Annotated in this window: 39 protein-coding genes (1 of these 39 running past the window's edge); 13 read left to right on the top strand and 26 right to left on the bottom strand. The window is 73.8% G+C overall.

Translation table 11 applies throughout. The features are described 5' to 3' along the window. Positions 1–70: 70 nt before the first annotated feature. Complete coding sequence (locus AB0N81_RS00860; protein ID WP_365354433.1) at positions 71–3142, bottom strand: BTAD domain-containing putative transcriptional regulator; 3072 nt, start codon at positions 3140–3142, stop codon at positions 71–73. Positions 3143–3388: 246 nt separating this feature from the next. On the opposite strand from AB0N81_RS00860, the gene AB0N81_RS00855 reads away from it, so the two are divergent. Beyond that, positions 3389–5875: a tetratricopeptide repeat protein gene (locus AB0N81_RS00855; protein WP_365354432.1), complete on the top strand. Its 2487-nt coding sequence runs from the start codon at positions 3389–3391 to the stop codon at positions 5873–5875. A 349-nt stretch (positions 5876–6224) separates the two neighbouring features. Here AB0N81_RS00855 and AB0N81_RS00850 read toward each other — a convergent pair whose 3' ends face one another. The 9 genes from AB0N81_RS00850 to AB0N81_RS00810 form a co-directional block, all read right to left on the bottom strand. Beyond that, positions 6225–7499 carry a hypothetical protein gene (locus AB0N81_RS00850; RefSeq protein ID WP_365354430.1) on the bottom strand — a complete coding sequence of 425 codons (1275 nt, stop codon included), beginning with the start codon at positions 7497–7499 and terminating at the stop codon, positions 6225–6227. A 163-nt stretch (positions 7500–7662) separates the two neighbouring features. Next, positions 7663–8973: a M28 family metallopeptidase gene (locus AB0N81_RS00845; protein ID WP_365354429.1), complete on the bottom strand. Its 1311-nt coding sequence runs from the start codon at positions 8971–8973 to the stop codon at positions 7663–7665. A gap of 306 nt (positions 8974–9279) precedes the next feature. Beyond that, positions 9280–10212 (bottom strand): ribokinase, encoded by a 933-nt coding sequence (locus AB0N81_RS00840; RefSeq protein WP_365354427.1) that lies wholly within the window; start codon positions 10210–10212, stop codon positions 9280–9282. Positions 10213–10311: 99 nt separating this feature from the next. Beyond that, entirely contained in the window at positions 10312–12258 is a 1947-nt protein-coding gene (locus AB0N81_RS00835; protein ID WP_365354426.1) for a substrate-binding domain-containing protein, read from the bottom strand. Further along, positions 12248–13786, bottom strand: coding sequence for a sugar ABC transporter ATP-binding protein (locus AB0N81_RS00830; RefSeq protein WP_365354425.1), 1539 nt, complete (start codon positions 13784–13786; stop codon positions 12248–12250). Before AB0N81_RS00830 ends, AB0N81_RS00835 begins: the two co-directional genes overlap by 11 nt. After that, complete coding sequence (locus AB0N81_RS00825; RefSeq protein WP_365354423.1) at positions 13779–14852, bottom strand: LacI family DNA-binding transcriptional regulator; 1074 nt, start codon at positions 14850–14852, stop codon at positions 13779–13781. Before AB0N81_RS00825 ends, AB0N81_RS00830 begins: the two co-directional genes overlap by 8 nt. Before the next feature lie 149 nt (positions 14853–15001). Continuing rightward, entirely contained in the window at positions 15002–16288 is a 1287-nt protein-coding gene (locus AB0N81_RS00820) for a DUF1266 domain-containing protein (RefSeq protein WP_365354422.1), read from the bottom strand. A gap of 50 nt (positions 16289–16338) precedes the next feature. Next, positions 16339–17658 (bottom strand): cytochrome P450, encoded by a 1320-nt coding sequence (locus tag AB0N81_RS00815; RefSeq protein ID WP_365354421.1) that lies wholly within the window; start codon positions 17656–17658, stop codon positions 16339–16341. Next, on the bottom strand, positions 17655–18536 hold the full coding sequence (locus AB0N81_RS00810; RefSeq protein WP_365354420.1) for an alpha/beta hydrolase: 882 nt from the start codon (positions 18534–18536) through the stop codon (positions 17655–17657). Before AB0N81_RS00810 ends, AB0N81_RS00815 begins: the two co-directional genes overlap by 4 nt. Before the next feature lie 200 nt (positions 18537–18736). Here AB0N81_RS00810 and AB0N81_RS00805 point away from each other — a divergent pair, with 200 nt between their 5' ends. The 4 genes from AB0N81_RS00805 (at position 18737) to AB0N81_RS00790 (ending at position 24200) form a co-directional block, all read left to right on the top strand. Further along, complete coding sequence (locus tag AB0N81_RS00805; RefSeq protein ID WP_365354419.1) at positions 18737–21163, top strand: GTPase-associated protein 1-related protein; 2427 nt, start codon at positions 18737–18739, stop codon at positions 21161–21163. A gap of 124 nt (positions 21164–21287) precedes the next feature. Continuing rightward, entirely contained in the window at positions 21288–21947 is a 660-nt protein-coding gene (locus tag AB0N81_RS00800; RefSeq protein ID WP_365354825.1) for a tellurium resistance protein, read from the top strand. Beyond that, a complete protein-coding gene (locus AB0N81_RS00795) occupies positions 21944–22834 on the top strand; it encodes a protein phosphatase 2C domain-containing protein (protein WP_365354417.1) in 891 nt (296 codons plus the stop codon). The genes AB0N81_RS00800 and AB0N81_RS00795 overlap by 4 nt, the downstream gene beginning before the upstream one ends. A 16-nt stretch (positions 22835–22850) precedes the next feature. Continuing rightward, positions 22851–24200, top strand: coding sequence for a serine/threonine-protein kinase (locus AB0N81_RS00790; protein ID WP_365354415.1), 1350 nt, complete (start codon positions 22851–22853; stop codon positions 24198–24200). A 16-nt stretch (positions 24201–24216) separates the two neighbouring features. On the opposite strand, the gene AB0N81_RS00785 is transcribed toward AB0N81_RS00790, so the two are convergent. Together AB0N81_RS00785 and AB0N81_RS00780 are read right to left on the bottom strand one after the other, a co-directional pair. Further along, positions 24217–25014, bottom strand: coding sequence for an NAD(P)-binding domain-containing protein (locus AB0N81_RS00785; protein WP_365354414.1), 798 nt, complete (start codon positions 25012–25014; stop codon positions 24217–24219). A gap of 49 nt (positions 25015–25063) precedes the next feature. Next, complete coding sequence (locus AB0N81_RS00780) at positions 25064–26017, bottom strand: alpha/beta hydrolase (protein ID WP_365354413.1); 954 nt, start codon at positions 26015–26017, stop codon at positions 25064–25066. 165 nt (positions 26018–26182) lie between these two features. Between AB0N81_RS00780 and AB0N81_RS00775 the strand changes: the two genes are divergently transcribed. Then, on the top strand, positions 26183–26827 hold the full coding sequence (locus AB0N81_RS00775; RefSeq protein WP_365354412.1) for a TetR/AcrR family transcriptional regulator C-terminal domain-containing protein: 645 nt from the start codon (positions 26183–26185) through the stop codon (positions 26825–26827). A 43-nt stretch (positions 26828–26870) separates the two neighbouring features. Here AB0N81_RS00775 and AB0N81_RS00770 read toward each other — a convergent pair whose 3' ends face one another. From AB0N81_RS00770 to AB0N81_RS00725, 10 genes are all read right to left on the bottom strand, one after another. Then, positions 26871–28982 carry a hypothetical protein gene (locus AB0N81_RS00770; protein ID WP_365354410.1) on the bottom strand — a complete coding sequence of 704 codons (2112 nt, stop codon included), beginning with the start codon at positions 28980–28982 and terminating at the stop codon, positions 26871–26873. A gap of 3 nt (positions 28983–28985) precedes the next feature. Further along, positions 28986–29480 (bottom strand): hypothetical protein, encoded by a 495-nt coding sequence (locus tag AB0N81_RS00765; protein ID WP_365354408.1) that lies wholly within the window; start codon positions 29478–29480, stop codon positions 28986–28988. Beyond that, a complete protein-coding gene (locus AB0N81_RS00760) occupies positions 29477–30940 on the bottom strand; it encodes a hypothetical protein (protein ID WP_365354407.1) in 1464 nt (487 codons plus the stop codon). The genes AB0N81_RS00765 and AB0N81_RS00760 overlap by 4 nt, the downstream gene beginning before the upstream one ends. A 55-nt stretch (positions 30941–30995) precedes the next feature. Next, positions 30996–32954 (bottom strand): Hsp70 family protein, encoded by a 1959-nt coding sequence (locus AB0N81_RS00755; protein WP_365354406.1) that lies wholly within the window; start codon positions 32952–32954, stop codon positions 30996–30998. Continuing rightward, positions 32951–35092: an Hsp70 family protein gene (locus AB0N81_RS00750; RefSeq protein WP_365354404.1), complete on the bottom strand. Its 2142-nt coding sequence runs from the start codon at positions 35090–35092 to the stop codon at positions 32951–32953. Before AB0N81_RS00750 ends, AB0N81_RS00755 begins: the two co-directional genes overlap by 4 nt. Then, positions 35089–35520 (bottom strand): nucleotide exchange factor GrpE, encoded by a 432-nt coding sequence (gene grpE / locus AB0N81_RS00745; RefSeq protein ID WP_365354403.1) that lies wholly within the window; start codon positions 35518–35520, stop codon positions 35089–35091. The genes AB0N81_RS00750 and grpE overlap by 4 nt, the downstream gene beginning before the upstream one ends. Then, entirely contained in the window at positions 35513–35881 is a 369-nt protein-coding gene (locus tag AB0N81_RS00740; RefSeq protein WP_365354402.1) for a hypothetical protein, read from the bottom strand. The genes grpE and AB0N81_RS00740 overlap by 8 nt, the downstream gene beginning before the upstream one ends. After that, the gene (locus AB0N81_RS00735) at positions 35878–41541 is read right to left on the bottom strand and encodes a CHAT domain-containing protein (RefSeq protein WP_365354401.1); all 5664 of its coding nucleotides are present in this window, start codon (positions 41539–41541) and stop codon (positions 35878–35880) included. The genes AB0N81_RS00740 and AB0N81_RS00735 overlap by 4 nt, the downstream gene beginning before the upstream one ends. Beyond that, a complete protein-coding gene (locus tag AB0N81_RS00730; RefSeq protein ID WP_365354400.1) occupies positions 41514–43661 on the bottom strand; it encodes a hypothetical protein in 2148 nt (715 codons plus the stop codon). Before AB0N81_RS00730 ends, AB0N81_RS00735 begins: the two co-directional genes overlap by 28 nt. Positions 43662–43740: 79 nt before the next feature. Then, positions 43741–44229: a hypothetical protein gene (locus tag AB0N81_RS00725; protein ID WP_365354399.1), complete on the bottom strand. Its 489-nt coding sequence runs from the start codon at positions 44227–44229 to the stop codon at positions 43741–43743. A 316-nt stretch (positions 44230–44545) separates the two neighbouring features. On the opposite strand from AB0N81_RS00725, the gene cyc2 reads away from it, so the two are divergent. Together cyc2 and phsA are read left to right on the top strand one after the other, a co-directional pair. Beyond that, a complete protein-coding gene (gene cyc2, locus AB0N81_RS00720) occupies positions 44546–46711 on the top strand; it encodes a germacradienol/geosmin synthase Cyc2 (RefSeq protein WP_365354397.1) in 2166 nt (721 codons plus the stop codon). A 161-nt stretch (positions 46712–46872) separates the two neighbouring features. After that, entirely contained in the window at positions 46873–48771 is a 1899-nt protein-coding gene (phsA, locus tag AB0N81_RS00715; protein WP_365354396.1) for an O-aminophenol oxidase PhsA, read from the top strand. A gap of 29 nt (positions 48772–48800) precedes the next feature. Here the strand turns inward: phsA and AB0N81_RS00710 are convergent, their stop codons facing one another. Next, a complete protein-coding gene (locus tag AB0N81_RS00710; protein WP_365354395.1) occupies positions 48801–49550 on the bottom strand; it encodes a hypothetical protein in 750 nt (249 codons plus the stop codon). 95 nt (positions 49551–49645) lie between these two features. Here AB0N81_RS00710 and AB0N81_RS00705 point away from each other — a divergent pair, with 95 nt between their 5' ends. From AB0N81_RS00705 to AB0N81_RS00695, 3 genes are all read left to right on the top strand, one after another. Beyond that, a complete protein-coding gene (locus AB0N81_RS00705) occupies positions 49646–50515 on the top strand; it encodes a LysR family transcriptional regulator (protein WP_365354823.1) in 870 nt (289 codons plus the stop codon). Between the two features lie 307 nt (positions 50516–50822). Continuing rightward, entirely contained in the window at positions 50823–51368 is a 546-nt protein-coding gene (locus tag AB0N81_RS00700; RefSeq protein WP_365354394.1) for a PDZ domain-containing protein, read from the top strand. 63 nt (positions 51369–51431) lie between these two features. Continuing rightward, a complete protein-coding gene (locus AB0N81_RS00695) occupies positions 51432–52556 on the top strand; it encodes an aminopeptidase P family protein (protein ID WP_365354392.1) in 1125 nt (374 codons plus the stop codon). Positions 52557–52562: 6 nt separating this feature from the next. Here AB0N81_RS00695 and AB0N81_RS00690 read toward each other — a convergent pair whose 3' ends face one another. Continuing rightward, positions 52563–53576 (bottom strand): aldo/keto reductase, encoded by a 1014-nt coding sequence (locus AB0N81_RS00690; protein ID WP_365354391.1) that lies wholly within the window; start codon positions 53574–53576, stop codon positions 52563–52565. 46 nt (positions 53577–53622) lie between these two features. Next, positions 53623–55368, bottom strand: a complete 1746-nt coding sequence (treZ, locus tag AB0N81_RS00685; protein WP_365354390.1) for a malto-oligosyltrehalose trehalohydrolase — start codon at positions 55366–55368, stop codon at positions 53623–53625. A gap of 144 nt (positions 55369–55512) precedes the next feature. On the opposite strand from treZ, the gene AB0N81_RS00680 reads away from it, so the two are divergent. After that, entirely contained in the window at positions 55513–56073 is a 561-nt protein-coding gene (locus AB0N81_RS00680) for a DUF1707 and FHA domain-containing protein (RefSeq protein WP_365354388.1), read from the top strand. Between the two features lie 148 nt (positions 56074–56221). Next, positions 56222–57388, top strand: coding sequence for a cytochrome P450 (locus AB0N81_RS00675; protein ID WP_365354386.1), 1167 nt, complete (start codon positions 56222–56224; stop codon positions 57386–57388). On the opposite strand, the gene treY is transcribed toward AB0N81_RS00675, so the two are convergent. Beyond that, positions 57324–57671, bottom strand: the 3' portion of a protein-coding gene (treY, locus tag AB0N81_RS00670) for a malto-oligosyltrehalose synthase (protein ID WP_365354821.1). 2232 nt of this gene lie beyond the right edge of the window; the window shows 348 of its 2580 coding nt (coding positions 2233–2580); its start codon lies off the right edge, out of view; its stop codon occupies positions 57324–57326. The two genes, AB0N81_RS00675 and treY, sit on opposite strands and share 65 nt — an antisense overlap.

Raw genomic sequence — 57671 nt, 5'->3', positions numbered from 1 at the left:
GGGTCAACCCTGTAGCGGATTTTCCTGATCCGGCCCCTGCGTGGAGCGCGATCTGGTAGAGCGAAATGCTTTACGCGAGCTGTTCCGGATCAGGTGCCGGAATTCTGGATTCCGGTTCTACCTCTGCGAGCGCCGCCCGCGCCCGCGCCGCCTCGTCCGCCGCCCCCGTGCGGTCCGCCGCGGCCACCGCCGCCGTGAGGTGAGCCGCCGCCGAAGCCGCCTGGCCCAGGCGGTGCTCGGCCGCCCCCAGCCCGTGCAGGGCCTGCGCCTCCTCGTGTGTCGCCCCGATGCTCCTGGCGAGCTCCAGGGCGCGCGTGTGATGCTCGGCCGCCTCGCGGAAACGGGCCGCCGAATGCAGGGCGCTGCCCATTCCGTGCAGGGTTATCGAGGCATTGCGCCGGTCGCCGAGGCGGCGGAAAGAGGTCAGTGAATCCTGGTACAGGTCGAGCATTTCATTGATTTCCGTCGACGCGTCCATGGTGTTCGCCAAATTGACCTGTGCCATGGCGTGCTCCGCGGTGGTTCCCGATGCCGCGAGGATTTTCCGGGCCTCTTGGAGGAGGCGTCGCGCGGATTCCCTGTCGCCGATATGGAGGTGGAGGTCCGAGAGATTGTTGAGTACGTGCGCCTCTTCGTGGGCGTCGCCCACCGCGCGGAATCTGACGAGCGCGGAGTGGAAATGCTCGTCGGCGACCTTGAAGTTGCCGAGATAGAGGTGGGTGATGCCCAGGTTGTTCTCCGAGCGGGCGAGCTGCCACGGGTCGCCCGAGCGTGTGCGCAGTGCCAGGGCCTCCTCCTGGTCGGCGAGGGCCTCCGGCAGGCGGCCGAGGTTCCACCGCAGCACGCCCCGCGCGTGCCGCACTTCGGCCACCGTCGTGTCGTCGATGCCCCGGGCCGCCCCCAGGGCCCGTCCGAGGACGACGAGGGCCTCGTCGTAGTGGCCGTTGCGGGACAGCGCGGCGCCCTGGTTGATCAGCGCGTACACCTCGGCCTCCGGCTCGCCCCCGGCGCGCCAGTGCGCCGCGGCCGCCAGGTGCATGTCCTGGGTGTGGGCCGAGTACCTCTCCTCGTGGAGGAAGCCGGCCAGCGAACCGGCGAGCAGCGCCGCCTCGTGCGCCCGGCCGTGGGTACGGCAGTGGCGCTCCGCCGCGATGAGTCCGGAGCACTCCGCCGTCAGCCAGCGCCGGGCGTCGGCCGGGCTGTTCCACGCGGGTGTCCGGTAGGGGGAAAGGTGGCGGGAAATATTCGCTCGCGGGCGCCGCGGGGCGATCAGCCGGTCCGCCGCGTCGGATGACTGTATGTAGAAATCGATCAATCGATGGAGAGCCTGTTCCCGTTCGACGGGTTTTAGTTCGGATGCCGCCAGCGTGCGCGAGTATTCACCGAGAAGATCGTGTGTGGTGTACCGCTCGGGAACCGGTTCCTGGATGAGGTGGGCGTCAAGGAGTCCTTCGAGAACGCGCTCTGTACGGTCGATCGGAAGATCCGCAAGAGCGGCCGTCGTGAATGCGTCATAATCCGGGCCGAGTTGGAGCCCGAGGATGCGGAAAACCGCTCTCTCCTCGGCGCCGAGTGTGTGGTACGAGACCTCGAATGCCCGGGCTATCTCCTGGGTGCCGTCCCTGATTTCCCGCAGTCTGCCGTGTCCGTGGGTGAGCCGGTGCAGCAGGTGGCCGGCCGTCCAGGAGGGGCGGGACGCCAGGCGCCCGGCGGCGATCTCGATGGCCAGCGGCAGCCGCCCGCAGAGCTGGACGATGGCCGCGACCTCGCGGGTGTGGGCGGGGCCTGGCTCACCGGCCAGTTCACGGAAGAGGGCGACGGCGTCTTCCTGGGGCAGTACGTCGAGCAGGACGGGGCGGACGCCGGGCAGGCCGGAGAGCCGACGGCGGCTGGTGACGATCATCAGCGAGGGGGAGGGTCCCGGCAGCAGGGGTCGCAGGTGGTCGGGGTCCGCCACATCGTCCAGGACGATGACGGCACGACGCCGGCTGAGCAGCGTGCGCCACAGGCTGACGAGGGCGTCCGGATCGTCGGGCAGGTCGCCGGGCGGGATCCCGAGCATCCGCAGCAGCGCCGTGAGGGCGGCCCGGGTGGTGAGGGGCTCCTGGCCGGGCGAGTGGGCGCGCAGGTCGAGGTGGAGCTGGCCGTCGGGGAAGAGCGGCTCCAGACTGCGGGCCGCGTGCAGGGCCAGCAGCGTCTTGCCGACCCCGGCCATCCCCGAGATGGCCTGCAACGCGATCACGGTGCCGGCCGACCGGCCGGCAGCCCGGCCCGCAGCCTGGCCTGCCGCCCGCGTGGTGGCCGCCAACTCCTCCTGCCGGCCCACGAGTTCGGCGTGCCGGGGCAGGGTGTGCGGGGTGGCGACCCGCGGTTCCCCGCGGGGGAGCAGCTCACTCAGGGGAGCCCTGTTCAGGACGAGGCGGTGCAGGCGCGTGAGGGCTTCGCCGGGGTCGGCGCCGAGGTGCTCGCGGAGGTGGCGGCGGACGGTGTCGTACACATGGAGGGCGTCGGCCTGCCGGCCGCACCCGTACGTCGCGGTGATGAGCTGGGCGGCCAGCGTCTCGTCGCCGGGGTGCCGGTCGAGCAGCGCAGCCACGTCCGGTACGAGCTCGGCGAAATGGCCTCTGCGGAGTTCGATGCCGAACCGGGTCAGGTGGGCGGCCAGCTGCCTCTGCGACAGGGTCGCGCGGACGCTCTCCACCCAGAGGCCGCTCAGTCCGGCCAGCGGTTCGCCGCGCCACAGGGCCGCCGCTTCCCGCAGCAGATCGAGGGCCGCCCCGTCGTCCGCGCCGTCGGCCAGGGCGCGGGCCCGGGCGGCGAGCTGCTCGAACCGGTGGCAGTCCACCCGCTCCGGACGGATGTCGAGCAGATACGTGTGGGCCCGCTGCACGAGCAGGTCGTCGCTGCCGGTCGCCCGGAGGCGCCGGCGGATCCGGGCGGCGTAGGTGTGCAGGCCCGCGCGCGGTTTGGCGGGCGGGGTGTCCTCCCACAGCCGGTGGATCAAGGTGTCCAGGGAGACCGGCCGGCCCGCGTCGAGGGCCAGCGCCGCGAGTACCAGGCGTTCTTTCGCGGAGCCGAGGAGATCGGCATGGCCGTCGTGTTCCAGCGAGACGGTTCCCAGGACGCGAATACCGATCTCCACCAGTGCCCCCGTCCGCCGGCCGGCCAGTGTTCTGAATAGGCGTCAAAGAATCGCATGATGTCAATATCGTTCAAATAGTGGCGCAGGATGGTTCAGTTCATTGGCTTGTTCTGGCGTAACCACTCTTCTTTGTGACCTTCGTTGTGTCGCGTTCGGTCTGACGGGAACGGCCGGAGGGTAGGACGCAGGCGCGATGTGGATCGCGTAAGACCACATAAAGCCGCGGAACTCGAGAAGGGGCGGGCGATGGATCAGGTGACGGCCCTGGAATTGAAGGCCGCCCTGACGCTGGCGGTCGCCCGGCCGGAGGCGGCCCGCGCCCTCCTGGACGCCGTGCGCGCCCGGGTGGACGCGGAGACGGCCGAACTGGTCCGCGCGTGGGCAGCGCCGCGGGCGGGCACCGACAGCGGAGAGCTGATCCGGTCCCTCTCCGCCGCGCTGGCCGAACAGGCGGCGGCCCGGCCCGGGTTGGCCGGTGAACTCCGAAACTGGCTCGGCGGCATCCCGGCCATGCCCCTGCCTGACGTCGCCAACTCCGTCGACGGGGGCGCCCGGGTACAGGGAGCCGTCGTCCAGGCACACGGCATCCACGGCGGAGTGCACATCCATCCCGCCGCACCCGTCCCGGCGCGGACACGCGTGGTGCCCCGCCAATTGCCGCCGGTACCCGCCCACTTCACCAACCGCGAGCGGGAGCTTGCCGCCCTGCACCGGACGGCGACGGCCTCGCCGGGAGCGCCGGTGCTCGCGGTCATCAGCGGTCCCGCCGGCGTCGGCAAGACCACCCTGGCGCGCCGCTGGCTGCTCGGCCTGGCCGACGCCTTCCCCGACGGGCAGCTGTACGCCGACCTGCGGGGGCACTCCGGCAGCGAGCCCGCACGTCCGGGCGAGCTCCTCGGACAGTTGCTGCGGGCCGTCGGCGAGGACCGGGTCCCCGCGGACCTCGGAGAACAGTCCGCCCTGTGGCGCTCGGCCACCGCCGGGGCGCGGATCGCCCTGTTGCTGGACAACGCGGTGAGCGCGGCGCAGGTCCGCCCGTTGCTGCCCGGCGGCTCGCGGGCGCTGACGGCGGTGACGAGCCGCGGGCGGCTGAGCGGCCTGGGCATGGACGGCGCGGCCTTCCATCCGCTGGGGGTGCTCGCCACCCATGAGGCGGTGGAACTCCTCCGCCGGCGGATCGGCGCCGACCGGGTGTCCCGCGAGTACGAGGCCGCGCTGTCGGTCGCGCGCGCCTGCGCGGGACTGCCCCTCGCGGTGTGTGTCGCCGCGGCCCGTGTGGCGGCGCGGCCCCGGCAACCGCTGGCCGCGATGGCGGGAGCGCTGGACGGCAGGGGCGGCAAAGTCCTGGACGCGCTGAGAGTGGAGGGGGAGTACGCGGTGCGGGGCGCCCTCGACACGTCGTACCGCCTCCTGCCGCCCGAACAGGCCCGTGGCTACCGCAGGCTGGGCCTCGCCCCGGTCCCGCTGCTCAGCGTCGAGGTCGCGGCCGAGGCCTGCTCACTGCCCGGGGACGAGGCGGACCACCTCCTCGATGAGCTGGCCGAGGTGAACCTCCTGGAGGACCTCGGCCCCGACCCGCGCACCGGCGCGGGCCGGTACCGCTTTCACGACTTGGTGAAGGCCCACGCCGGACAGCTCGCCGCCGACCACGACGGGCCCGCCGACTCCGGTGCGGCGGTGCGGCGCGTCGTCGACTTCTACCTGTCCGCCGCGACCGAGGCCGAGACCCTGCTCACGCCCAGCCATCGCATCCTGCCCCGCCGCTACGCCCGGATCCCCGCCCAGCGGCCGCCGTTCACGGACGCGCCCGGCGCACTCCGCTGGCTGGACGCCGAACGGGCCCACCTCATGGCCGCGCTGCGTACCGCGGCGGAGCGTGGGTGGGACGACACGGCGTGGATGCTCGCCGACGCGATGTTCCCGCTCTTCTTGCGCCTGCGACCGTACGACCTGTGGATCGAGGCCCACCAGATCGGCCTCGCGGCGGCCCGACGCGCGGGGGAGAAGGAGGCCGAGGGGCAGATGCTCACCTCCGGCGGTGCGGGGCTGCGCAACGCGGGGCGGCACGACGAGGCGGTGGACTGGTTCGGCCAGGCGCTGGCCGTGGCACGGGAGAGGACGGCCGCGCTGGAAGGCGGCCGGGGCCCTGTCCCCGGCGCCGAGGGCCGGGACGCGCTGACGGCCGCCCGCCGGGCCGAGGCCCAGGCGCTGCACGGCCTGGGGCAGTCGCACCGGCTGGCCGGACGGCTGACCGAGGCCACCCGGTACTTCCGGCTCGCCCTGCCGCTCCGCGAAGCGATCGGCTACCGCCGCGGTGCCGCCCTGACGAGGATCTGTCTGGGTGACGTGGCGCTGGCCGACGGCCGCCCCCACGAGGCGCTGCCCCACCTGGCCGCCGCCCGCACGGACCTGCTGGCCGAGGGTGACCCTTACGATGCCGCCCGCGCCCTGGCCTTCCTCGGCCAGGCCGCCCTGCGGTGCGCGGGCGCCGACGTGTCCGCCGTCGAGGCAGCGGAGAGCCAACTGGCCCAGGCACTCGCGGAGTTCGAGGAGACGCACTCCCCGCATTGGCAGGCGCGTGTTCTGGAAATGCTCGGCGAGGCGGCCCAGGAACGACGCGATCCGGAGCGGGCCAGGAGCTGGTACGAGCAGTCCCTGGCTCGCTACGAAACCGTCAGCGCTCCCGATGTGCGGCGACTAGAGGAGCGGCTGCGGAGCATGGGCTCGGGCTAGCATGGGCTCGGGCTGAGGAGTTCCGCGTACCACTCGCACACCAACCGAGTCAGCTCACGGCCCGTCAGATCTGTTCGCCGCAACGGCAATACGCCTCCCGGGGGCTGCCGGTGACTGTGGTGCCACCAGCCCCCCTCCACCCGGCGCACCACCACCAGCACGCACCCCGGATAGCGCCGCAGGGTGCGCGAGGCCAGCGGGGCGGCCGCCCGGCACGGCCGCGGGCGGTCCGCGTACAGCACGTCGGCGCACTGCCGCCATGTCTCCCCCGTGGGGCAGCCGGTGAACGGGCAGAGGCAGGGGCAGTCCAGGCAGGCGATCACCGGTTCGTCCGGGAGGGCGAGTGCGCTCATGCCGGGATCTCGCCGGTGGCCGTCACACCCGCCAGGGGCGCCGGGACCGGCAGCGGCGGCAGGGACGCCGCGTGGGCCGGCTCGCCGAGTCCGAGGAGCCGGTACATCAACTTCCGGGTGTTGCGGGCGAACCGGCCCGGCTCGGAGGAGATGCGCCGCCCGATCCGTTCGTACTCCGCGGCGGGGTACTCGGCGCGCGCGTACGCGAGCTGCTCCCCCAGCGGGTGGGCGGGCGAGAGGGCGGGCGCGATCCGGGCCAGCTCGGCCGCGGGCGAATCGGGGTTGACGTCCGTGGCCGGGAAGCGGGCCAGCAGGACGGCCGCGCGGGTGAGCGTCGCGTACAGCGTCACGGAGCCGTGGTCGCCGATCACCCAGTCCGCGGCGATCAGGGGAACACGCCAGTCGGTGTCCGGCGGCAGGACGACGATGCCCCGCCGTTGGGCGGCGGCCAGCCACGACCGCACCTGCCAGTCGCCGTGGCAGGACCAGACGTTGGGGTGCACGAGGACCGCGACCCGATGGCGGGCCGGGTCGAGTTCCGTCAGCAGTCGGGGCAGCAGGGCGTCCAGGCGGTTGAAGGACGAGCCGAGCCCCCAGGTGGAGGAGACGAGGACCAGGCGCTGTCCGCGGCGCAGACCCAGCGCCGTGCGGTACCGCCCCCGCAGCGGCAGACTCGCCACCAGCCGGTCGTGGCAGGCATCCCCGACGACCACGCTGACGGGCAGGGCCTCCGGGCAGGTGCGCGCCAGGGTGGCCAGCTCCTCGCGGTGGGCGAGTGCCAGCGCCCTCGGAACCACCTTCCCGTGCCGCGTCAGGTATTGCCGCCCCAGCTCGCCGACGGTCCGTGGCGCACCCGGGTCACGGTCGTCCGTGAGGCGGGACAACTTGATGTGTCCCGCGCCGTGCGGCATCCGCAGCAGCGGGCCCCGCAACCGGTGGACGCCCTGGGAGCCGGCCGCGAGGACGAGGTCGAACTCCCCGCGCAGCGCCACCTCCCACGGCAGTGCCGTGCCGCCCAGGGCGCGCAGCACGCGCTCCGCCCCGGCGTTGAAGGCGTGGGGTGCGATCGTGAAGTGGATCTGGATCCGCAGGTCCGACTCGAGGAGCGGGAGCAGGTCCCGCAGTCGGCTGCCGTACACCTCGGTGTGCACGACGACGAGGACGCGCTTGCAGTCGGTCAGGGTCAGCCACTGCGCGTCGTGCCCGGATCCGGAGCGGACTCCGGATCCGGGTAACGGCCTCGTCGAGATGGCTCTGCTCTCAACCGCCATTGTCTCCCCCGGGGTTGTGGACTCCTTTGGGCAGGACGCTTCGGGTCGGGGGTGCCCCGGAGCGCGGGCGGAAAGCTTGCGCGACGCTTGCGGGATCCTTGCAGGAGCGGCGCGCCGGGCAGTTCAGCGCCCGTCACGGTGCCGGCGCCCGAGCTTCAATGCGTCAGAACGTCAGCTTCCAGCTGTTGATGTAGCCCGTGTCCTGGGCGGCGACGTCCTGGACGCGGAGTTTCCAGGCGCCGTTGGCCGGCTCGCTGGACGCGTCGACCGTGTACGTCGCGATGACGTTGTCCGCCGAGTCGTTGCTGCTGGAGTTCTTCAGGCGGTACGCCGTGCCGTCGGGCGCGAGCAGGTCGACGACCACGTCGCCGCGCCAGGTGTGCCGGATGTCGACGTCCACCTTGAGGGTGGCCGGGGCGTTGCCGGTGCGGCCGGTCACGTCCACCGTGGAGGTCACCGCTGCGCCGTTGTCAGGGACGGCGACGTCCGTGGTGTTCTCGTACGCGTCGCCGGGCGGCACCGTGGTGCCCGCGCCGAGCGTCCAGACCGCGTGGGCGACGGCGTCGCTGTTGCGGTCCAGGGCGGTGTCGTTGATGTTCGACGTCGTGTCGCAGGACGAGTGGTAGCAGCGGTCGAAGGCCTGACCGGCCGTGCCGCCCCACTTCTGGGCCTGCGCGCTGGACTTGGCGCGCTCCGCGCCGGTGAAGAGCCCGCCGACCGGGATGCCGACGTTCTTGAACGGGGCGTGGTCGGAGCGGCCGTCGCCGTCGGTCTCGATCTCGGTGGGGACGTTCAGGCCCGCGTAGAAGTCCTTGAACGTCTTCTCGATCGTGGGGTCGTCGTCGTAGACGAAGTAGCCCGGGTTCGGCGAGCCGATCATGTCGAAGTTCAGATAGCCGCTGACCTTCGAACGGTCCGCCGCGGGCAGGTTGTTGACGTAGTACCGCGAGCCGACCATGCCCAGCTCCTCGGCGCCCCACCAGGCGAACCGCAGGTGCTTCGTGGGCTTGAGCTGCGCGCGCGAGACGGCGAGCGCCGTCTCCAGGACACCGGCCGAGCCGGAGCCGTTGTCGTTGATGCCGGGGCCCGACGAGACGCTGTCGAGGTGGGCGCCCGCCATCAGGACCTGGTTCGCGTCGCCGCCCGGCCAGTCGGCGATCAGGTTGTAGCCGGTGCCGCCGCTGGCGGTGAACTGCTGGATGCGGGTGGTGAATCCGGCCGCGTCCAGCTTCGCCTTCACGTAGTCGAGGGAGGCCTTGTAGCCGGGGCGCCCGTGCGCGCGGTTGCCGCCGTTGGCCGAGGCTATGGACTGGAACTGGGAGAGGTGCGCCTTGACGTTGGCGAGCGGTATGTCGGGCGCGGCGAGCGTGGGCGCGGGGGCGGCGGTCGTGGCGACGGCGGGAGCGGCGGTGGCGAGCAGGCCGCCGATGGCCAGAGTGGCGGCACCGACGGCCGCACGTCTGAAGAGTTTCATGTGGGGCTCCGTATTCCGAACAGCGAGAGGGACGGAACGTGCGAGGCGCCCTGCGACGCGGGTGCCGCGGGGCGCCTTTGGAGCTGTGCGTTGCCTGATGTTGAGGGCGTGACGACCCACCGTCAAGAGCGGAAACCGGTCACATTGCGGTCAGCCTTGTTCGGATAGCGGACAGCTCCGCGGTGACCCGCGAGATGACGGTTCGGGATGCCTGCCCTCTTTACCGGGACGGGGCCTCCGGTTTACCGGGACGGGGCCTCCGGAACGGTGTCCGCGAGTCCGGTTTACCGGGACGGGGCCTCCGGTCTACCGGGACCGGGCCTCCGGAACGGTGTCCGCGAGCTCCGAAGCGGTCGGGTAGGAGCCCTGCGCCCCCTTGCGGGTGACCGCCGCCGCACCCACCCGCACCGCGTACGCCGCCGCCGTCGGCAGGTCCTCGCCGAGGCCGAGGCGCCAGCCGAGCGCCGCGGTGAAGGCGTCACCCGCACCCGTCGTGTCCACCGCGTCGACCTTCGGACTCGGTACCCGTACGACGTCCGTGCCGTCCGCGGTGAGCGCGCCCTCGGCGCCCAGCGTGATCACCACCGAGCGGGGGCCGAGCGCGAGCAGCCCGCGCGCCCACTCCTCCGGAGCCTCGCCCGCCTCCTCCCCGAGGATGACGCGGGCCTCGTGCTCGTTCACGACCAGCGGGTCGCAGGCGGCCAGGACCTCCGCGGGCAGCGGGGCCGGCGGCGACGGGTTGAGGACGAAGCGGGTGCCGGGGCGCAGGGTGCGGACGACCTCGGCGACCGTGTCCAGGGGGATCTCCAGCTGGCTGGAGACCACCCGGGCCGCGGAGAGCAGGCTGCCCGCCGCGCGGATGTCCTCGGGGGTGAGCCGGGCGTTGGCGCCGGGGGACACCACGATGCTGTTGTCGCCCGACGGGTCGACCGTGATCAGCGCGACCCCGGTGGGCGCGCCGCCCACCAGGACGCCGACGGTGTCCACGCCGGCCGCGCGCTGCGCGTCGAGGAGCAGCACGCCGTGCGCGTCGTCGCCGACCCGGGCGAGCAGCGCGGTGCGGGCGCCGAGCCGGGCCGCGGCGACCGCCTGGTTGCCGCCCTTGCCGCCGGGGTGGACGGCCAGGTCGGAGCCGAGCACCGTCTCGCCGGGCGCGGGGCGCCGCTCCACGCCGACCACCAGATCGGCGTTGGCGGAGCCCACGACCAGCAGCTCGTAGTCGGTGTTGTCGGCGTTCATGTGCTGATTCCTGCTTTCTTGCGGTGAGGTGGTGACGGCTGCGACGGTACTCGCGCGGCGGCACTCATATCCGACCAGGCCAGGTCAGGGCGGATCAAGTCAGGAGAAGTCCCGCACGTTCTTCGACGTGACGACCTTCACCGGCACCTTCACCGTCTCCTGGACCTTCTTGCCCTGCGCGGCCCGGACCGCGTTGCGCACGGCGATCTTCCCGAGCTCCTTGGGCTGCTGCGCCACGGACGCGTACAGCGTGCCCGCCTCGACCGCCTTGAGGCCGTCGGGCGTGCCGTCGAAGCCGACCACCGGGACCGACTTGCCCGCCTTGTCGCCGAGCGCCTTGACCGCGCCGAGCGCCATCTCGTCGTTCTCGGCGAAGACGCCGTTCACGCCCTTGTTGGACTGCATGAGGTTCGTCATGACGTCCAGGCCCTTGGTGCGGTCGAAGTCCGCGGGCTGCTTGGCGACGACGTCGATGCCGGGGTACGCCTTGATGCCCTCGGCGAAGCCCTGCCCGCGCTCGCGGCTCGCGGAGGTGCCCGGCGTGCCCTGGAGGACGACGACCTTGCCCTTGCCGCCCAGCTTCTCGGCGAGCGTCTTCGCCGCCAGCCTGCCGCCCGCGACGTTGTCGGAGGCGACGAGCGTCGCGGTCTCCGCCTTGTTCACCCCGCGGTCGGCGGCGACCACCGGGATGTCCTGCTTGTTGGCGCCCCGCACGGCGGGACCCGCCGCGTCGGAGTCCACCGGGTTGACGATGATCGACTTCACGCCCTCGCCGGTGAAGTTCTGCAGCTGGTTGGTCTGCTGGGACGCGTCGTTCTGCGCGTCGGTGACCGTCAGGTCGATGCCCGCCTTCTCGGCCTCGGCCTGCGCGCCCTCCTTCATCTGGACGAAGAAGGGGTTGTTGAGGGTGGACAGCGACATGCCGATCTTCGTGCTCGTGCCGGACGAGCCCGAGTTGAAGAAGGAGACCGCGCCGACGACGGCCGCCACGACCACGGCGGCGACCGCGTACTTCACCGCCTGCGGCCCCTTGCCGCGGATGCCCCCGGCTGCCCCCGAGGAGGCCCCCGGAGTCGCCCCGGCCCGCCGCCGCAGCGTGTCCAGGAGGACCGCGAGCGCGATGACGACACCGATCACGACCTGCTGCCAGAAGGCCGACACGGAGAGGAGGTTGAGGCCGTTGCGCAGCACCGCGAGGATCAGCGCGCCGATCAGCGTCCCGGATGCCTTGCCGACGCCGCCCGCCAGGCTCGCGCCGCCGATGACGACCGCGGCGATCGCGTCGAGCTCGTAGCCCTGCGCGGCCTGCGGCTGCGCGGAAACGAGGCGGGAGGCGAGGACGATGCCCGCGACGGCCGCGAAGAGGCCGGAGAGCGCGTAGATGACGAGCTTCTGCCGCTTGACGCGCAGCCCGGAGAGACGGGCCGCCTCTTCGTTGCCGCCGATCGCGTACATGGAGCGGCCGATGAACGTACGCCCGAGGACCAGCGCCGTGACGAGGCCCATCACGACCATCACGATCACCGGGACCGGCAGCCAGCCGCCCACCGTGTCACCGAGGTGCGACACCGAGTCGGGGAACGCGATCGGGCTGCCCTGCGAGATCACCAGGGAGAGGCCGCGGGCCACCGACAGCATCGCGAGCGTCGCGATGAACGGCGGGAGTTTCCCGTACGAGACGAGCAGGCCGTTGACGAACCCGCAGGCCATGCCGGTCGCCACGGCGAAAACCACCGCGAGCCAGACCGGCAGGCCCTGCGAAGTCGCCGTCCAGGCGAGGACGGTGGCGGAGAGCGCGGCCACCGAACCGACGGACAGGTCGATGCCCGCCGACACGATCACGAAGGTGACACCGAACGCGAGGATCGCGGTCACCGCGGCCTGCACGCCGACGTTGAGCAGGTTCTGCGTGGTGAGGAAGTCGCCGGAGAGCAGCGACATCGCCACGACCAGGACGATCAGGGCGCTCAGCGCGCCGTTGTCGAGCAGGACGCGGCGGAGCGAGGCCGCGCCACCCGCGTCGCGCTTCAAGGTTTCAGTGGCCACGGGAGCCCTCCGCTGTCGTGTCTTCCGCTTGCGGTACTGCTGTCGTGCTGACGGCGAGCGCCATCACCGCGTCCTGGGTGGCCTCTTCGGCCGTGAGCTCGCCGGCGATCCTGCCCTGTGCCATGACGAGGACCCGGTCGCTCATGCCGAGCACCTCGGGCAGATCGCTGGAGATCATCAGGACCGCGTGCCCGGAGGCCGTCAGTTCGTTGATGAGCTGGTAGATCTCGACCTTCGCGCCCACGTCGATGCCGCGCGTCGGCTCGTCGAGGATGAGGACCTTGATGTCCGCGAGCAGCCATTTGCCGATGACGACCTTCTGCTGGTTGCCGCCGGAGAGGGTGCGGACGTGCTGGCCGAGCCCGGCCATGCGCACCCCCAGCTGCTCGGCGATGCGCGCGGCGGCCCGCTGCTGGCCCTTGAGGTCCACGAGCCCTGCGCGGGTCGCCGAACGCAGCGTCACCAGGCCGAGGTTCTCCCGCACGGAGGCGTCGAGGAGGAGCCCCTGACCCTTGCGGTCCTCGGGGACCAGGCCGATGCCCGCGCCCATCGCCGCGTTCACGTCGTGCCGGGGCAGCCGCTCGCCGCGCACGTCGACCGAGCCGGCGTCGTAGCGGTCGGCGCCGAACACGGCCCGCGCCACCTCGGTGCGGCCCGCGCCCACCAGACCCGCGAGGCCGACGACCTCACCGGCCCGCACCTCGAAGCTGACGTCGTGGAAGACGCCGTCCCGGGTGAGGCCATCGACGCGCAGCAACGGCGGCCCGGTGTCCGGGCGTTCGCGCGGATACTGCTGCTCGATGCTGCGCCCCACCATGAGGCGTACGAGCTCGTCCTCGTCGGTCGACGCGGGCACCTGGTCGACGCTGCGGCCGTCGCGCAGGACGGTGACGCGGTCGCCGAGTGCCGCGATCTCCTCCAGGTGGTGGGTGATGAAGACGATGCCGACGCCGTCCTCGCGCAGCGTGCGCACGATCCGGAAGAGCTTGTCGACCTCCTCGGAGGTGAGGACGGCGGTGGGCTCGTCCATGATGAGCACGCGCGCGTCCAGGCTGAGCGCCTTGGCGATCTCGACCATCTGCAGCCGGGCGATGCCCAGTTCGCGCACCTTGGCGCGCGGCGACACCTGGACGCCGACCCGCCGCAGCAGCTCCTCGGCGTCGGCTTCCATCTTCTTCCGGTCGACGAGGCCGAAGCGGCGTGGCTGCCGCCCGAGGAAGATGTTCTCGGCGACGGTCAGGTCGGGTACGAGGTTGAACTCCTGGTAGATGGTGGCGATGCCGAGCCGCTCGGCGTCCTGCGCGCCGTTGATGCGGACCTCGCGCCCCTCGGCGAAGATGCGTCCGCTGTCGGGGCGGTAGGCGCCGGAGAGCATCTTGATGAGGGTGCTCTTGCCCGCGCCGTTCTCGCCGAGCAGGACGTGCACCTCGCCGCGCCGCAGATCGAAGTCGACGGAGTCCAGCGCGACGACGCCGGGGAACGTCTTGCGGATGCCTTCGATGCGCAGCAACTCGCTCTGCTCACTCACGGGTTGCTCCTTCGGGTCGTACGGAGGTGTCCTCGCCCGTACCGGTGTCTTCGCCGATGCCCTCACCGCAGGAGCGGCGGACGACGAGGCGGGCGGGCAGGGAGACGGACCGCGGGCTCCTGCCCCCGATCCGGTCGACCAGCGCGTGCACGGCGGCCCGGCCGAGGTCGGCGGTCGGCTGGGCGATCGCGGTGACCGGCGGGTCGGTGTGCACGAACCACGGGATGTCGTCGAAGGCCGCGAGCCCGATGTCGTCCGGGACGCGCAGGCCGTGCGCGCGGATCGCGTCGAGGGCGCCGAGCGCCATCAGGTTGTCGGCGGCGAAGACGACCTCGGGCGGCTCGGGCAGCGCGAGGAAGCGCTCGGTGGCGCGTCGTCCGCTGCCGGCCTGGAAGTCGCCCTGCCCGATGTACGCGTCGGGCAGCGCGGTGCCGTGCTCGCGCAGCGCGTCCCGGAAGGCCTCGACGCGTTCGCTGCCGGTGGTGGTGGCGGCGGGGCCCGCGATGATGGCGAGCCTGCGGTGGCCGAGCCCGTGCAGGTGGGCGACGAGGTCGCGGACGGCCTGCCGCCCGTCGGAGCGGACGACGGGTACATCGACGCCCACGCCGGGGATCCACCGGTCGACGAAGACCATCGGGGTGCCGGCCCGCACGGTGTCGAGCATCAGCGGCGAGCCGCCGTCGGTGGGGGAGACGAGCAGCCCGTCGATCCGCCGGTCGAGCAGGGTCCGCACGTGGTGGTCCTGCAGCTCCGGCCGCTCGTCGGCGTTGCCGATGATCACGCTGTAGCCGAGCGCGCGGGCCGCCTCCTCGACGGAGCGGGCCAGCTCCGTGAAGTACGGGTTGAGCACGTCGCTGATGACCAGGCCGAGGGTGCGGGTCCGGTCGGTGCGCAGGGACCGGGCGACGGCGTTCGGCCGGTAGCCGAGCGTGTCGACGGCGGCGACGACCCTGGCGCGGGACGCGGGGCTGACGGAGGGGTGACTGTTCAGGACGCGCGACACAGTGGCGACGGACACGCCGGCCTCGGCCGCGACGTCCTTGATGCTCACCGCACTGGGAGTCATCGCCGGTCCACCTCCTTGTGGAATCGATTACACGGAGGATTGGAAACGATTACACGGCGGCCTGGCAAGAGGTGCACAGGGATCGTGGCGCCGGTGAGACCTGATCGTGATGTGGCTGTCGCGGCGTGGGGAGGGGGCCGGCCGGCCGGTCAGGCCCCCCGGAACGGCACCGTCAGCCAAGGGCTGTCCGGGTCTGTTGTCAGGGCGCGGTGGGCGCGCAGTACGTCCGTGTACCAGGAGCCGAACGACTCCTCGTCGAAGTGCAGGCAGCGGCCCAGGACGTAGCCCGCCGAGAACGTCTCCCAGGAGGCGTACGCGGACCGGGCGGCCTCGGAGGCGCGCTCCAGGGACTTGATCATCTCTGCGTGGGTGGCGTACCGCGCGCCCCGGCCCCAGCGGGCCATCTTCGAGGCGCGGCCGATGTCCCACGCCGCGACCGTGCCGACGTGACCGTCGGGCGGCAGGAGTGCGTCGGCGCGGAACCGGGCCTCGTAGCGGAGCACCTTGCCGACCAGGCCCCGCAGGTGCGCCACGAACTGGTCGAGTTCGGGGTCCTCGCCGGGGCGGTGCGGTTCGCCGGGGCCGCCGGTCTCCACCACGCGGTCCCTGAGCGCCGCCTCGACCTGGTCGCGCCAGAGCTCCGGGTCGACCCGGGGGCCGTGCCGCCGGGCCAGTACGGCGCGGGCGTCCAGGACGAAGTCCCAGTACCAGGGGCTGACGTCACAGGTGAGCAGCCGCTCCTGGAGGGCCAGCCAGTCGTCGCGGTCGTGCACGCCCCACCACTCCGCCAGGCGGCCGATCTCGTTGTGGTGGCCCGCGCCGTGCCAGTCGACGGTGTTCCAGGCGTCGCCGTTGGTGAAGCACAGGTGCGCGCCGCACGCCAGGCCGTGCAGGAGCGGGCTGCCGGGCGCGGGCGTCCTCGTGCGCCGGGTGTCGATGCGGTTCGCGAGGCCGTCGGAGCGGTGGTACCGCTCGTGCAGGTCCGACCAGACCTCCCGTTCGTCGTCGGTGGTCAGGTAGAACTGCCGGCACGGTGTCGCCGCGTTCACGACGAGGAAGTCGACGTCGTCGGGGCAGCCCGCGGCGAGCGAGTCCAGCGTGACGTACTCGTAGACGACGGCGGGATGCGGGCGGGGCAGCACGCCCGCCGTGTAGACCTGCGCGGCCTTCCTGCCGTCCGGCAGGTCGACGGTGAACAACTCGCTCTCGGTGGCGTCGCGTTCGGTCCCGGCCGCGGGCACCGGGCGGTACAGGCCCTCCACGGCTATCGCCCGCAGGTAGCCGTACGCGTCGTCCTCCTGGCACAGCTCGTACAGGTGCTCCTCCAGGTCGGCGGGTGCCTGCCAGGGGGTGCCGTCCTCCGGTGCGGGGAAGTCGGGAAAGACCTCGTCGTGGAGTTCGTCGTCGTGGTCGTTCACGGGGTGGTCGTCGTGCATGGGCGTGCTTCTCCGCTCGGGCGCTGCGCTGGTTCTCGCGATCTCGCACCCTACGCGGGCGCCTCGACTCGCAGGGACTTCAGGCCGTTGATGAAGTGCGAGACGAGTCGGCGCGGCGGCGCGGCGAGCCGCAGGTGTGGCAGGGCACGCGCCGACTCCTCGTAGAACAGGCGGAGTTGGAGCCGGGCGAAGTGTGCGCCCAGGCAGACGTGCGGGCCGTCGCCGAACGCCACGTGTGGGTTGGGTGAGCGCGACAGGTCGAGGCGGTGCGGGTCGTCGAAGACGCGCTCGTCGTGGTGGGCGGACGCGTGGAAGACGACGACCTTGTCCCCGGCGGCGATGCGCGTCCCTGCGAGCTCGGTGTCGCGGGCCGCCGTGCGCCGGAAGCTGAGCACGGGCGGGTGGCTGCGCAGGAGTTCGTCCACGGCGGTGGCGAGGGTGACCTCGCCGGCCCGCAGCCGCTCGTACTCGCCGGGGCTCTCCACGAGCGCGAGCAGTCCGCCGGGCGCCGCGCTCCGTACGGTGTCGTTGCCCGCGACGGTGAGGAGGAAGAAGAACATCTCCAGTTCGGGGGCGGTGAGTTCGGGGTCGGCTGCGAGGGCCGTCAGCACGTCGTCGCCGGGGTGCTCGCGCTTGTGCGCGGCCAGCGTCCGGGCGTACGCGAACATGTCGCGCAGCATCGCGGGCGAGCGGGGATCGACCGGACGGCCGTCGGGCCCCCGCACGGGCGGGGCCGCCTCGTCCGGGTCCTGGTAGCCGATGACGCGCTGGGTCCAGCGCAGCAGCAGGCCCCGGTCGGACGCGGGGACGCCGAGCAGATCGGCGAGGTTGAGCAGGGCGTAGTCGTCGGTGACGGCGGTGACGACGTCGAAGGTGCCGTCGCCGTCGCGGGCGTCCGCCACGGCGGCCGCGAGGAGCGTCCTGGCCCGCTCGCGCACCCGCGCCTCGAACCGCTCGATCCGGCGCGGCGTGAACGCGCGGCTGACCAGTCTGCGCAGCTGGCCATGGTCGGCGGGGCCCGCGCCGCCCGGCGCGGCGGGACCCTGGTTGAGCATCATGCGCCGGATGAACGGCAGGTCGTCCGGGGCGGGATCGCGGATCTGCGTGGCGCCCAGGTACGAGGAGTACGTCGCCGGGTCCTTGAGGACGCGCACCACGTCCGCGTGCCGGGTGACCGCCCAGAACCCCGGGCCCGCCGGCCAGCCGAGCACCTCCGGCTCCTCCTGCCGGGCCACGGGGTGGTGGTCGCGCAGCACCCGGTAGCGGTCGTGGGGGACGCCTTCCGCGTACAGGCGGGGATCGAAGACGTCGGGGACGTCGGGGACGTCGGGGGCGGGCGGTGTCGTCGCGGGCGCGTCCCGCAGGCTCACGCGGCGCCGCCCCGGGAGAGGTCCGTGCCGTCGCCCCGGGAGAGGTCCGTGCCCTCGCCCCGGGACAGCTCCGTACCGCCGCCCCCGGAGCCGTCCGTGCCGTCGCCGTCGTCCGCCGCGCGCAGAAAATCCTCCACCGTACGGATCAGTTCGAGGGGCACCTCGTCCATCGCGTAGTGCCCGGCCCCCGGCAGCTCCGCGAGTTCGCCGTGCGGGTACGAGCTCAGCCACGTGCGGCGCATGAGGTCCGCCGACAGGGCGGGGTCGAGCGCCCCGGTGACGGCGAGCGCGGGGACGGGCGAGCCGTCGACCTCGGTGTGGAAGTCCTCGCCCGCCCACGAGTCCAGCCAGGCGCGGAACGCCTTGGCGTCGCTGACCGCGAGGGAGCGGCGCACCATCCGGTCGAGCCAGGCACGGGGACGTACACCACCCGTGGTGATGTCGAGGATGGCGCGGCGGTTGTCGGGGGCGTGCGCCGCGTCGGCGAACAACTCCCACTGCTCGGGCGGGAGTCGCAGCCCGTTCGCGGGGACGGGCGACACCCCGACGAGGCGGCGCACCCGGTGCGGGGCCGCGGTCAGGACGCGCTGCGCGACGGTGGCGCCCATGGAGTGCCCGATCAGCGAGAACCGCTCCCAGCCGAGCCGGTCGGCCAGATCGAGCACGTCGGCGGCGCCCTCACTCGTCGTGTACGCGCCGACCGCGTCCTTGGCCTCCCCGTACCCGCGCAGATCCACCACCGCGTACTGGAACGCCGCACCGTCCAGGTCCGCGAGCACCGGCCCGTACGCCGACCGGTCGGCGAACCAGCCGTGGACCGCGATCACCTTGTGCGGGCCTTCGCCGAGCAGGGTGTGGGGGAGCAGGAAAGGCGTCACAGCGACTCCGATCGCCGACAGGAGGCCCGGGCGGCACCGGTCGGTGCGGGACCGTGACCACGGTGTCCCCAACCGTGGCGGCGCGCAAGGGCGCGCGCCGAGCGCACCGTGTTCGAGCAGGTGCGGGTGGTGTGCGCAGGGACGCGGGTGAACTTGGCGGACGGCCTGCGGTCCGGCACCGCTGTTGGTCAGAATGTGGCATGGCCATCCGTCGCCTCAGCTACCGGCTCGGCCAGGAGCCGGCATCCGGAACCCCCCGTCTGGTCCCCGCGGACCCGGACGGACGCGGGCAGCAGACGCACGCAGACGCAGACACGGACGCATACGCGGACGCGGACGCGGACGCGGACGCGTTGTGTGCCGTCGTCACGCGTGTCATAGGCGCCGGGACCGAGCTGAGCTACAGCCTGCTGCCGGACGGCGGCCGGCTCCTGTGCGCCGCCCTCCCGGGGCAGCGCGTCGAGGCACTGCACCTGAGCGCCGACACCCCAGGGCCCGGACCCGTGTGGCCGATCGACACCTGGCGCTCCGCCGACTGGGAGACGGGCGCGGAGGAGACGCTCGGCGCCGGGTTCGTCGAGTCCGAACTTCCCGTGCCGGAAGCCCACTTCGACCGCGAACTCCTCGTCGCCTTCGCCAGGGAGCGCGCCGACCGCGTCGCGCCCTTCCTCGCCGACGTGCGCCGGCTCTTCGAGAATCCCGCCGGACGGCAGATCGTCCTCGTGGAGGAGGACTCCGAAACCGTCGCCCGCTGGATCGCGCTCGCCTGCGCCTCCCTCCCCGAGGCGTACGTCGCCGCGCTGACGTTCACCACCTGGACCACCGACCCGTGCCGGGCCCCGCAGCAGATCATCGGCACCGGCCCGGACGCGGACTTCGACCGGTCCCACGACGCCACCGTCGAGTACCTGTACCGCGTGCACGACGGCACGGGCGGCCCGCAGAGCCCGCCCGCGGAGCCCGACGCCTGGGCCCGGCTGACGGCCGAGCGGTGGCTCGCAGGGAACCCGCCCCGCCCCGCCCCCGGAGCGGCCGCACGGCCGGAAGGCCCCTTCGCCCTCATCCCGCTGATCTCCGGCGGGGACCCCGGCGCCACGGGCACGGCCACGGGCACCGCCACGGGCACCCTCTCCGGCGCCGAACTCGCCGGTCTCGGCGGCGACTCCCTGCACGCCGTCATCGACGCCTTCACCCGGTCCGTGAGCAGAGGGGAGGCCGACCCGCGCACCCTCGACGAGCTCGACCGGCTCTGCCGGGGCCTCGACGGCGACCACGCCCTCGCGGCCAGGCCCCTCGCCCTCGCCCTCGTCAAGCACCGGCTCGACGCCTCCCGCGGCAGCGCCGCACTCCCCGACCTGGCCGCCTTCGAAGGACTGCCACTCGGCCAGGAGGCCTGGGCGGAACTGCGCGAGGAGTACGGCGGCCGCGCCGACGACGCCCTGCGCGCCAGGCTCCGCGACCCCGTCACCACCTGGACGGAGCCACTGCGGCTCGCCCTCGCCGTCGGAACCGACGGCGGCCCCGGCCTCGACAAGGCCATGGACCGCCTCGCGGACGCCCTGCTCCACCCCGAGCGGCGCGACTGCGCGCAGGCCGTCCAGGTCCTGACCGAACTCGACCACGTCGCCCTCACCCGCCGCGTGCTCCGGCTGCTCATCGAGGACTTCACCGAACGCAAACTCGACCGCCTGCGGGCCCTCGCCGACTCCCCGCAGGGCGAGTGGCTGCGGCGCAACATCGACGACGCGCCGCTCACCGTCCGCCTCGCCGCGGCCGCCGCGCACTGGAGCGGCCCCCCGGACCGGCTGCGGGGCGCCGAACTCTTCGGGCGGCTCACCGAACTCCTCGCGAGCCGGCGGGTCGAGGACACCAGGACCCTGCTCCTGCTGTGGCGCATGGTGTGGCGCAACGACCCGCCGGACCGCGCCGAACAGCCCTGGGTGGCCCGCACCTGCACCCCCCGCCTCATCATCGAGGCGGACCTCGGCCGCCGCGTCATGGGCTGGCTCAAGGAGCCCGACCACTGCGACCTCGAACTGGTCGAGTTCGCACGGGAGATGCGCGACGACGCCAAGCTGGGCGCCCAGGACCGCGACACCGCCGACCTGCTCGTGACCGCCCAGGACCTCGCCGACGGGCGGCTCGCCCTGAGCAGGAAGTCCGTCGGCCGGCTCCGTGAACTGGGTCGGAAGGTCTCACCGCTCGGCACGGTCCTGCGCAAGGGTGTCGACGAACGGGTGGGCCGAGCCCTCGCCGGGGCGAACCCGCTCGACGTGTGCGAGTCGCACGGACTCCAGATCCTCGTCGCCGCGGGTCCCGACCTGCTGCGGAGCTACCGCGCCCACCTCCTGGACGAGCGGACGTACGACCGCCTCTGCCGCGAACTGCCGGGCAGACCCGCTGAGTTGGCCGCGTACTACCACATCTGGCGGCCCCGGCGGCGGCACGGCGTCAGCGCGGAATGGCGCGAGGTCGCCGCCGAACTGCTCGACCAGACCCTCGCGCCCGTCCTCGCCCACCTCGACCACCACCACCTCGGCCAGGTCGCCACCGTCCTCCAGCGCGAGGGTCAGGACGTACAGGAATGGACGGCATGGCGTCATCGGGTCGCACAGCGGCAGAGCTGACCGTCGCCCGGGAGCGGCACCGGCCTCGGCCCCGGAGCAGAGCCGACCGAGCACACCACCCCACGAAAGGACCAGCGTGAGCGACACCAGCGAGACCGTCGTCGACAACTTCCCCGGCGGCAGCATGGCGAGCCGCCCCGTGCACTTCATCTGGATGCTCGACTGTTCGGGCTCCATGGGCGTCAACGGCAAGATCGGCGAGCTGAACTTCGCGATCCGTGAAGCCATCCCCGAGATGCAGCAGGCCGCCCAGTCCAACCCCGCCGCGTCCCTGCTGGTGCGCGCCATCACCTTCGCCAGCGGCGCGAGCTGGCACGTCGGCGAGCCCACCCCGGTCGACCGGTTCTCCTGGGAGGACGTGCACATTTACGGCGGCACGGACATGGGCGCCGCGTTCAAGCTGGCGGCCGGCGCGCTGCAGACCCCGCCGATGCCGCAGCGCGCCCTGCCGCCCGTGCTCGCGCTCGCCTCCGACGGACAGCCCACCGACGACTGGCGGGCCGGGCTGCGCGCCATCGACGGCACGCCGTGGGGCAAGCGTGCCGTGCGCGTCGCGGTGGCCATCGGTGACGACGCGGACAAGAGCATGCTCAAGGAGTTCCTCGGCAACCCCGAGCTGGAGCCGTTGCAGGCGAAGAACCCGCGCCAGCTCGCCGCCGCCATCCGCTGGATGTCCACTGCGGTCGTCAAGGATGCCTCCACCCCCAAGGTCGACGACGGCGCGAAGCCCGCGACGCCGATCGACGTGCCGTCGATGACCAAGGGCGAAGACGACATCTGGTGACCGGGCCGCAGACGACGACAGGGCCCTGGGCGCTGCTCAGCGGCGCGGTCAAGGGAGTGGCGAAGAAGTACAGCCAGGACCGCGGCACCGCCCTGCCCGTGGCCGGCGGCCGCGCGGTCGTCCTCGCCGTCGCCGACGGGCACGGCAGCGCCGCGCACTTCCGCAGCGACCTCGGGGCGCTCTGGGCGGTCGAGGAGTTCACGGAGTGCGCGGAGGTCTTCGCGCACGAGGCGGCACGCGTCGGCGACGACGCGGCGGGCTGGCCCGCCCTGCGTGAGGAGGCGCGCCGCCTGCCGCAGCAGGTGGGCCACCGCTGGCACGAGCGCGCCCGCATCCACGACGCCAACTCGCCCGCCCACGGCTCCCGTCCGCTCACGGCGGTGGCCCGCACCACACCCGGGCAGCGCGCCGGGGTCCCGGACCTCGCCGCGTACGGCAGCACCCTCATCGGCGCCGTGCTGACCGAACACACCTTGTTCTGCTGGCAGTTGGGGGACGGTGACATCGTGCTCGTGGACGGCGGCGGGGCCCCGCACACCCCGCTCTCCACCGGGCCCGACATGGGCGATGAGACCGATTCGCTCTGTGAGCCCGAGCCTTGGCGCAAGATGCGGTCGCACTGGCAGCCCTTCACCGGCGGCGTGCCGCCGTGTGTGCTGCTCTCCACCGACGGGCTCTCCAAGAGCTTCGCCGACCACCAGGGATTCCTGGACTTCGCCACCGGCCTCGGCGACCGCGCGGCCGAGCAGGGCGTGGCGGCGGTGCAGGCCCAGCTCCCGGACTGGCTGGGGCGGGCGGCCACGTTCTCCGGGGACGACACGACCCTCGTGGGCGCCATAGCGGTGCCCGCGCAGCGCAGCGACGAACCGCAAGGGCAGCAACCTTGAGGCAGAGAGGAACAGAATGGTGAACGGCATGCTCGCCGCCGGAAAGACCCTGGTGGCCGAGTCGGGGGAGAAGCTCAAGGTCGCCGATCTCTTCGGCTCCGGCGGCCAGGGCGAGGTCTACCGCGTCCAGACGCCCACCGGCGACCGCGCGGTCAAGTGGTACTACCCCCAGCTCGCGGACGCCCGCCAGCGGGAGATCCTCGAAGGGCTCATCGCCAAGGGCTGGGACGACCCCCGCTTCCTGTGGCCGCGCTCCATCGTGATGGACCCCGAGGGCAGGCAGCCCGGCTTCGGCTACCTCATGGACGTACGGCCCGCCCGCTTCTGCGACCTGCCGGCGCTGTTCCGCCGCGACCCCTCGGTGGCGTCCGCGACGATGCGCACCCTGGTGACGGTGGCGCTGCACACCGTCGAGGCCTACCGCGCCCTGCACTCCAGGGGCATCGCCTACCGCGACATCAACTGGGGCAACATCTTCTTCGACCCGCGCACCGGCGACGTCCTGGTCTGCGACAACGACAACGCGGTCGTCGAGGGCGCCGAGGCCGCCGTCGCGGGCACCATGGACTTCATGGCGCCCGAACTAGTCCGCGGCGACAAGGGCACCCAGCCCGGCACCCAGAGCGACCTGCACTCCCTCGCCGTGCTGCTCTTCCTGCTCCTGATGAACGACCACCCGTTCAACGGCGCGCTCGCCCTGAACATCCGCTGCATGGACGAGGCGGCCAAGCGCAGGCTGTACGGCACGGACCCGGTCTTCGTCTACGACCCGTCCGACACCCGCAACCGTCCCGTGCCCGGCGAGCAGCCGACCGTCGAGGCGACCTGGGGAGCGCTGCCGCAGATCCTGCGCGACCTGTTCGTGCGGACGTTCACGGACGGCCTGCGCAACCCCACCCTCCGGGTGCGCGAGTCGCAGTGGCGCGACGCGCTCAGCCAGGTCCTCGACGCCATCACGCAGTGCGGCGCGTGCGGCAAGCAGAACCTGACCCAGCCCGACGGCGCGCCCCCCAACTGCTGGAAGTGCCGCACCGTCCTGACGCTGCCGCCCCGCCTCGAACTGGTCACGGGCACGGGTTCGCTCCGCACCAGGCGCGGTATCCGCCTCGCCCCGAGCGCCCGCGTCTACGCGCACCACCTGCGCGACGACCCCGAGCGCCACGACTTCTCCGCCGTGGTCGGCGAGGTCACCGAACACCCCAAGCAGCGCGGCCGCTTCGGCCTCACCAACCGCACCACGTCCGTATGGACGGCCCGCATGGACGACGGCACGGTACGGGACGTCGACCCCGGCAAGACGATCGCCCTCCGCTCCGGCCTCCTCATCGAGTTCGGGGGCGGCACGGAGGCGGTGGTGAAGGAGTGAGGCGCGGCGGGTCCCGCTACCGCAGATCGGCGAGGAGGGCGTCGAGGGCTCTGTGAAGCGCCTCGGCGTTGGCGGGGCCGAACCATGTGGTGCGGATGCGTTCGTTGTTCCCGCCGGGGGTCTCGTGGTCGGCGGCGAGCCGGTCCAGGGAGCGGCTCTCGTCGCTCAGGGCGCGCCCGACGCCCTGGAAGAGCCCGCGGACGTAGCGGTCGGCGTCGTCGGAGTCGATGCCCTGGCCGGCGGCCCACGACGTGAGTGTGGCGAGGTACGCGTAGTGGGAGGTCAACGTGCCCGTCAGCGCGGAGAAGACGTCGAAGGCCGCCTCGTCCGCGACCGGGAGCACGCCGCCCAGACGCCCGAAGAGCGCGTCGGCCACCGGGTGGGACGGGAACGTCACCGTGACGGAGCGGCGTTCACGTATCGAGGGCAGGGGGACGGCCCGCACCAGCGGGGCATCGGTGGCCAGGATCCGGCGCAGCTCGCCGCCGGCGACACCGGCCATCACGTTGAGCACCAGCTTGTCGCCGCCCACCCGCAGGCCGGCCAGCGCCTCGTGCCGGTCCTCGCGGCGTACGGCGACGATCACCACGTCGGAGCGGTCCACCACCTCCTGGTTGTCGGCGCAGACCCGTACACCCTCGTGGCGTGCGGACAGCTCCGCGGCCGTGCGGGCTCCCCGGGGGGAGAGGAACACCTGGGGCGACTCGTCGTCCCCGGCGCCCCCGTTGCCCCCCTCGTACAGGCCGGTGACGATGGCCCGGCCGATCTCGCCCACTCCGATGAGGCCGATGCGCTTGATGCGGATGCGCTGCATTCCGTTCTCCTCCATCTGGCCGCTGTGGCCGCTGTGGTCGCTGTGGTCGTTACGTCGCGAGGGAAGTCCGCAGGAACTCCAGGACCTCCGTCCGTGCCGCCTCCGCGTGCGGCTCCACGCCCGGCAGGGTGAGGAACGCGTGCCGCGCGCCGGGGTACTCGGAGAGCCGTACGGGCGTCCCGGCCTCCCGCAGCCGCGCGGCGTACATGCGGCCGTGGTCGGCGACCGCGTCCCGGGTCGGCACCACCACCAGCGCCGGGGCCGCCCCGCCCAGATCGTCGGCGTACAGCGGGGAGACCGCGCGGGCGTCGGTTCCCGGCGGGGCGGCCAGCCGCTGGAAGAAGCGGAGTTGGGGCACGGCGCGGGTCGGGCTGTACCCGTACTTGGCGATCGAGGCGTGGTCGAACATCGTCCCTGTCACATCGACGGCGGGATTCACCAGCACCTGCGCCGCGAGCCGCAGGCCGGCCTCCCGGGCCCGTATCGCCGCCAGGGCACTGATCAGCGCGCCGCAGCTCTCGCCGAACACGGCCGTGCGGGCCGGGTCGACGCCCCACCGCGCGGCGTGCCGCACCACGTGCCGGAGCACGTCCCAGCCGTCGTCGGCGGCTGCCGAGAGCGGAGTGTTCTCGTCGAGGAGGCGGTGCTCGACCGAGACGACGAGCGCGGGCAGGCGGGCGGCGACGTGGCTGTTGGCCCAGTCGCACTGCACGGCCGTGCCCACGACACCGCCTCCATGGACGTGCAGCACGAGCGGTAGCGGGCCCTGGTCGCCGCCGGGCGCGGAAGCCGGCCGGTACACCCGGACCGGAATCGCGCGGCCGGGCAGCGCCACCTCCTGCCAGTGCATCGCGGCACCGGGATCAGGGACCCCGAGGAGCGCCCGCGCCCCCTCGGACGCCCGGAAGCGGTTCTCCGCATCGCGGTAGGCGACCAGTTCATCGGTCGTCAGCGTCGCCCAGTCCGGCTCCGGCGGCCGCTCCACGGCAGTGACGTCACTCATGTCTCCTCCTGCTTCGAAAGGCGGGAACGACGATCCGAGACGCAAACCTACGCCGTAGGTTCACGGTCGGCACGCTAATTTCTACGGTGTAGGTTTGGCAAGGAGCGGCTTGAAGCGGCTTGGAGCGGCATGGAGCTGTACGGAGCGAAATGGAGTGGGGCGGACGTGGCCAGACGCACGCAGGGCACATCGGCGGGACTCGACCGCGAGCGCATCGCCGCCGCCGCCGTCGCACTGGTCGACCGCGACGGACTGGAGCGCTTCGGGGTGCGGCGTCTCGCTCAGGAGCTCGGCGTCGACCCGATGTCGATCTACCACCACATCAAGGGCAAGGCGGCCCTGTTGGACGCGATCTCCGAGGCGGTGCTCGCCGAGGTGGCGGCCCCCACGGGCGAGGACACGTCCCCGGGCTGGGAGGGCGTCGCCCGCAGGACGGCCCACGGCTACCGCGACATGGCCTACCGCCACCCCAGGGTCTTCCCGCTGCTGGTGACGCGCGCCCAGACCTCGCCGGTGGCCGTCGCCGCCCTGGAGGAACTGGTCGCCGCGATGCGCGCGGCCGGACTGCCCGGCCAAGTGGCCGCGGACGCGCCCATGGTGCTGTTCAGCTTCCTCAACGGGCATCTGGCGGCACGCACCGGCGGCGGACCCGACGGACCCGCCGCGGTGCCCGCGTTCGACGCCGACGCCTACCCGGCCATGACCGCGATCGGCCCTCTCATGGCCGATTTCGGCTCCGTGGCGGAGTTCGACCGGATGCTCGACACGGTGCTCGCGGGGATCAGGGACCAGGCAGGCCGCACGGCCTGACGGTGTGCGTGACGGTGTGCGTGACGGCGTGCGTGACGGCCAGTCAGGGGCGTCGGCGGCGCCAGTGGCGGCGCCACCAGGTGATCCAGCGGGACGGGGCGGGCGGCGCCGGGGGAGGCGGTGGCGGGGGTGCCGCGGGCAGGGTGGCGCGGGTCGGGGGCGGGGTGATCGCCACCGCGTCGGGGCGCGGGAGCGGTGTCACCGTGACGGTGCACTCCGCCGCCGAGACGGGGAGGTCGACGGGGTGTCCGGCGCGGTGCGCACTGCGTGCGACGCGCCGCTCCCCGCCCCGCTGCCCGTCGGTCCACGCCGCGCGCACCAGGACCGCGGGCTCCGGCCAGTCGAAGCGCAGCTCGGCGCGGTCGGCGGCGACCCTGCGCACTTCCAACACCCCTATGGCGGCCGGGTGTTCGATGACGAGGCTCGGTCCGGACACCGCCCGTTCACCCAGGACGCTCACCGCTGTGACGCGGACCCGCTGCTCGGGCGCGGGCGCCAGCTCGACGCGCGACTCGGCGCCGACCGCGGTCGCCGGGAGCCGGTCCACGAGGCCGACGAGGTCGGACACGTCCGTGCCGGGCTCGACGGGGCCCGCCGTCCACGGCAGGAGCAGCCCGTCGCCGAGCGCGGGCGGCCGCCACGCGATGGTCACCCGCCCGCCGTCCGCGTGCCGCCGCACGGTGAGTTCCTCCACCGGTGACGGCCACTGCTCGGCGCGCGCGGTGACGGTCACCCCGCGGGACCAGACCAGGTCGCCGTCGGGATCGCGGTAGCCGCAGCGCACCTCGTACGTGTACGTTCCCGGGGCGAGCGGCACGTCGAGCACCCGGTCGTGCTCGCAGTCCAGCCGCACCAGCGACGACGCGCCCCAGCCGCCGGCGTCGGACCCCGCACCGGACCGCGTCACCCGCACCTCGGCCGCCGCCGGGTCCGGCCGCCACCGCAACCGCACCCCGCCCGGCACGACGGTGGCGCGCAGCTCCGTCACCACCGGGGTGAGCAGCACGGGGGCGGTGACGCGCGGCACGCCCGCGATGCGGTCGCGGAGCAGGGGCACGACGGCGTACCGGAGGGGGCGGCCGACGGGCGCGTCCGCGTCGACGGAGTGCGGGCCCCTCTCGCCCGCCGCCGTCTCGACGGCCAGGTCCGCGGCACCGTCGGGGAAGCGCAGGACGCGGTACGAGACGTCACCGCGGCGGTCGCCCCGCTCGGGCGCGCACCAGGAGAGGCGTACGGCACGGTCGTCGGTCGCGGCCGTCACCCCTGAACCCGCCGGTGCGAACGGGTCGTCGGCGAGAAGCGCGGCCACCCGCAGCAGCCCCGCCTGGGCCCGCGGGTCGTCCCTGGCGAGCCGCAGCGCGCCCAGCCAGGCGCGGGCAGCCGTGCGCAACGCGCCGGTGGCCTCCGCCTCGGCACCGTCGGCGGCCAGCCGTCCGACCTCCGCGGCCCGTGCGCGGACGCCGTCGACGAGCGCCGTGAGGCGGTGGTCGGCCGGGCCGTCGGAGTACTCGCAGGCGCGCGGGAGTCGCGTGACGAGCCGCTCCGCCTCGCGCAGCCGCACGCCGGGCCACACGTCGTTGAGGGTCTCGGCGGCATGCCGGGCGGGTCCGGTCGCGGGGAACCCCGCGGCGACGGCCGACGCGAGCAGGCCCGCCTCGCCGCGGTGCACGCCGAGGGCGACGGCCTCGGCCTCGCCTGGCCGCTCGCCGCCGTCCCTGAGGAGGCAGCACACCTCCCACAGGACCAGGTGCCGCAGCCCCATGGCGTCGTCCCGCACCAGCGTCTCCAGCGTGTCGACCACGGCGGCCGCCGTGTCGGCGCGCGCGTCCGAAGAGGACAGCCACCGGCCGCGCGCCTGCCGGACGAACGACAGGTCGGCGCGCTGCCAGATGCCGCCGCGGCCCGGGAACCAGAGGCCGTCGAGGACGCGGAAGCCGTCGTCCGTGGCGGCCTTGGGGAGCGTGCCGAAGACGGCGTCGTGCGCGGGGGCGGGAGTGGGCGCGCGCAGGGCGTCCGCCGCGTGCCGGAAGTTCAACCGCGCGAATTCATCGCGCAGCCGGAGGTATCCGCGCAGGCCGGGGCAGCGCGGCAGGGTGGGCAGCGGCGGCCGCGCGCCGCTCGCCCCCGGGTGCTCGCCGGGACGCAGGACCGCCATGGCTCAGCCGCCCGGCGCCGTGTAGAAGTACACGCGGACCACCGCGGTCTCCGCGCGCTTGCCGAGGCTGTGGTAGTCGTCCGTCGCCGTCTTCTTCGTGAACATCTCGGGACGGGCCTTGCCGAGCAGGCCGTTGACGCGGTGGGCGTAGACCGTGCCGTTCGAACTGCCGCCGAAGGTCAGGACGAGCGCGGCTTCGCGGCCCGACCACTTCCGGGTGTCCTTCGCGATCTGCCGGACGAGGTCGCCCTTGTTCCTGCCCGCCACCTCGAACTCCTGCGGGTGGCGGTCCACCGCGCGCGGGCCCGTCGGGGTGGGCGACGCCGAACCGCCCTTGGAGGGGCGGGGTTCGGGGCGGTCGTCGGCCTGCGGGTCGGGCCGGTCGGCCATCGACACCAGCGCGAGCACGAGCAGCAGGTCGGCGAAGAGCCACCCCGCGAGCGCGACGACGCCGAGCCGGCCGCCGCGCCGCCGCGGGCCCCGGCCTGCTCGGCTCACGCGGTGCCTCCGTCCCGCCGGGCGGGCGGCGGAATCCGCGTCGTCGGCGCGTCGAGCGGCGCGTCGAGCGGCGAGTCCGGCGGGGTGTCGATCGGCGTGTCCAGTGGCCGTTCGAGCGGCGGGTCGAGCGGCGGGTCGAGCGGCGGGCTCGGGGCGGGGAAGGAACTCTCCTCGGCGGGGCGGCCGTTGGCGGAGGACGCGTCGGGGGAACGGCTCCCGTTCACGGAGCCGCCGTGAGGGCTGCCGTCGGAGCCGCCGTGAGGGCTGTCGTGGGAGCTGACATGGGAGCCGTCGTACGCCCCGCTCCGCCCTGTCAGCGAGGGCAGCGCGCCCGCCAGCGTGTCCATGCGGGCGTCGAGGCGGGCCGCCGCGTCCTGCCAGTGGGCCGCCGCCGCGTCCCAGCGCTCCGTGGCCTCACGCATGCCGTCCACCGCCTCGCCCGTGCGCCCGGTGCTCGTCACCAGGGCCTGCGAGGCCAGCTCGGTCGCCTTCGCCACCGACTCGGACTTCGCCACGAGCGACTGCTGGGCCGCCACCAGGGCCTTGAGGGACGCCTCGACCGTGTCGCCCGCCGCCTTGACGTGGTCGACGATGCCGCGGGTCGCGAGCGCGTTGGCCCGGCCCGCCTTGACCGTCTCCTCCGTGCCGTCGCGCAAGGTCGTGTTGATGCGGTCCGCCGCGTCGCCGAGCTTCGGCACTTCCTTCGTGAGGGACTGCGCCGCCTGCGTGAGTGCGGCGGTGGCCTGGCCGACCGACGTGGTGGCCCCGGTGAGCGCGTTGTGGCTCCGCTCCGCCTTGTTCGTCAGCTGCTGCATCTTCAGGGCGGCCTTCGTCAGCTCCGCCGTGAACTGCTGCGGCGACGCGCTGCGGTACGGCGCGAGCAGCATCTGTGTGCGCGTGAGCACCGACGCCAGCTCCGCGAGGAGCCGGTCCTGCTCCGCCTCCCGCGCGTCCTCGGCGCGTTCGGCGCGCACCCGCACCCGCGCGTGCAGTGCGGACAGGCCCACGAGCAGGGCGATCAGGAGGACCGCCATCAGCGCCACGTTCTCGAACCGCCCGAGCGGCGAGAGGTGCCCGCCGAAGCCGGACTGCCACAGCTGGAGGAAGGGGCGCGTGGACTGCTCGGGGTCCTCCTTCGCGAGTTCCCCGTACGCGCGCACGGCCTCCCGCAGTCCGTACCAGGTGATCAGCAGCGGTACGAAGACGAGCACCCCGAGGGCCGCCTCCAGGAGCCGGTCGTGCCGCCCCGACACCGCGCCCGTGGACGCCCGGACGCTCTCGGGGCGTACATAGGACTGGACGAGGTCGATCTCCGCCCACCGGTCGAGCTGGTTCGAGGAGCTCAAGTCCTGGTGCAGCACGGTCAGTTCGTCCGAGCGCGGCGCGAGCGCGGGCAGGACCGCCAGCCGCCGCAACTCCTTGACGATCAAGGCTTTGTCGAGCAGTTGTGCGGGCGTCAAACGGAACCCTCCCTGGCTTACGGGCCTGGCTTACGGGGGTGCTTCACGTGGTTGCTTACGTGGGTGGATCGAGGGGCCTCTGTCCGAGGACGTCCCCCCTGCCGCGCCGGTTCCTGCCGTCACGGTTCAGCCGCCGCAAAAGCGCCTCCGCGTCGGCGTGTTCAGGATCCCATGTAAGACACTTCCCCAGGGCCTCGATCGCCTCATCCCGCTCACCGCGCCGGTCCAGTTCCACGGCGTGCCGGAACGTGCGTTCGGCGAGCAGACCGCGTACGCGCACGTTCGTCGGATCGTGGTTGTACGCGCAGTTGAGCCACCGTTCGGCGTCGGCGAAGTGCTCGGGCGCCATGTCCGCCATCGCCGCCGCGCAGTGCACGTCGATCATCGCGTCCAGCATGTCGGCGCCGGCCGGCCTGGTCGCCGCGTCCTGCCAGGCGATGTGGGCGGCCTGCACGGCGTGGTCGTACCGGCCGAGCGACAGAAGGGCCTGAGCGCGGGCGAGCCGGCGTCGCGAGGTGTGGTCGAGGGCCGGCCCCGGAGCGGCCTCGGCGGGAGGGGACGCGGCGGGAGAGGGCGTGGTGGCCAGCGGTGGGGGAGGGCGGTCCAGGCCGTCGAGGAGCTCCCGCGCCTCGGCGATGATCCCGCGCAGCAGCGCGGCGGCCTCGGCCTGCCGCCCCTGCCGGACGAGCAGCCGCGCCTGCCCCATGTCGCGGGAGTCGTGGACCTCGCGTACGGGACCCGCACCCGCATCGCGTACGACACCCGCATCGCGTACGGCCCCCGCATCGCGCCCGGCCCCCGGCCCGCCCGGGAGCCGCGGGTCCGGGGGAGGGCTCGGCGCCGACCCGCGTTCCTCGACCCCCACCAGCGTCGCCGTGAGCGGCGGTGCGTCGGAGAGCGTGTCCTGGGCCGAGGCTGCCGGTTCCAGCGGGCCTTCCTCCAGGGCGGCAGGACCGGACGACGCCGCGCCGCCCGCCAGCCGCACCGCGTGTTTCAGCGCCCCCAGGGCGAGGAGTTCGGGCGGCGCCTGCACGCTCTGACCGCCGAGCCCCGCGACCCGCGAACGCACCTGCTCCATACGGGTGTTGCCACCCACGAGGAGCAGCGTGTCGACGTCCGTCGGCACCATCCCCGACTGGTCGAGCAGCGCCCGGGCGCGGTCGAGGGTGCGCCCCACATGCCGGTCCAGATACGCGTCGAGGTCGGGCCGCGCGATCCGCACCCACAGCGCGGGCCCGGCGCCCAGCTCCAGGTCGAGCACCGCCGCCTCCGGGCCGCCCGGCGCGCCGAGCGCCTCCCGCGCCTCCTGCCCGCGCGCGCGAAGCCCCTGCCAGATCGCCGCGTCGACGCCGGTGACCGAGGCGGCGCCCCGGTGCCTGCGCAGCAGCCGGACCGCAGTCGACAGCGTCTCCGCGTCGAAGGCGCGCCCGCCCGACGTCGCACCGCCCTCGTAGCCGAGGGAGCGGAAGTGGCCGCGCACACTGCGGATCAGGCCGAGCTCGAACCCTTCGTACCCCATGCCGTAGACCAGGCACGTGCCGCTGTCGCGCTCCGTCATGTGGCCGATCACCGCGGCCATGGAGTCGCTGACGAGCCGCGTCGGATCGAGGCCCGCCTCGCGCGCCGCGTCCCGCAGCGCCGCCCGCTGCGCCGAGCCGAACCGCGCGGGCACGCTGATCACGGTCTGCGCCACGCGCCCCGGCGCCGCCGCCTCCACACGCTCGCGCACCGACCGCAGCAGGCGCACCACGACCCGGTCCGCGTCGACCGGCTTCCCCCCGATGTGCACCGGGCGTCCGCTGCCCAGGCGGCTCTTGAGGCTGGGGAACGTCACCGGCAGCTCGCCCACCTCGGCCGGCTCGCACAGCAGCCACGGACCGTCGCCCCACTCCGCGTCGAGGCGCCGCCCCGGCCGGTCCGGCAGGGCGTAGAGCGCGCGGATGCCCGTGGCGCCGAAGTCGATGCCGAGGCTGACGGGCGCCGCCGCCCCCGTCGCAGGGCGCGCCTGTGTCATCCGCCTGCCGTCTCTTCGGCGAACCGCAGGATGCCTTCGTAGTCCGGCTTGTCGGGGAGCGTCGGCACGGCCCGTTCGGACTGGGCGACCGCCACCAGGTTCACGAGGTTGCGTGCCTGCTGGGCGGTCCCCACGCGGTTGCCCTGCCGGTGGGCCTGTTTGACGTACTCGACTGCTTCGTTGATCTGCCGGACCGTCTCCGGCGGCGCGCCCTCGGAGGCCAGCTCCGCCTGCCGGAACTGGCTGGCGAGACCGCACTGCCGGTACATGTCGTCGAGCAGCAGTTCGGTGAGGCGTTTGTACTCGCCGCTGTCGCCCATCGCGACCGCCCGCTGCGCCTGCTCGATGTCGCGGCGCACCTTCATCGCCTGCACCGGCTCGATGTAGGGCCCGTACCGCTTCAGGAAGTGGTCGGCCTCCCGCTCGGCGTACCCCAGCTGCTCGCGCAGCACCGCGCTGTCCAGCTCCTCGACGGGCTCGGGCGGTGGCGTGCGCGGCTTCTCCCGGTTGGGGGTGGCCTCCAGGACCATGTCCGTGCCGCGTACGGCGATCTTCACCGTGATGATGCGGTCCGCCGAGTAGTTGAAGGAGACGTCCACCTGGCGGTTGACCTCGATCTCCTGCGGCAGCTCGAACTCGACGACGCCCTGCTCGTGGTTCTCGCTCGCCACCTTGCTGTCGCCCTCGTAGACCGGCACCCGGATGCGGCGGCTGTCGGTGGCGTGGAACGTCCGCTGGCGCGGCTCGGACAGCGGATAGGGCGAGCCGGCCTCGATGATCTCGACGAACACGTCCCGCTGACTGCCCTTGATCGCGGCGATGCCCATCGCCATCGGCGTCGACTCGTACAGCCCCGTGTCGCCCTTGGACCGGCCGTCGGCCAGGCTGCGGCCGCAGGCCCCGCAGGCGTCCGCCCCGTAATCGTTGAGCCTCGCGCACTCCGGGTCCGAGCACTCGACGCCGCGCAGCGTCTCGGCGAGCACGCCCGCGCCGAAGGCGACGCACTCCATGGGGTTGATGTTCCTGCGGACCTTGTCCGCGCCGAAGAACGCCTCGACCGCCTCGTACACGGGACGGGTGAGGGTGCCGCCGCCGACCAGCAGGACGTCGGAGATGTCGTCCGTGGACAGTTCGTAGCGCGCCAGGGACTCCTGGACGAGGCTCATGGTCCTGGCCACCAGCGGCGCGATCATCCCCTGGAACTCGCCGCGCGTCAGCTTCATCTCGACGTCGAGGACGCCGTTCTCGCTGCGGTACGCGGCCGGGATCACGATGTACGTCTCGGGCAGGTCGTTCAGCTCCCGCTTGGCGCGCTCGGCGGCCTTCTTCGCCTGGAACAGGAACGCCTTGTCGGTGGCCGGGTCCACGTGGTGCTCCTCCCGCATCCACGCGATGATCCGCTCCACGATCGCCAGGTCGAAGTCGTCGCCGCCCAGCCAGATGTCACCGGCCGCCCGCAGCACCTGGAACTGGCTCCTGCCCTCCTGGTCCTTGACCGCGTTGAGGACCGAGATGTCGAAGGTGCCGCCGCCCAGGTCGTAGACGAGCACCCGGCTGCGGGCGCCGCCCGGCTTGTGCAGGCCGAAGGCGACCGCGGCCGCCGTCGGCTCGTCGACGATCTTCTTCACCACCAGGCCCGCCTTCTCGGCGGCCTCGCGCGTGGCGGCGCGCTGCGCGTCCCGGAAGTAGGCGGGCACGGTGATCACGGCGTGCGTCACGGGCTCGCCGAGGACCCGGGATGCGTCCCTGACCAGCTTGTCCAGGATCACGCTGGAGATCTCCGCGGGGGTGCGGGCGCGCCCGCCGAGCAGCACGTACGCGCGCGGGTCCTCGTCGGGCCCCTCGACGATCTCGTAGCTCATCCGGTCGCGGGCCCGCGCCACCGACGCGTCGGCGAAGTCCCGGCCCATCAGGCGCTTCACGGAGACGATGGTCTCCTTGGGCTGCCTGATCGCCCAGTTCAGCGCGTCCTCGCCGACCAGTGGCTGGTCCCTGCCGTCGCGGTGCACGACGCCGACCACGGACGGCGTGAGCCGCTCGCCCTTGCTGTTGGTGAGCACCGCGATGTCCGCCCGGTGCGGATCGTGGGCGGCGACCGCGCTGTTCGTGGTGCCGAGGTCGATGCCGATGGCCTTCATTCCCGCTCCGTCCCTTGCTCCGTGCCGCCGTCGACGGCGACGACCACCCGGGCGGCGCGCAGCACGTGCCCCCGGTACCGATATCCGCGCCGCAGAACCTCCAGGACCTCGTCGCCCGCCGCTCCGGGCGGTGCCGCGCGGACGTCGGCGACGTGGTGCGTGGCCGGTTCGGCCCGCTCGCCGACGCGCCCCACGCGTTCGAGCCCCTCCTCGGCCAGGTCTCTCTCCAGCTGTGCGGCGATCAGCGCCAGACTCCCGCGGTACGTCTCCACATCGCTCGCCGCGCCGTCGGCGAGGAGCCGGTCGAAGGAGTCGAGGGCGTCCGCCAGGCGCAGCAACAGCCGCTCGGTGAGCGCGCGGTGGGCGGCGTCGCGGGCGGCGAGGTCGCGGGCGTGCTCGTAGGCGAGCCGGGCCGTCGGGTCAGACATCAAAGCGGATCAGGTCGTCCAGGAGGCGCGCGGTGGCCTCCGGGAGCGGGCCGGGGGGCGGGTCCTGAGGTCCGGGCGGGTCCGGTACGGCGGCCGTCGACCGGTCGATGTCCGCCACCGCCAGGGGGATGTCGGCGGCCGGGTCCACCCCGTACAGGAACAGGTCGACGAGGAGTCTGCGGCGCACGCCGCGCAGCTCGTCCCACGCCTGCTGGGTGACCGGCGTCATCAGGTGCCGGGCCAGCAGCTCGAAGGAGACGTCCTGCATGTCCTTGTGGGACGTCCAGGGGGTCACGCCCGCCGGGGCGAGCAGGTCGTAGGGGGAGGGGCCGCCCCCGTCGGCGGAAGGGTCCTTGATCACGTGACGCTTCTTCCTTCTTCCTTCTCGTACGCCTTGGTCCCTGGGGTGAGTTCGGTGAGCCAGCGGTGCACCGCGTCGAGCAGGGCGCGTCTGATCCGGCTGTCGGTGGGCTCCGCGCGGGTGGCGCGGATGAGGTGGTGCAGGGCCCACAGGATGTCGCCGCCGCGCAGCGCCCGCTCGGCCCGGTCCGTCAGCTCCGCCGCCCAGCCCGCCAGATCGTCGTCGTCGGGCGGCGGCTCCTGGCCGTCGCTGCGGATCAGCTCGCCCATGCCCTCGACGCCGAGGTGCCGGGTGAGCAGCTTCTCCATCTCGTCGAGCGCCTCGCCGAGCGTCTCGCGGTAGCGGTGCGTCAGCGCCTGGCCCAATCCGACGTCGAGGAGGCCGAGCGCCTCGTGGAGCAGCTTCAGGCGCGCCGGGACCTCGTACGTCCGCTCGTCGAGTGTGAAGACGAAGGCACGCGCGAGGTTGTCGCGGGCGTGGCTCGACTCCGGGTTGAGGGCGAGGGCCCGGCGCAGGTCGGTCTCCGCGCCGTGCATGTCGGAGCGCATGCCGTGCTTGGTGCGGGTGTAGCCGCGCCACACACCCCGCATGGACAGCAACGCCGAGAGTTTCGCGTGCAGTTGGCTGAGCAGCTCCCGGTCGAGCGGGTGCAGCACGGTGAGGGCCGACTCGACGAGTGTGACGGCCTCGTCCAGGCAGCCGCCGAGCTGGACGCCCTCCTCGTCGGTGAGCGCCTCGACCCGGCCGAGCACGGTGCGGATGACCGCCTTCTTGGAGCGGGCCTGCATCCCGGCGTTGCGGGACACCTTCACCAGCTCGCCCCAGTGCGCCAGCGCCTCGTCGAGCCCGCCGTCACCGCGCGTCAGGGCCGTCCTCGCGAGTGCGAGGCGGACGTGCACGGAGAGCTCGACGCCGTCCTGGAGGAGCCGGGCGTGCCGCCGCGGCAGGCGTACGTACGCGGGATTGCGCCGCAGGAAGTCCCGGCAGTGCCCGCACTCCTCGGTGTGCGCCGCCTGCGACGCGGGCCCGGCGCAGTCGTCCGGCAGGGTGGTCAGGGTGGCGAAGGCGGGCAGCGACCGCAGCGCGGCCTCGAACTTCCGCACCTCCGAGAGCGCGAAGCTCCGCGCCAGCTCCGAGAAGGCCCAGCGCAGTTCCCGTACCGCGTACTCGCCCGGGTCCCTGCCCTGCTGGGCGGCCGCGTCGAGACCCGCGGCGAGCTCCGCGAGGGGTTCCTGGAGGCGCAGCAGCCGCAGATAGCGCGGCCCGCAGGCCAGGGTGGCGCCCGCGCCCGGCACGGACGGCAGGCCGCCCACGTCCTTCAGGACGCGCGCGCCGCCCAGCTCGGACTCCAGCAGCGACGCCAACGCCTGGTAGGCGGCCGCCTGTTGGGGCCGGTCCTGCTCGGTGTGCCGCTGCTCGTAGGCCGACAGCTGCCCGAAGAGGTGCTGGCTGAGCTCCCAGCGCAGCGACGCCATGTCGTCGTGCGTCAGGTCGCGTTCGTAGGCGAGGGCGCGTTCGACGCGCCAGCCGTCCCAGTACTCGTCGTCGCTGAGCAGCGTCGCCCAGTACGCGAGCGCCGACTCCCAGGCGTGCACGGCGTGTTCCCACGCCCCGCTCTGCTCCAGCTCCTGCGCCTGCCACAGCCGGGCCGCGGCGAGCCCGTGCACCACGGCCATGTCGCCGGGCGCCGCCTTCAGGCGCCGCTCCCACTCGGCGGCGGCCGCCTCCCGGTCCCGGGCGAGCAGGAGCAGCAGCGGGGCGTCCTGCGGGGAGCGCTCGCACAGCGCGTCGAGGAGGCCGTGCCCCTCGTCCGGGGAGAGCGTGGCGAGCGCGTCCCGCAGCGCGGCGGGCGAGTGCCACCGGTAGAGCAGGGCGTCGAGCTGAAGGCGCCGCCCCGGCAGCCGCAGCCGCTCCAGGGCGACGCGCTCGTGCCACGACATGGAGCCGCGCTCCAGGAGGGCGTACGACGCGTTCTTGACCACGTCCATGGAGGCGCCGGGGTCGACCCCCGCGTCCCGCAGGGCCAGATACGGGAACGTCCGGTCCCGCACCGCGAAGGGGTCGGCCACCAGGGGAGAGCTGGTCAGCCCGTCCGCCCAGGGCAGCAGCCCGACGAGCCGCCGCAGCCTGCGGCACCGCACGTCCGCCCGGTCGAGGGCGCCGCCCGCCCTCTCGTACGCGGCGACGGCGGCGCTCCACCGCCCCGCGGCCTCCAGCAACCTCCCCTCCGCGTACGCCAGATGGGCGTCGGCGTCGCGGTGCCCGGGGCACTGCCGGAAGGCGTCGGCGGCCCGCTGCCACTCCTGGTGCGCGTCGGCGAGGCGGCCGCGCGCGTAGGCGGCGACGGCGGGCGCGTCGCGGTGCGTCCCCAGCGCGTCGGCCTCGGCGGCCACGCAGGCCCAGTCCCCCTCGGCCTCGGCGGCCCGCACGCGCGCGTAGCGGCCGCGCGCGGCGACGTCCACGCCCTGTACGTCCTCGCGCTCCAACGCCTCGTACGCCTCGACGACCCGCCGCCAGTCCTCGGCCCCCGCGGCGGTCTCCTCGCCGAGCCGCGCCTGTGCGTGGCGCCGCCGCGCGCCGACGTCGGCCCATCCGTCGTCCATCGGCCGGTAGACGTCGAAGGCCTCCTGCCAGCGCTCGTCTTGCTCGTGGGTGCGGGCGAGGGCGTAGCGGTAGAGGTGGGCGGCCTCGTGGTCGGGGGCGTCGGCGGCGTCCGGGACGCCGTCGGGGAACGCCCGGCCGTGGATGGCGGAGGCCGCCGCCCAGTCGCCGTCCTCCTCCGCCCGGCGGCCCTCGGCCTTGCGGCGCAGCGCCGCCACCGCGCCCTCGCGCGCCGCGTCCGGTACGCCGGTGAGGAGGCTGAGGACGGCCGCCCAGTCGCCGCGCAGATCGGCGGCGACGCGGGCGCGTGCGTAGAGGCGGCGGACGCCCACCTCGCCGTCCGCGTAACCGTCGGGCAGCCGCCCGAACCCGTCGATGACGCCGTTCCACTCACCGCGCGCGTCGGCGGCCCGCCCGCGCGAGTACAGCACCCGGTCGGGCACGTCCGACACGTCGGACGGCAGCCCGCCGAACAGCGCGAGCGCCTCGTCCCACTGCCCCCGCGCCTGACAGAGACGGCCCCGCGCGTAGGCGCACAGGTCCCGCGCGTCGGCGGGAACGTGCCCCGCCGCCTCCGGGCCCCCGACGCTCCCGCACTCCTCGAAAGCCTTGGCCGCGACCTCCCAGTCCTCCGCGGCCGCCGCCGACCGGCCCTGCGCGTAAGCCCTCAGGGGGCGGGTGGCGCGGAAGCCGTCCGGCAGGGGAGCGAGATGGGAGAGCACGGCCGGCCAGTCCGCGGCGTCCGCGCGGGCCAGCGCCGCCTCGTACACGTGCGCGCGCAGGTCGCCGAGGAACGGTTCCGCGTCGCGCCACCCCTGCGCGGCCGCCGCCTCCAGGTCGGCCAGCGCCCCGGCGAAGTGCCCCTGCTCCGCCGCCCGGCAGCCACGCGCGTACAAGAGCCGTACGCCGCTGTCCAGGAAGCCGTCCGCCGCCGCGAAGCTCTCGTGGGCCGCGGTCCACGAGCCGATCAGCTCCGCCGCCCTGCCCGCCGCGTACGCCTCCCACGCGCCGCGCTCGGGCCCCGCCTGCGCGAACGCGTCCCGTGCCGCGGGCCAGTCCCCGAACTCCGCCGCCGCCCGCCCCCGCGCGTACGCCGCCCGCACCGCCGTGTCGTCGAGCCCCGCGCACGCCGCGTACGCTGCCTCGGCCGCCCGCCACTCCTCGCGCGCCTCGGCGGTCCGGCCGTCCACGTAGGAGGACCACGCCGTGGCAGTGCCGTGGCCCGGCCGCAGCGCGAGGACGGCCGCGTAGCCCTGCGCCGCCGCCCCCCAGTCGCCCGCCTGCCGCGCCCGGTCGGCGGCCTCGCAGGTGCGGGCCACGTGCAGCTCGTCCCGCGCCGCCGCGAGCCGCTCCGGCACGTCCCGCGGCCCGCCGGGCCTGGCGGCGAGCACTTCCTCGTAGCGGCCGATGGCCGTGGCCCAGTCGCAGGACGCCTCCGCGGCGCGCGCCTCCTCGACGAGCGAGGCGAGCCGCCGCAGCCCGGCGACCTCCGCCGCGAGCGCCCCGGGCAGCGGCCCCGGCAGCAGTTGCCGCACGACGTCGAGCTGTGCCTCTGCGCCCGCCGCGTCCCGCTCCCCGGCCAGCAGCACGCACAGCTTCTCCAGCTCGGGCCAGGCCAGTTCGAAGGCTGCCTCGGCGTGCATCCGGCGCTGCTCGTCGGCGTAGCTCTGCGTCGGTGTCCGCAGGATTCGCTGCACCTGCGCCCAGTGCCCGAGGTCGCGCTGGAAGCGGGCCGCGCCGATCAGGACCGCCGAGCCGACATGGCCGAACGGGCTCTGGAAGGTCCGCAGCGCGTCCGCGCCCTCGCGCAGCGGGTCCGCCACCGCCCCGGCCCCGAACTCGTCGTCCCGCACCTCACGCGCCTTGAACAGCCAGCCCTGCCGGCACCCCTCGTGCAGGAACAGCGCGGGCGTCGCCCACTCCACCGCCGTGTGCTCCGGCTGGTGGGAGATGCGCAGCCGCGCGGCGGCGACGGCCTCGTCGACGGTCTTGTTGGCCGCGATGCCCTTCAGCAGCTCGGGGCTGAACGTGCCCGCCGACACGTCGCTGACCCGCCCCCGCATCGCCACCACGGCGGGCACACCCCCGCCGATCAGGGCCTGCGCGAGCCCCGAGAAGGGCTCCAGGTGCGAACTGTCCGCCCCTGAACAGAGGTTGAGGGCGACGAGCCTGAGCCGCCGCGCCTTCAGCAGCATCGCGCTGAGCAGATCCGCGGGCACCCGGTCGACGCCGCCGGTCTCCGTCTCCAGGGCCACCACGCCCTGACCGATCTCCTGGTCGTACGTTCCGTGCGCGATCAGCAGCACCGCCGTGGGGAGTTCGGCGTGCGCGCCGAGCGCCGCCTCCAGGCCCGCGCGCGTCGCCCGCTCCAACACCGCTGTCTGCACGGCCACTTCGGGCAGGTCGTGGCGGAGCGCGGCCACCTCCGCGGCGGCCCGCAGCGGGTCGAGCCCGCTCGGCGACGCGCAGACCACCAGGAGCCGGATCAGGCTGGGCTCGTCCGCGGGTTCGGGCAACCGCTGCCCCAGCGGCCCGCCCGCGAGTGAACGCACCAGTGAATAGCCGTGGTTGAGGGCGAGCGACTGCTGAGGGCTGCCCGGCGGTGCGCAGAGCGACTCCAGGGGGAGGTCGCGCAGCTCGGGCGGCAGGTCGAAGCGGAGTCGCAGCCCGCGCGCCGGACGCATCCGCTGGGCGCGGTCGAGCGCCGCGTCGACACACACGCCGACATGGGCCCCGACCCCCTCGCAGGACTCGTCCGCGCTGTCCTCCTGCGCACCGGTGTCGCCGAACAGCAGCCGGAAGACGCCCCGGCCGAGCGCCCGCAACCGCGTCACGGTGTGCTGCTCGCCCATCGGCTCCAGGCCGAGTTCCGCCGAGATCAGCCGGTCCCACTGCTCGCGGAACGCCGCGGGCTCCCCGCCGACCGCGATGACCTCCGCCGCGCACGCCGGGCCGTTGGCGGTCACGAGATAGCGGGCCGCGCCGACGCGGCGGACCCGGATGCGCAGTTCCTCGTAGGCGAGCACGGCCGTCACTGCTCGCTCTCGTCGGGCTGCCACATGACGTGGTCGAGGTCGGCGACCGCGGCCTCCCGCTGCTCCTCGAGGTCCGGGTCGTCGGGGAAGAGCGCGAGCGCCGCGGTGAGCCGGTCGACGGCCTCGCGCAGGGTCACCCGCGCGCCCGACAGGCTGCCGGAGCTCCAGCGGGCCCCGGCGAGCCCACGCAGCACGGCGCCGAGGCTGACCTGCGCCCGCAGCAGATGCGGGTTGAACGCGACGGAGCGGCGCAGATCGGCGGCGGGCTGGTCCAACAGCGCCTCCTCGTCGTTGGCGACGGAGATCCCGCGGTCGGCCAGCACCCGCGCGAGCTGGCCTTCCAGGCGCGCCCGCGCGTTGGCGCCGATGACCGAACGGGTCATGTCGAGCGTGTCCACGGCGAGACTCAGCCGCCCCTCGCGGTGTGCGGCGCGCGCCGCGCCGAGCGCCATGTCGACGACGGCGGTCTGCGTCTCGCGGTAGCGGTCCAGCTCCCTGCTGTGCACCAGCGCGCGCCGCCAGTACGCGGCCGCCGCCCCGAAGTCAGGCCGGACGGCGGCCAATTCGGCGCGTCCCATGCTGAGCCGCGCTTCCAGGGCCAGCCCGCGCGCGTCGAGGGAGAGCCTGCGGTGCTTGTCCGGGAGACCGGCGTAACCGGGGTTCAGCTCGTCGAAGCGCGCACATCCCGGTTCGCACACGGCCGCCGCCCCGGGCCCGCCGCCCGCCCGGCAGCCGGGGCAGCGCAGCTCGGAGAGCGCGGCGAGGGCGTCGGCCGCCTTGTCCTGGCCCAACAGGAGCTGTGCGAAGCCGAGTTCGGAGAAGGCGTAGGTGAGGGACGGGTACGAAGAGGCCGCGGGCGCGGCGGACGCGGCGGACGCTGCGGACGCCGCGTCCCGCGCGGCGGCGAAGGCGCCGAACTCCGCCGATCTGCCGAGCTCCGCGATGCGCAGCGGCCCGCAGAACAGCGGGCCCCCGCCGCCTCCCGCGGACGGGAGACCGCCGACGGCCGCGAGCAGCTTCGCGGCGTCGGCCTCGCGCTGGAGCAGCGGTCCGGGCGCGACGCGGGCGGTGGCGCCGTCGTCGGGCATGCGCCGTTCGAGCACCTCGCGGACCCCGGCGCGCAGGGCGGGCATCAGGGAGGGGTCGACGGGGACGCCGTACCGCCGGGCGGCCGTGGTCAGGGCGTGCTCCCAGAACCCGGCGTCGTGCAGCAGGGCGGCCCAGGCGGCGACACACCGCTCCCACAGCGAACTGCCCTCTTTAGGTGGCGAGTTGAGGAGCGCGACGGCGAGAGTGTGGGTGACCCGGTGGTCGGCGGGGTCGTGCCGGACCGCGTCGTCGAGCAGCGCGAGCGCGGCGGCGCGTCGGCCGCTCCGCACCAGCGCCACGGCGTGCAGCGGGACGAAGGACCAGGGCGTGGGGTCGAGCCCGCGCGCGGCGTCGATCAGCTCTCCGGCCCGCAGTCCGTTCCTTCCATCGTGAGTCCCCGTCCCTGCGTCGGGAGTCCCCGCCCCTTCGTCATGAGTCTTCGTCCCCTCACCGAGAGCCCCCGGCGCGGTGAGGGCCGCCCTGCGGAGCCGCAGCGCGACCTCGCGCGCGGAGCGGCCCGACAGAGCCGCCTCGACCCAGCGGGCCTCGTCGTCGAGGGGCGCGGCCAGGGCGGCGGTGCGCAGATCGCTGAGCGCGGCGGCCACGTCGCCCGCGCGGGCGCGGACGTAGGCGCGCTGGACGAGGCTGCGGCTGTGCGGGACGGCGCAGGCGAGGGACGCGGTGAGGTGGCGCTCCGCCGCGGCGAGGTCCCCGCGGTGCGCGGCCGCACAGCCCAGCCAGTGCAACGGTCCCGCGGCCGCAGGGCGCAAGGCACGCGCCCGCTCGAACTTGGCCTCGGCGGCGGCGATCTCTGCGCGGGCGAGCAGGACGCGCCCCGTCCCGGTCAACGCCCGCGCGGCGAGGCGCGCGCACCCGGTCGCGTCGTCGGTGACGGTGTCCCCCGCGGCCGTGGCGGCGACGTCCTCTGTGGTGCTGTCGCCCGTTTGCGCCCCGATCAGTGCGAGCGCGTGCCGGAAGTGGTGTTCCGCAGCCGTCGTGTCGCCCCTCGACAGTGCCGACTCGCCGTCGGCGCACGCCTGTCCGGCTTGGGTCAAGTCCGTACTCGCGGTCCGCGCAGTCACCTTCACCCCCCGATCCGCGGCGGCGGGACCACCGCGTCCTCCGGCCGGCGGGTCAGCCGGCGGCCTCGTCAAGGACCGAACGCCAGCGGCCCTGGGCGCGGTCGTAGTGCAGCGGCCCCACCGCGAACTCCCTCAGGTCGAGCGTGGTCAGCGACTCGTACGCCTCGGCGGGCAGATCGGGTTCCAGTACGACGTCGAGTCCGGTGGCCGCGTCCCGCAGCAGCATCGGCCGCGCCTCCCGGGCCTCGCCCAGGGTGCCGGGAGCGGGCGACGCGGGACGCGCCGTCCGTCGTACGACACCCTTGAACGCCTCGTACGCGTCCTTGACGGCTTCCGCGCCGAGGCCGCTGAGGAATGCCTGGAGGGGCAGCGACGCCAGGACGACCCAGGGGATGTCGGCCGCGCCGCGGTGGACGAGGGTGCGACGGACGCGGACCGGCGGGGCGCCGAGCCCGTCGAACGCGGCGACCAGCTCCTGGCGCAGCTCTTCGGGAACCTCTCGGTCCAGGAGCAGCTCCGCTCGCGGCGGCGCATCGGTCATGGAGGTGATTCCTTCCGGGGGCGTGGACGGCAGCCTAGAGGCGTGAGCCGTGCGTAGGCGGCGAAACCGTTGATTCGGTGGGACCGATCCCGGGCGTGGCTCCGGCCGATCCCGGGCGTGGCTCCCGCCGATCCCGGGTGTGGCCCCCGGGCCGGCCCCGGGCATGGCTCCGGGGCGGCGTGAGCGGGTCCGGCGGCGCCGTGGTCCCATACCTCACGCGCCCCCGACGCGCCCCGTGGCGCCCCCGATTCACGCGATGGTGCGATCATGTGCTCCCGTACGGATGCCGGTCGGGGTACCCGGGTAGGGCCGGGCCATGACGCAGCCGTTCGAACTGCCGCACTTCTACATGCCGTACACCGCGCGGCTCAACCCGCACCTGGAGGAGGCGCGGGCGCACTCCTCGGAGTGGGCGCGCGAGATGGGCATGCTGGAAGGTTCCGGCATCTGGGAGCAGAGCGACCTCGACGCGCACGACTACGGCCTGTTGTGCGCCTACACCCACCCGGACTGCGACGGCCCCGCACTGTCGCTGATCACCGACTGGTACGTGTGGGTCTTCTTCTTCGACGACCACTTCCTGGACATGTACAAACGCACCCAGGACCGCGCGGCGGGCAAGGCCCATCTGGACCGCCTGCCCCTCTTCATGCCGATGGACCTCTCGACGCCCGTGCCCGAGCCCCGCAACCCCGTGGAGGCGGGCCTCGCCGACCTGTGGGCGCGCACGGTGCCCGCGATGTCCAAGGACTGGCGCCGCCGCTTCGCCGAATCCACGGAGCACTTGCTCAACGAGTCGATGTGGGAGCTGTCCAACATCAACGAAGGGCGGATCGCCAACCCCGTCGAGTACATCGAGATGCGCCGCAAGGTGGGCGGTGCCCCCTGGTCGGCGGGCCTCATCGAGTACGCGACCGCCGAAGTGCCCGCCGCCGTGGCACGGTCCAGGCCGCTGCGGGTGCTCATGGAGACGTTCAGTGACGGCGTCCACCTGCGGAACGACCTCTTCTCGTACCAGCGCGAGGTCCAGGACGAGGGCGAGCTCAGCAACGGAGTGCTCGTCCTGGAGACCTTCTTCGACTGCACCACCCAGGAAGCCGCCGACACCGTCAACGACATCCTGACCTCACGGCTGCACCAGTTCGAGCACACGGCCGCCACCGAAGTGCCCGCCCTCGCCCTGGAGAAGGGCCTCACCCCGCCCGAACTCGCCGCGGTCGCCGCGTACACGCGGGGCCTGGAGGACTGGCAGTCGGGCGGCCACGAGTGGCACCTGCGCTCCAGCCGGTACATGAACGAGGGCGCGCTCGACAGCTCACCGCTCGCCGGGCCCACCGGCATCGGGACCTCGGGGACCGACATGGGCGCACTGCTCGCGGCCGCCGGGGCGGAGCGGCTGCGGTCCTTCACCCACGTCCCCTTCCAGAAGGTGGGCCCCTCCCAGATCCCCGACCTGTACATGCCGTTCCCGCTGCGGCTCAACGCGGGCCTGGACGCCTCGCGAAAGACACTCACCGGGTGGTCGCACGCGATGGGCATCCTGGGGGAGGGTGTCTGGGACGAGGACAAGCTCGACGCGAACGACCTGCCGCTCTGCGCCGCGGGACTCGACCCCGACGGCTCGCAGGAGGCCCTCGACCTCAGCTCGCAGTGGCTGGCCTGGGGCACCTACGGAGACGACTACTACCCCCTGGTCTTCGGCCACCGCCGCGACCTCGCCGCCGCGAAGCTCTGCACGGAACGCCTCAACGCGTGCATGACCCTCGCGGGGGAGCCCGTCCAGGAGCCCACGAACGCCATGGAGCGCGGCCTCCTCGACCTGTGGCGGCGCACGACCCGCGACATGACCGACGCGCAGCGCCGGACGCTCCGGGACGCCGTGGGGGTCATGACGGAGAGCTGGGTGTGGGAGGTCTTCAACCAGCTGTACAACCGCGTCCCCGACCCCGTCGACTACCTGGAGATGCGCCGCGCCACCTTCGGCTCCGACCTCACCATGAGCCTGTGCCGGATGGGCCACGGCCCCGCCGTGCCGCCCGAGATCTACCGCAGCGGCCCCGTCCGCTCCCTCGAGAACGCCGCCATGGACTACGCGATGCTCGTGAACGACATCTTCTCGTACCAGAAGGAGATCGAGTACGAGGGCGAGATCCACAACGGCATCCTGGTCGTCCAGAACTTCTTCGGCTGCGACTACCCGACCGCACTGCGTGTCGTCCACGACCTGACGACGCAGCGCATGCGGCAGTTCGAGCACGTCGCCGCGCACGAGTTCCCCGTCCTGTACGACGACTTCGCGCTGTCGCGGGAGGCGCGCGCGGCCATGGACGGCTATGTGGCGGACCTGCGGAACTGGCTGGCGGGCATCGTGAACTGGCACCGCGACTGCCGGCGGTACGGCGCGGAGGACCTGGCGAGGCGCGCGCACGGCTTCGTGCCCGACCGGGTGCCGAGGGTGCCCTCGATCGCCGGTCTGCGCTGATCCGACGGGGCCTCGCCGGACGTGCCGGCCGGGCCCCCTTCGGATGGTTTCATCCGGAATGCAGGGTTCGTGGAACTTCGCCGGTGCGCCAGGAGTCCTCTGGAGTGAAGGCGGCCTTCGAGCGGCCGCGCAACGGGGGATGAACACGGGGGTGTTCCATCGTGACCGACATCATCGAGCGCATCACGGACGGGCTGACGGGCGCTGAGGCCGAGGCGCAGGCGGAGGCGAAGGTCTCCGCCGACGGGGAACTGACGCCGTTCGTGGCGCCGTTGACCGTCCCGCCGGTCCTGCGGCCCGACTCGGCGGACGTGCGGGAAGAGACCGAGATCGCGCTGCGCCCGACCTGGGTGCGCCTGCACCCGCAACTGCCACCCACCCTGATGTGGGGGTATGACGGCTCGGTGCCGGGCCCCACCATCGAGGTGCGGCGCGGACAGCGTATCCGCATCGCCTGGACCAACCGCATTCCGCAGGGCGAGTATCCCGTCACGGCCGTCGAGGTCCCGCGGGCCGACCCGCCGCCCAGCACGCTGCCCGGCCGCGCCGGAGTCGAGCCGAACAAGGACGTGGCGGCCCTGCCCGCCTGGTCGGTGACCCACCTGCACGGCGCCCAGACGGGCGGCGGCAACGACGGCTGGGCGGACAACGCCGTGGGCTTCGGCGACGCCCAGCTCTCCGAGTATCCGAACGACCACCAGGCCGTCCAGTGGTGGTATCACGACCACGCCATGAACATCACGCGGTGGAACGTCATGGCCGGTCTCTACGGCACGTATCTCGTCCGGGACGACGAGGAGGACGCACTCCAACTCCCCTGCGGGGAAAGGGAGATACCGCTGCTGATCGCCGACCGCAACCTCGACACGGACGAGGGCGACAACCGGCTGAACGGCCGTCTCCTGCACAAGACCACCATCGTCGACCCGAAGAACGCGGAGACGGGCAAGCCGGTCTCCCTGCCCTTCACGGGGCCCTACACCACGGTCAACGGCCGCATCTGGCCGTACGCCGACGTGGACGCGGCCTGGTACCGCTTCCGCCTGGTCAACGCCTCGAACGCCCGCATCTACGACCTGGTCCTGGTCGACGAGGACAACAACCCCGTGCAGGGCGTCCTCCACCAGATCGGCAGCGACGGCGGGCTCCTGCCGCGTCCCGTGCCCGTCGACTTCGAAGGGGCCCTCCCGGCGCTCACCGTCGCACCGGCCGAGCGCATGGACCTCCTCATCGACTTCCGAGCGCTGGCCGGGCGGCGGCTGCGGCTGGTCAACAAGGGGCGCGGCCAGCTGCCCGGCGTGCCCGACGTGGCGAACGACGTGCGCTATCCGCAGGTCATGGAGTTCCGGGTGGGCGAGTGCGCCGAGCCGGACACCTTCGAACTTCCCGAGGTCCTCTCGGGTTCGTTCCGGCCCCTCACTCACGACATCCAGCACGGCCACCGGCTGATCGTGCTGACCCCGCCCGCCACGAAGGGCGGCGGCGGCCACCCCGAGATCTGGGAGATGGCCGAGATCAAGGAGCCCGGCGACATCCAGGTCCCGACCGAGGGGATCATCCAGGTGCGCGGCGAGGACGGCAAGGTCAAGACGTACCGCCGGACCGCCCGCACGTTCAACGACGGCCTGGGCATCACCATCGCCGAGGGCAGCCACGAGCAGTGGAGCTTCCTGAACCTCGCGGTGAACCCGCCGGTGCTCCACCCGATGCACATCCACCTGGCGGACTTCCAGCTGCTCGGCCGGGACACGTACGACGTCTCGGGCTTCGACGTCACGATCGGCGGCACCCGCGCACCGGTCGCCGTCGATCCGCGGCGGCCCGTCCCGCTGGCTCCGAACGAGCGCGGCTGGAAGGACGTCTTCCGGGTCCCCGGCGGACAGATGCTGCGCGTCATGGGCAAGTTCGACGGGGCGTACGGCCGGTTCATGTACCACTGCCACTTCCTGGAGCACGAGGACATGGGCATGATGCGGCCCTTCGTGGTGATGCCGAAGGAGGCCCTGAAGTTCGACCACGGCGCGGGGCACGGCGGCGGCCACGGCGGCCACGGAGGCTAGGCGGACACGGGGCTAGGCGGTCACGGAGGCTAGGCGGCCACGCCCGCGTGGTGTACGGCGGCCCGCGCCAGTGCCCGCACGATCGGGTGCGGGCGCGAGTCGTCGCCGCCCAGCTCGGGCTGGAAGAGGGTGGCCAGGAAGAAGGGGTGGCCGGGGAGTTCGGCGATCCGCGGCCGGCCCTCCTCGTCCTCACCCGTGAAGCGCAGCCCGTGTTCGCGCAGCGTGTCGAGGTGGGCGCTCGGGCCGTAGGAGCAGTGGTAGCGCTCGACCGACGTGCGGGCCCCCATGACGGACTCGGCGAGCGAGCCCGGGGCAAGGGTCACCGTGCCCTCGTGGCCGAGCAGCGAGCAGGCGAGCGGAGCGATGAGGAGGTCGTCGGCGCCGGGGTCGTTCTCGGCGTGCGCGACGCCGGTCAGGCCGCACACGTTCCGCGCGTACTCGAGGAGCGTGTGCTGGAAACCGCCGCAGGTGCCGAGGAAGGGCACGCCGTCCTCGCGCGCCGTGCGGATCGCGGCGAGCGCGCCCGCCTCGCTGCGGTAGGGGCTGCCCGGCAGCACCCACACCGCGTCGAAGCCGCGCACGGCGTCCGGCTCCTCGGCGTCCTCGGTCGGAATCCAGTACGCGTCGAGGACGAGGTGGTCCTGGGTGGCGAGGGAGTCGAGGAGGAGCGGGGCGCGGGTGTGGGCGGTGACGTTCGGGGAGCGGTCGCCGACGAGGGCGATGCGGGCGGCGCGGGCTGCGGGGGCGCCGAGGACTGGGGCGTGCGTTGCTGTGGTCATGCCGATCATCCTGGGCGCAGCCCGCAGTTCACGTCCAACGATGAAATCTGCACCCTCCATAAGCGTTCCTGATGACGTACGCGATCCTGGGGAGCATGGACCCGCACCTCCTGCGCACGTACGTGACAGTGGCCCGCCTCGCCTCGTTCTCCGACGCCGCCCGCGAGCTCGGCTACACCCAGTCCGCCGTCTCCCAGCACATCGCCGCCCTGGAACAGGATCTCGGCGCCGCCCTCCTGACGCGACGCCCGGTGGCCCCCACTCCGGCCGGCGCGCGCCTCCTGGAGCACGCGGGCCCCTTGCTGCTGCGGCTGGACGCGGCCCGCGCCGAGGTCGTCCGCATGGCGTCCGCCCCCGAGCACGGCCTGACGCTCGCGGCGACGCCGACCGCGCTGACCCGGCGGACGGTGCGGGCACTGCCACCGGCGGGGGTCACCCTCTCCGTGCTGCCGCGCGACGAGATACCCGCGGCCGTCGCGACCGGCGCCGCCGACCTCGGCCTCGTCGACGGCCTCGCCGCCCCGAGGGACCCCCTGCGGCTGCCGGACGTCGCGCCGCTGACCGCGCGCGGCATCGCGGAGGAGCCCGTCGCCGTACTGCTCCCCGAGGACCACCCGCTGGCCCGCCGCACCGGTCTGCGCCTCGGTGACCTCGTCGACGCCCGCTGGCTGGACGCCCCAGGCACGGCCCTGCCCCTGGCCCAACTCCGCACCGCGGGCGGCACGTCGGGCTTCCGGCCCGCGCTGCGCTACGACGGCACGGATCTGCGCACCCTCGCCGCGCTGGTCGCCGCGGGCCACGGCCTCGCCCTGCTGCCGCGGCCCGTGGCCGCCGAGGCGCCTGGCACGGTCGCAGTGCCGCTGACGGCGCCCCGCGTCGTCCACCGCACGGAGCTCCTCCACGCGGGCGCCCTGCGCGGACCCGCGGCGGCACTGACCGCACAGCTGGACGTCACCCGTTCGTGAGGCGTCGCCGCGGGGTCACTCCGGGTAGAGCTGTGGCCGGAGGCGAGCCATGGATCAGACGACGTTGCGTCCCAAGCCGATGCCGGGTCGGCACCCCGGCCAGAACCTGGGCCCGGCCCCCGGAAAGCGTTTCGGGAGGTTCCCCCGGCCGGGAAGGAGCCGCCGGGCAGGGAAGAACCCCCAGCCCGGCAAGAGCCCCCAACCCGGCAAGAGCCCCCAGCCCGGGAAGAGCCCCCAACCCGGGAAGAGCCACCGGCCGCACGCCGCGAGGCGCCGCGGCAAGAGCCTGAGGACCCTGCTGCTCGGAGTGCTGTTCTCAGCGGTCCTGCTCCTCACGGGCATCGGCCTCGGCACCGTGAGCGCCACCGTCATCGGCATGGGCAAGCTCGCCGACATGCGGGACGAGATGCGGAAGGGCATGCCCGGCGCCGCCGCTCCCGGGGCCGCGACCGCTCCCGGGGCCGGGACCGCACCCGGGGCCGCGACCGGTCCGGGTGCCGCTCCCGGGACCGCGAAGCAACCCGCGCCGAAACCCCCCGCGCCCCCGCAGAAGGGAGGCCCACGTCCGCCCGCCGCCCCCGCCCGCACCGCCACCCTCGGCATCGAGGCCGTCGACGCCACCGCAGGGCCGGGCGCCCTGCTGGTCGGCGTCCACATCCCCGGCCCCGGCCACACCGCGGGCCTGGTGCGCGGCGACACCCTGCTCGCGTTCGGCGGGACCCGCGTCGGCTCGGCGGCCGAACTCGCCTCGGCCGTCGGCGCCGCGCGCCCCGGCAAGGCGGTCACCCTGACGGTGCGCCACATGGGCGGCGGCCGGCAGGTCCTCTCGGTCAGGCCGGGCGTCGTGACGTGACCCGGGTTCGCGCTCGCGGGCCGCCGGGGGCAGGATTCCTGACGTAGACAACAGGAGGTCCTCATGAGCAGCGCGCCCGCGCCCTTCACCGCCGACGACTACCGGACACGCATGGAGCGCGCCGCCGCCACGGCCGCGGACGCGGGTCTCGCGGGCGTCCTCGTCGCCCCGGGACCCGATCTGGTGTGGCTCACCGGGTACCAGCCGACCGCGATCACCGAACGCCTGACGGTCCTCGTGCTCGCCGCAGGCCAGGACCCCGTCCTCGTCGTGCCGACCCTGGAGGCCCCGGACGCCGCGCGCGCCGCCGGCGCCCCCGCCCTCACCCTGCGCGACTGGACCGACGGCAAGGACCCGTACGCCGTCGCCGCGCCCCTCCTGGACGTGTCGGGACGCTTCGGAGTGAGCGACAACGCCTGGGCGATGCACCTCCTCGGCTTCCAGCAGGCGCTGCCCGGCACCTCGTACGTCTCCCTCACCCAGGCGCTCCCGATGCTCCGTGCCGTCAAGGACGCCGCCGAGCTGGAGCGCCTCACGGCGGCGGGCGCGGCGGCCGACGCGGCGTACGAGGAGATCCAGAAGGTGCCCTTCGCGGGCCGCAGGGAGACGGACGTCGCCGGTGACCTCGCGGACCTGCTGCGGCGGTTCGGGCACTCCCAGGTGGACTTCACCGTCGTCGGCTCCGGCCCCAACGGCGCCAACCCGCACCACGAGGCGGGCGACCGCGTCATCGAACGGGGCGACATGGTCGTCCTCGACTTCGGCGGCCTGCTGCACGGCTACGGCTCGGACACCTCCCGCACCGTTCACGTCGGCGAGCCGACCGCCGAGGAGCAGCGTGTCCACGACGTGGTGCGCGAGGCACAGGCGGCCGGGTGCGCGGCGGTGCGGCCGGGCGCCACGTGCCAGGACATCGACCGCGTGGCCCGCGACGTGATCACCGAGTTCGGGTACGGCGAGTACTTCATCCACCGCACCGGGCACGGCATCGGCGTCACCACCCACGAACCGCCCTACATGATCGAGGGCGAGGAGCAGCCGCTCGTGCCGGGAATGTGCTTCTCCGTAGAGCCCGGCATCTATCTGCCGGGACGCTTCGGAGTGCGCATCGAGGACATCGTGACGGTCACCGAGGAGGGCGGGCGGCGGCTGAACGCCACCGCCCGCGAGATGGCGATCGTCAGCTGAGGGCCGTCAGCCGAAGTCCGTGCGGGGGCCCGTGCGCGGTTCGCGGCCCGGGTAGTACGCGAGGACGTTGTACGGGTACGGCAGCGGACGGGCGCTCGCCGTCGTCAGCCGCTCGTGCTGCTCGGGCGTCAACTCCCAGCCCACGCAGCCGAGGTTGTCGGTCAGCTGCTCCACGGACCGCGCCCCGACGATCGGCGCGGTCACCCCTGGCTGCTGGAGGAGCCAGCGCAGCGCCACCTGCGCCGGGGTGCGCCCGGCCTCCTCGGCGACCTCGAGGACGGCGTCGACGACCTGCCAGGTCTCCTCGGTGGCGCGCTCCTCCCAGGAACCCGCTCCCCGCGTGCCCTCGGGCGGTGTCTCCATGCCGCGCCGGAACTTGCCCGACAGCCAGCCGCCGTGCAGCGGGCTGTACGGGATGACGCCGACGCCCTCGGCCGCGCTGAGCGGCAGCAGCTCCCACTCGACCTCGCGCCCGAGCAGGTTGTAGAACGGCTGCAGACAGGAGTACGGCTCCCAGTCGTGCGCCCGCGCCACGTCGAGGGCCTTCTGCAGCTGTGCTCCGGAGTGGTTGCTCGCTCCCAGGTAGCGGACCTTGCCCGCCTTCACGAGGGTGTCCAGGGTGGACAGGGTCTCCTCGACGGGGGTCGTCGCGTCCCACACGTGCGTCTGGTAGAGGTCGATGTAGTCGGTCCCGAGGCGCCGCAGGCTCGCGTCGACCGCCGACACGATGTGCTTGCGGCTCAGCCCGCCGGCGTTCGGCGCGTCGCTCATCGTCGCGAACACCTTGGTGGCGACGACGAGTTCGTCCCTGCGGCGGCCCTTGAGCCAGCGGCCGAGGATCTCCTCGGAGACGCCCCGCCCGTACATGTCGGCCGTGTCGATGAACGTGCCGCCGGCCTCCGTGAACGCGTCCAGCATGCGGTGCGACGTCGCCTCGTCCGCGCCGCTGCCGAACATCATCGCGCCGAAGCAGAGTTCGCTCACGCGCAGCCCGGTCCGGCCCAGGAATCGTTGCTTCATGTTCCGCCTCCCCTTGACAGGCCCCCGTGACGGGGGCGAGGCGATGCTAGGCGGTCGCCAGGATCACGCACGACTCGGCGGGCAGGCGCACCACCCCGTCCGCCGCGGGCGCCTCGACCGGCTCCCACGCGGCGAGCACGCGCGCATGGCGCCCGTCCAGCGGTACGACGACGGGCCGCGCGCCGAAGTTCACGGCGATCCGCAGGTCACCGCGCCGGAACGCGAACCAGCAGGCCGCTTCGTCGTGGGCGACCCGCACCGCCGCCAGATCGGGGTCCGTGAGGTCACCGCGGGAGCGCCGCAGGGCGATCAGTTCGCGGTGCCAGGCGAGCAGCCGCGCGTGGTGGTCCCGGCCGGGCTCCGACCAGTCGAGGCAGGAGCGGTCGCGGGTCCCGTGGTCCTGCGGGTCGGGAATGTCCTCCTCGGCCCACCCGTGCGCCGCGAACTCCCGCCGCCTGCCCCGGCGCACGGCCTCGGCGAGCTCGGGGTCCGTGTGGTCGGTGAAGAACTGCCAGGGCGTCTTGGCCCCCCACTCCTCGCCCATGAACAGCATCGGCGTGAAGGGGCTCGTCAGGGTGAGCGCGGCCGCGCAGGCGAGCAGGCCGGGGGAGAGGGAGGCCGAGAGGCGGTCGCCCTGCGCGCGGTTGCCGATCTGGTCGTGGGTCTGCGCATAGCCCAGGAAGCGGTAGGCGGGCGTCCGCGCGCGGTCCACGGGGCGTCCGTGGGCGCGGCCCCGGAACGTCGAGTACGTGCCGTCGTGGAAGAACCCGCGCGTCAGCGTCTTGCCGAGCGCGGCCAGGGGGGCCCGCGCGAAGTCTTCGTAGTAGCCCTGTGCCTCACCGGTGAGCGCGGTGTGCAGCGCGTGGTGGAAGTCGTCGTTCCACTGCGCGTGCATGCCGAGTCCGCCGCTCGCGCGCGGGGTGACGACCCGCGGGTCGCCGAGGTCGGACTCGGCGATCAGGGAGAGCGGCCTGCCGAGCTCGGCGGCCAGCGCGTCGACGGCCGCGGCCAGCTCCTCCAGGAAGTGGCACGCGCGCGTGTCCCGCAGCGCGTGCACGGCGTCGAGCCGGAGGCCGTCGAGGCGGTAGTCCCGCAGCCAGGCGAGGGCGCTGCCGATCAGATACGCGCGCACCTCGTCCGAGCCGGGCGCGTCCAGGTTGACCGCGGCGCCCCACGGCGTCTGGTGTGTCTCGGTGAAGTAGGGCCCGAACGCGGGCAGATAGTTGCCGGACGGGCCGAGGTGGTTGTGGACGACGTCCAGGACGACGCCGAGCCCGTGCGCGTGCGCCGCATCGACAAATCGTTTCAGCGCCTCGGGCCCGCCGTACGGCTCGTGCACCGCCCACAGCGACACCCCCTCGTACCCCCAGCCGTGCCGGCCGGGGAAGGGGCACAGCGGCATCAGCTCCACGTGCGTGACGCCGAGCTCCGCGAGGTGCCCGAGCCGGTCCGCCGCCGCGTCGAGCGTGCCTTCGCGCGTGTACGTCCCCACGTGCAGCTCGTAGAGGACCGCTTCGCGCACGCCCCGCCCCGCCCAGGGCGTGCGCCACGCGTACCGGTCGTGGTCCACGACGGCGCTCGGCCCGTCGGGACCGTCCGGCTGGCGGCGCGAGCGGGGGTCGGGCAGGACCGGCCCGCCGTCCACCGAGTAGCCGTAGCGCGTACCGTCCTCGGCCTCGGCCCGCGCCGTCCACCATCCCGCGCGGCTCTCGTCGCGCTCCATCGCGTGCGCCGTGCCCGCGCACTCCAGCACGACCTGCCCGGCCTCCGGCGCCCACACTTCGAACCTCACCGACGGTTCTCCCTCGTCCGCTGTCCGTCACACCGTGGGTCCCATGGTGCGTCAGAAGCCGCCGCCACGTGGGGAGAAGTGATCGATCGGCCGCGGAGCCGCCCGATCTGGACACCCGGGGCGCGGGTGGCCGACAATTGCCTGGTGACATCCTCTTTCGAGTTCTCCACGTTCCCGGCGGCCCCCGCGCGGGTGACGGACGCCGAGCGCGACCGGGCGCTGGACGTACTCAGGGAGGGCGCGGCCGTCGGCAGGCTCTCGCACGACACGTTCCTGCGGCGCATGGAGCTCGTCCTCGCCGCCCGCAGGCCCGACGAGCTGGCCGCCCTCACCGACGACCTGCGGACCGAGGGCCGCTGGTCCCGCATGGTGCTCGGCGGGGTGGAGGCGGTCTCCGGGTTCACGGTGAAGCTGCGCAGGGCCTGGCAGGCCGAGCGCCTGCCGAAGCTGCTGCTGCCGTCGCCCGACAGCCCCTACCCGCTGCGGATCGGCCGCGACCCCGCCAACGGCCTGCGGCTCAGCCACGACACGGTCTCCCGCGTCCACGCCGAGCTGCGGCGCCAGGGCGGCATGTGGGTGCTGCGCGACCTCGGCTCGACCAACGGCACGTCCGTCAACGGCCGCAGGGTGACCGGCGCCGCGATCGTCCGGGACGGGGACTCGGTGAGCTTCGGCCGGATGGCGTTCCGCCTCGCGGTGAACTGAGGCCCCCAGCCGACCGAAGCCCCCCACCGGGCCGTTCGGCGCGTCACCCGTACGGCCGCACGCGGCCTGCGGTACGGGCCGCGCGGTGGTCGTCTTGACACACCCGCGCGGCCGCTCGTCGCGCCGACGCACAGGTGGGAGCCCCGCGGTGCGCTGCCTCTCCGTCCCGCCCGAGGACCCGATACCCGCGGCCGCACCGGTCGGGCACCGCCACCCGCCGCCGCCCAGCCTCGTGTCGCCCGGGGTCGCCCACGATCCGTACCCGGCGTTCCGCGTGCTGCGGGAGAGCTTTCCGCTGGTGCGTGACGAACTCCTCGGCGCGTGGCTGGTGAGCCGCTACGTGGACGTACGCGACGCCCTCGGGCGGGAGGAGCTCGTCGCGCTGCCGCCGGGGCGGACCCTCGCGCACATGGAGGGCGCCACGCACCGCGCGCACCGCGCCCTGATCGAGCCCGCGCTGCGGGGCCGCGCCGTCGCCGCCCTCGCCGCGGGCGCCTCGCGCACCGCACACGTACTCGCCCGCCGGATCGCCGCCCGCCAGGAGAGCGACCTGGTCGCCGAGTTCTGCCGGTGGCTGCCGACCGCCGCGGTCGTGGCCGCCCTGGGCCTGTCCCGCGAGGACACCGCACGCGTCCAGCGCTGGTGCCGCGGCGGCCTCACCCACCTCGGCGGCGGCCACCACGAGCTGGACGCCTGGCTGCGGCCCCACCTGGCACGGCGCCGGGCCCGCCCCGGCGACGACCTGCTCTCCGTGCTGTGCGCCGCCGAGGTCGGGGGGCGTCCGCTGTCCGACGGGACCGTGGCCGGTCTCGTCGGCTCGCTGCTCGGCGGGGGAGGCGAGGCGACCGCGCTGGCGCTCGCCTCACTCCTCGCCAACCTCCTCGACGACCCAGGGCAGTTGGCCCTGGTGAGGGAGCGGCCCGAACTGGTCCCCGCGGCCTGGGCGGAGTCCCTGCGCCGCGATCCGCCCGTCCCCGTCGTGCTGCGCCGCGCGGTCCGCCCGGTCGTCGTGGCGGGCGCCGCGCTGCCCGCGGGAGCGGTCGTGGCGTGCCTGGTGGGCGCCGCGGGCCGGGACCCCGCACGGTTCGCCGACCCCGACCGCTACGACGTCCTCCGCGCGGACCGGGGCGGCCTCGCGGCCGGTATGGGCCGGCACGCGTGCCCGGGTGCCGAACTCGCGGGCCGTACCGCCGGGTACGGCCTGCACGCCCTGCTCGACGCCCTGCCGGGGCTGCGCTGGGCGCCGGGCTTCAGGCCGGCTCCCCAGGGTCTGCTGTCGCGCGGCCCGCGGGCTCTTCTCGTACGCCCTCGGTAAGGCTCACGCTCTCGGTGAGGCTCACGTCCTTGGTGAGGCTCATGTCCTCGGTGACGCCCACGTCCTCGGCGCCGGGTTCCCGCGCGTCGGTGATCCGCTCCAGGAGCGCCACCGGCGACGTCGCGAAGAGCTCCGCCACGCGCGCGTGGCCCTCGAACTCCCGCTCCGGGGCGAGCAGATCGGCCCACCGGCCCGCGGGGAGCGCCAGCCGCGTCTCCCGCCAGCCGCCCGCGTCCGCGAGACGCAGGGAGAGCCGTGCCGTCGCCACCACGACCTCTCCGGA

This window comes from Streptomyces sp. NPDC093510 (assembly GCF_040683555.1).
Taxonomy (GTDB): domain Bacteria; phylum Actinomycetota; class Actinomycetes; order Streptomycetales; family Streptomycetaceae; genus Streptomyces.
Note: the sequence above shows the minus strand (reverse complement) of the source record. Positions and strands in the feature narration are given on the sequence as shown.

Excerpts from the sequence above, each read along its gene's own strand:
- AB0N81_RS00855 (WP_365354432.1), top strand. The coding sequence starts at position 3,389 with ATGGATCAGGTGACGGCCCTGGAATTGAAGGCCGCCCTGACGCTGGCG.
- AB0N81_RS00850 (WP_365354430.1), bottom strand. The coding sequence starts at position 7,499 with ATGGCGGTTGAGAGCAGAGCCATCTCGACGAGGCCGTTACCCGGATCC.
- AB0N81_RS00845 (WP_365354429.1), bottom strand. The coding sequence starts at position 8,973 with ATGAAACTCTTCAGACGTGCGGCCGTCGGTGCCGCCACTCTGGCCATC.
- AB0N81_RS00840 (WP_365354427.1), bottom strand. The coding sequence starts at position 10,212 with ATGAACGCCGACAACACCGACTACGAGCTGCTGGTCGTGGGCTCCGCC.
- AB0N81_RS00825 (WP_365354423.1), bottom strand. The coding sequence starts at position 14,852 with ATGACTCCCAGTGCGGTGAGCATCAAGGACGTCGCGGCCGAGGCCGGC.
- AB0N81_RS00820 (WP_365354422.1), bottom strand. The coding sequence starts at position 16,288 with ATGCACGACGACCACCCCGTGAACGACCACGACGACGAACTCCACGAC.
- AB0N81_RS00805 (WP_365354419.1), top strand. The coding sequence starts at position 18,737 with ATGGCCATCCGTCGCCTCAGCTACCGGCTCGGCCAGGAGCCGGCATCC.
- AB0N81_RS00800 (WP_365354825.1), top strand. The coding sequence starts at position 21,288 with ATGGCGAGCCGCCCCGTGCACTTCATCTGGATGCTCGACTGTTCGGGC.
- AB0N81_RS00790 (WP_365354415.1), top strand. The coding sequence starts at position 22,851 with ATGGTGAACGGCATGCTCGCCGCCGGAAAGACCCTGGTGGCCGAGTCG.
- AB0N81_RS00785 (WP_365354414.1), bottom strand. The coding sequence starts at position 25,014 with ATGCAGCGCATCCGCATCAAGCGCATCGGCCTCATCGGAGTGGGCGAG.
- AB0N81_RS00780 (WP_365354413.1), bottom strand. The coding sequence starts at position 26,017 with ATGAGTGACGTCACTGCCGTGGAGCGGCCGCCGGAGCCGGACTGGGCG.
- AB0N81_RS00770 (WP_365354410.1), bottom strand. The coding sequence starts at position 28,982 with ATGGCGGTCCTGCGTCCCGGCGAGCACCCGGGGGCGAGCGGCGCGCGG.
- AB0N81_RS00755 (WP_365354406.1), bottom strand. The coding sequence starts at position 32,954 with ATGACACAGGCGCGCCCTGCGACGGGGGCGGCGGCGCCCGTCAGCCTC.
- AB0N81_RS00750 (WP_365354404.1), bottom strand. The coding sequence starts at position 35,092 with ATGAAGGCCATCGGCATCGACCTCGGCACCACGAACAGCGCGGTCGCC.
- grpE (WP_365354403.1), bottom strand. The coding sequence starts at position 35,520 with ATGTCTGACCCGACGGCCCGGCTCGCCTACGAGCACGCCCGCGACCTC.
- AB0N81_RS00725 (WP_365354399.1), bottom strand. The coding sequence starts at position 44,229 with ATGACCGATGCGCCGCCGCGAGCGGAGCTGCTCCTGGACCGAGAGGTT.
- cyc2 (WP_365354397.1), top strand. The coding sequence starts at position 44,546 with ATGACGCAGCCGTTCGAACTGCCGCACTTCTACATGCCGTACACCGCG.
- AB0N81_RS00710 (WP_365354395.1), bottom strand. The coding sequence starts at position 49,550 with ATGACCACAGCAACGCACGCCCCAGTCCTCGGCGCCCCCGCAGCCCGC.
- AB0N81_RS00705 (WP_365354823.1), top strand. The coding sequence starts at position 49,646 with ATGGACCCGCACCTCCTGCGCACGTACGTGACAGTGGCCCGCCTCGCC.
- AB0N81_RS00695 (WP_365354392.1), top strand. The coding sequence starts at position 51,432 with ATGAGCAGCGCGCCCGCGCCCTTCACCGCCGACGACTACCGGACACGC.
- AB0N81_RS00690 (WP_365354391.1), bottom strand. The coding sequence starts at position 53,576 with ATGAAGCAACGATTCCTGGGCCGGACCGGGCTGCGCGTGAGCGAACTC.